This is a genomic window from Geodermatophilus maliterrae, from assembly GCF_041018925.1.
Classification (GTDB): domain Bacteria; phylum Actinomycetota; class Actinomycetes; order Mycobacteriales; family Geodermatophilaceae; genus Geodermatophilus; species Geodermatophilus maliterrae.
The window spans coordinates 1-54,934 of record NZ_JBFNXQ010000013.1; the positions used below are offsets into that span (position 1 = coordinate 1).

64 protein-coding genes (1 of these 64 cut by a window edge) are annotated in these 54,934 nt (G+C 75.5%); 30 read left to right on the forward strand and 34 right to left on the reverse strand.

Features of this window, described 5'->3' with window-relative positions:
- Positions 1-165 precede the first annotated feature (165 nt).
- A complete protein-coding gene (locus ABQ292_RS06360; RefSeq protein WP_369204394.1) occupies positions 166-675 on the forward strand; it encodes a DinB family protein in 510 nt (169 codons plus the stop codon).
- Between the two features lie 391 nt (positions 676-1,066).
- Entirely contained in the window at positions 1,067-1,237 is a 171-nt protein-coding gene (locus ABQ292_RS06365; RefSeq protein ID WP_369204396.1) for a hypothetical protein, read from the forward strand.
- A gap of 24 nt (positions 1,238-1,261) precedes the next feature.
- Here ABQ292_RS06365 and ABQ292_RS06370 read toward each other — a convergent pair whose 3' ends face one another.
- The 4 genes from ABQ292_RS06370 to ABQ292_RS06385 form a co-directional block, all read right to left on the reverse strand.
- Positions 1,262-2,722, reverse strand: coding sequence for a hypothetical protein (locus tag ABQ292_RS06370; protein ID WP_369204398.1), 1,461 nt, complete (start codon positions 2,720-2,722; stop codon positions 1,262-1,264).
- Between the two features lie 8 nt (positions 2,723-2,730).
- Complete coding sequence (locus tag ABQ292_RS06375; RefSeq protein WP_369204400.1) at positions 2,731-4,257, reverse strand: leucyl aminopeptidase family protein; 1,527 nt, start codon at positions 4,255-4,257, stop codon at positions 2,731-2,733.
- Between the two features lie 89 nt (positions 4,258-4,346).
- Positions 4,347-4,514 carry a DUF3117 domain-containing protein gene (locus ABQ292_RS06380; RefSeq protein WP_012947303.1) on the reverse strand — a complete coding sequence of 56 codons (168 nt, stop codon included), beginning with the start codon at positions 4,512-4,514 and terminating at the stop codon, positions 4,347-4,349.
- A 117-nt stretch (positions 4,515-4,631) separates the two neighbouring features.
- Entirely contained in the window at positions 4,632-5,189 is a 558-nt protein-coding gene (locus ABQ292_RS06385; RefSeq protein WP_369204404.1) for a DNA-3-methyladenine glycosylase I, read from the reverse strand.
- A gap of 71 nt (positions 5,190-5,260) precedes the next feature.
- On the opposite strand from ABQ292_RS06385, the gene ABQ292_RS06390 reads away from it, so the two are divergent.
- On the forward strand, positions 5,261-6,322 hold the full coding sequence (locus ABQ292_RS06390; RefSeq protein ID WP_369204406.1) for an NAD-dependent epimerase/dehydratase family protein: 1,062 nt from the start codon (positions 5,261-5,263) through the stop codon (positions 6,320-6,322).
- Positions 6,323-6,350: 28 nt separating this feature from the next.
- Here the strand turns inward: ABQ292_RS06390 and ABQ292_RS06395 are convergent, their stop codons facing one another.
- Positions 6,351-7,724 carry a hypothetical protein gene (locus tag ABQ292_RS06395; RefSeq protein WP_369204408.1) on the reverse strand — a complete coding sequence of 458 codons (1,374 nt, stop codon included), beginning with the start codon at positions 7,722-7,724 and terminating at the stop codon, positions 6,351-6,353.
- A 119-nt stretch (positions 7,725-7,843) separates the two neighbouring features.
- Here ABQ292_RS06395 and ABQ292_RS06400 point away from each other — a divergent pair, with 119 nt between their 5' ends.
- From ABQ292_RS06400 to ABQ292_RS06410, 3 genes are read left to right on the forward strand one after another with little or no spacing between them, the layout of a single operon-like run.
- Positions 7,844-8,497, forward strand: a complete 654-nt coding sequence (locus ABQ292_RS06400; RefSeq protein WP_369204410.1) for a glycosyltransferase family 2 protein — start codon at positions 7,844-7,846, stop codon at positions 8,495-8,497.
- Positions 8,494-9,183, forward strand: coding sequence for a TIGR04282 family arsenosugar biosynthesis glycosyltransferase (locus ABQ292_RS06405; protein WP_369204412.1), 690 nt, complete (start codon positions 8,494-8,496; stop codon positions 9,181-9,183). The genes ABQ292_RS06400 and ABQ292_RS06405 overlap by 4 nt, the downstream gene beginning before the upstream one ends.
- 43 nt (positions 9,184-9,226) lie before the next feature.
- Complete coding sequence (locus ABQ292_RS06410) at positions 9,227-9,337, forward strand: molybdopterin-dependent oxidoreductase (protein ID WP_369204552.1); 111 nt, start codon at positions 9,227-9,229, stop codon at positions 9,335-9,337.
- Positions 9,338-9,423: 86 nt separating this feature from the next.
- On the opposite strand, the gene ABQ292_RS06415 is transcribed toward ABQ292_RS06410, so the two are convergent.
- Together ABQ292_RS06415 and ABQ292_RS06420 are read right to left on the reverse strand one after the other, a co-directional pair.
- The gene (locus tag ABQ292_RS06415) at positions 9,424-12,231 is read right to left on the reverse strand and encodes a fibronectin type III domain-containing protein (protein WP_369204414.1); all 2,808 of its coding nucleotides are present in this window, start codon (positions 12,229-12,231) and stop codon (positions 9,424-9,426) included.
- 119 nt (positions 12,232-12,350) lie between these two features.
- The gene (locus ABQ292_RS06420) at positions 12,351-13,241 is read right to left on the reverse strand and encodes a DMT family transporter (RefSeq protein ID WP_369204416.1); all 891 of its coding nucleotides are present in this window, start codon (positions 13,239-13,241) and stop codon (positions 12,351-12,353) included.
- Positions 13,242-13,351: 110 nt separating this feature from the next.
- Here ABQ292_RS06420 and ABQ292_RS06425 point away from each other — a divergent pair, with 110 nt between their 5' ends.
- The 5 genes from ABQ292_RS06425 (at position 13,352) to ABQ292_RS06445 (ending at position 15,916) form a co-directional block, all read left to right on the forward strand.
- Positions 13,352-13,648, forward strand: coding sequence for a hypothetical protein (locus ABQ292_RS06425; protein ID WP_369204418.1), 297 nt, complete (start codon positions 13,352-13,354; stop codon positions 13,646-13,648).
- Positions 13,649-13,658: 10 nt separating this feature from the next.
- Positions 13,659-14,321, forward strand: a complete 663-nt coding sequence (locus ABQ292_RS06430) for a LysE family translocator (RefSeq protein WP_369204420.1) — start codon at positions 13,659-13,661, stop codon at positions 14,319-14,321.
- A 66-nt stretch (positions 14,322-14,387) separates the two neighbouring features.
- Positions 14,388-14,660 (forward strand): hypothetical protein, encoded by a 273-nt coding sequence (locus ABQ292_RS06435; protein ID WP_369204422.1) that lies wholly within the window; start codon positions 14,388-14,390, stop codon positions 14,658-14,660.
- Positions 14,661-14,723: 63 nt separating this feature from the next.
- Entirely contained in the window at positions 14,724-15,191 is a 468-nt protein-coding gene (locus ABQ292_RS06440) for a DUF2243 domain-containing protein (RefSeq protein WP_369204424.1), read from the forward strand.
- Complete coding sequence (locus tag ABQ292_RS06445) at positions 15,188-15,916, forward strand: cytochrome c oxidase assembly protein (protein ID WP_369204426.1); 729 nt, start codon at positions 15,188-15,190, stop codon at positions 15,914-15,916. The genes ABQ292_RS06440 and ABQ292_RS06445 overlap by 4 nt, the downstream gene beginning before the upstream one ends.
- A gap of 12 nt (positions 15,917-15,928) precedes the next feature.
- Here the strand turns inward: ABQ292_RS06445 and ABQ292_RS06450 are convergent, their stop codons facing one another.
- From ABQ292_RS06450 to dapE, 6 genes are all read right to left on the reverse strand, one after another.
- Complete coding sequence (locus tag ABQ292_RS06450) at positions 15,929-17,008, reverse strand: hypothetical protein (protein WP_369204428.1); 1,080 nt, start codon at positions 17,006-17,008, stop codon at positions 15,929-15,931.
- Positions 17,005-17,517, reverse strand: coding sequence for a SigE family RNA polymerase sigma factor (locus ABQ292_RS06455; RefSeq protein ID WP_369204430.1), 513 nt, complete (start codon positions 17,515-17,517; stop codon positions 17,005-17,007). The genes ABQ292_RS06450 and ABQ292_RS06455 overlap by 4 nt, the downstream gene beginning before the upstream one ends.
- 103 nt (positions 17,518-17,620) lie before the next feature.
- Positions 17,621-18,085 carry an SRPBCC family protein gene (locus ABQ292_RS06460; protein WP_369204432.1) on the reverse strand — a complete coding sequence of 155 codons (465 nt, stop codon included), beginning with the start codon at positions 18,083-18,085 and terminating at the stop codon, positions 17,621-17,623.
- Positions 18,078-18,488 (reverse strand): DivIVA domain-containing protein, encoded by a 411-nt coding sequence (locus ABQ292_RS06465; protein WP_369204434.1) that lies wholly within the window; start codon positions 18,486-18,488, stop codon positions 18,078-18,080. The genes ABQ292_RS06460 and ABQ292_RS06465 overlap by 8 nt, the downstream gene beginning before the upstream one ends.
- 9 nt (positions 18,489-18,497) lie before the next feature.
- Entirely contained in the window at positions 18,498-19,340 is an 843-nt protein-coding gene (locus tag ABQ292_RS06470; RefSeq protein ID WP_369204436.1) for an LOG family protein, read from the reverse strand.
- Positions 19,341-19,350: 10 nt separating this feature from the next.
- The gene (gene dapE, locus ABQ292_RS06475; RefSeq protein ID WP_369204438.1) at positions 19,351-20,457 is read right to left on the reverse strand and encodes a succinyl-diaminopimelate desuccinylase; all 1,107 of its coding nucleotides are present in this window, start codon (positions 20,455-20,457) and stop codon (positions 19,351-19,353) included.
- Between the two features lie 168 nt (positions 20,458-20,625).
- On the opposite strand from dapE, the gene dapD reads away from it, so the two are divergent.
- On the forward strand, positions 20,626-21,606 hold the full coding sequence (dapD, locus tag ABQ292_RS06480; protein ID WP_369204440.1) for a 2,3,4,5-tetrahydropyridine-2,6-dicarboxylate N-succinyltransferase: 981 nt from the start codon (positions 20,626-20,628) through the stop codon (positions 21,604-21,606).
- 7 nt (positions 21,607-21,613) lie between these two features.
- Here dapD and ABQ292_RS06485 read toward each other — a convergent pair whose 3' ends face one another.
- Positions 21,614-22,720, reverse strand: coding sequence for an alpha/beta fold hydrolase (locus ABQ292_RS06485; protein WP_369204442.1), 1,107 nt, complete (start codon positions 22,718-22,720; stop codon positions 21,614-21,616).
- 145 nt (positions 22,721-22,865) lie between these two features.
- Here ABQ292_RS06485 and ABQ292_RS06490 point away from each other — a divergent pair, with 145 nt between their 5' ends.
- Positions 22,866-23,540, forward strand: coding sequence for a hypothetical protein (locus tag ABQ292_RS06490; RefSeq protein ID WP_369204444.1), 675 nt, complete (start codon positions 22,866-22,868; stop codon positions 23,538-23,540).
- Positions 23,541-23,554: 14 nt separating this feature from the next.
- Here the strand turns inward: ABQ292_RS06490 and dapC are convergent, their stop codons facing one another.
- Entirely contained in the window at positions 23,555-24,673 is a 1,119-nt protein-coding gene (gene dapC, locus ABQ292_RS06495; RefSeq protein ID WP_369204554.1) for a succinyldiaminopimelate transaminase, read from the reverse strand.
- Positions 24,670-24,996, reverse strand: a complete 327-nt coding sequence (fdxA, locus tag ABQ292_RS06500) for a ferredoxin (RefSeq protein WP_369204446.1) — start codon at positions 24,994-24,996, stop codon at positions 24,670-24,672. The genes dapC and fdxA overlap by 4 nt, the downstream gene beginning before the upstream one ends.
- A gap of 160 nt (positions 24,997-25,156) precedes the next feature.
- Here fdxA and ABQ292_RS06505 point away from each other — a divergent pair, with 160 nt between their 5' ends.
- Positions 25,157-25,909, forward strand: a complete 753-nt coding sequence (locus ABQ292_RS06505) for a GNAT family N-acetyltransferase (RefSeq protein ID WP_369204448.1) — start codon at positions 25,157-25,159, stop codon at positions 25,907-25,909.
- Here ABQ292_RS06505 and ABQ292_RS06510 read toward each other — a convergent pair.
- From ABQ292_RS06510 to ABQ292_RS06540, 7 genes are all read right to left on the reverse strand, one after another.
- A complete protein-coding gene (locus tag ABQ292_RS06510; protein WP_369204450.1) occupies positions 25,888-26,370 on the reverse strand; it encodes a hypothetical protein in 483 nt (160 codons plus the stop codon). The two genes, ABQ292_RS06505 and ABQ292_RS06510, sit on opposite strands and share 22 nt — an antisense overlap.
- A complete protein-coding gene (gene mshB / locus ABQ292_RS06515) occupies positions 26,367-27,263 on the reverse strand; it encodes an N-acetyl-1-D-myo-inositol-2-amino-2-deoxy-alpha-D-glucopyranoside deacetylase (protein WP_369204452.1) in 897 nt (298 codons plus the stop codon). Before mshB ends, ABQ292_RS06510 begins: the two co-directional genes overlap by 4 nt.
- 153 nt (positions 27,264-27,416) lie before the next feature.
- Entirely contained in the window at positions 27,417-28,562 is a 1,146-nt protein-coding gene (locus ABQ292_RS06520; RefSeq protein ID WP_369204454.1) for an ABC transporter ATP-binding protein, read from the reverse strand.
- The gene (locus ABQ292_RS06525; RefSeq protein WP_369204456.1) at positions 28,546-29,607 is read right to left on the reverse strand and encodes an ABC transporter ATP-binding protein; all 1,062 of its coding nucleotides are present in this window, start codon (positions 29,605-29,607) and stop codon (positions 28,546-28,548) included. The genes ABQ292_RS06520 and ABQ292_RS06525 overlap by 17 nt, the downstream gene beginning before the upstream one ends.
- Entirely contained in the window at positions 29,604-30,554 is a 951-nt protein-coding gene (locus tag ABQ292_RS06530) for an ABC transporter permease (RefSeq protein WP_369204458.1), read from the reverse strand. The genes ABQ292_RS06525 and ABQ292_RS06530 overlap by 4 nt, the downstream gene beginning before the upstream one ends.
- The gene (locus ABQ292_RS06535; protein ID WP_369204460.1) at positions 30,547-31,470 is read right to left on the reverse strand and encodes an ABC transporter permease; all 924 of its coding nucleotides are present in this window, start codon (positions 31,468-31,470) and stop codon (positions 30,547-30,549) included. Before ABQ292_RS06535 ends, ABQ292_RS06530 begins: the two co-directional genes overlap by 8 nt.
- Positions 31,471-31,607: 137 nt before the next feature.
- Positions 31,608-33,266: a peptide ABC transporter substrate-binding protein gene (locus ABQ292_RS06540; protein WP_369204462.1), complete on the reverse strand. Its 1,659-nt coding sequence runs from the start codon at positions 33,264-33,266 to the stop codon at positions 31,608-31,610.
- Positions 33,267-33,618: 352 nt separating this feature from the next.
- Between ABQ292_RS06540 and ABQ292_RS06545 the strand changes: the two genes are divergently transcribed.
- Positions 33,619-33,792 carry a CsbD family protein gene (locus ABQ292_RS06545; protein WP_369204464.1) on the forward strand — a complete coding sequence of 58 codons (174 nt, stop codon included), beginning with the start codon at positions 33,619-33,621 and terminating at the stop codon, positions 33,790-33,792.
- Positions 33,793-33,908: 116 nt separating this feature from the next.
- On the opposite strand, the gene ABQ292_RS06550 is transcribed toward ABQ292_RS06545, so the two are convergent.
- Entirely contained in the window at positions 33,909-34,667 is a 759-nt protein-coding gene (locus ABQ292_RS06550; RefSeq protein ID WP_369204466.1) for a (deoxy)nucleoside triphosphate pyrophosphohydrolase, read from the reverse strand.
- Positions 34,668-34,803: 136 nt separating this feature from the next.
- Here ABQ292_RS06550 and ABQ292_RS06555 point away from each other — a divergent pair, with 136 nt between their 5' ends.
- The gene (locus ABQ292_RS06555) at positions 34,804-35,280 is read left to right on the forward strand and encodes an RrF2 family transcriptional regulator (RefSeq protein ID WP_369204468.1); all 477 of its coding nucleotides are present in this window, start codon (positions 34,804-34,806) and stop codon (positions 35,278-35,280) included.
- Here the strand turns inward: ABQ292_RS06555 and ABQ292_RS06560 are convergent.
- Positions 35,255-35,698 (reverse strand): hypothetical protein, encoded by a 444-nt coding sequence (locus ABQ292_RS06560; RefSeq protein ID WP_369204470.1) that lies wholly within the window; start codon positions 35,696-35,698, stop codon positions 35,255-35,257. The two genes, ABQ292_RS06555 and ABQ292_RS06560, sit on opposite strands and share 26 nt — an antisense overlap.
- A gap of 63 nt (positions 35,699-35,761) precedes the next feature.
- Between ABQ292_RS06560 and cysC the strand changes: the two genes are divergently transcribed.
- The 5 genes from cysC to ABQ292_RS06585 all read left to right on the forward strand — a co-directional run bounded on the left by cysC (position 35,762) and on the right by ABQ292_RS06585 (position 40,465).
- Positions 35,762-36,313 carry an adenylyl-sulfate kinase gene (gene cysC / locus ABQ292_RS06565; RefSeq protein WP_369204472.1) on the forward strand — a complete coding sequence of 184 codons (552 nt, stop codon included), beginning with the start codon at positions 35,762-35,764 and terminating at the stop codon, positions 36,311-36,313.
- 224 nt (positions 36,314-36,537) lie between these two features.
- A complete protein-coding gene (locus ABQ292_RS06570; protein WP_369204474.1) occupies positions 36,538-38,211 on the forward strand; it encodes a nitrite/sulfite reductase in 1,674 nt (557 codons plus the stop codon).
- Positions 38,212-38,394: 183 nt separating this feature from the next.
- On the forward strand, positions 38,395-39,120 hold the full coding sequence (locus tag ABQ292_RS06575; protein WP_369204476.1) for a phosphoadenylyl-sulfate reductase: 726 nt from the start codon (positions 38,395-38,397) through the stop codon (positions 39,118-39,120).
- Between the two features lie 332 nt (positions 39,121-39,452).
- Positions 39,453-40,064 carry a DUF8692 domain-containing protein gene (locus ABQ292_RS06580; protein WP_499802929.1) on the forward strand — a complete coding sequence of 204 codons (612 nt, stop codon included), beginning with the start codon at positions 39,453-39,455 and terminating at the stop codon, positions 40,062-40,064.
- 107 nt (positions 40,065-40,171) lie between these two features.
- Positions 40,172-40,465 carry a 4a-hydroxytetrahydrobiopterin dehydratase gene (locus ABQ292_RS06585; RefSeq protein WP_369204480.1) on the forward strand — a complete coding sequence of 98 codons (294 nt, stop codon included), beginning with the start codon at positions 40,172-40,174 and terminating at the stop codon, positions 40,463-40,465.
- A 72-nt stretch (positions 40,466-40,537) separates the two neighbouring features.
- Here the strand turns inward: ABQ292_RS06585 and ABQ292_RS06590 are convergent, their stop codons facing one another.
- The 4 genes from ABQ292_RS06590 to ABQ292_RS06605 form a co-directional block, all read right to left on the reverse strand.
- Positions 40,538-42,772 (reverse strand): PhoX family protein, encoded by a 2,235-nt coding sequence (locus ABQ292_RS06590; RefSeq protein ID WP_369204482.1) that lies wholly within the window; start codon positions 42,770-42,772, stop codon positions 40,538-40,540.
- A 106-nt stretch (positions 42,773-42,878) separates the two neighbouring features.
- On the reverse strand, positions 42,879-43,382 hold the full coding sequence (locus ABQ292_RS06595; RefSeq protein WP_369204484.1) for a DUF3995 domain-containing protein: 504 nt from the start codon (positions 43,380-43,382) through the stop codon (positions 42,879-42,881).
- The gene (locus ABQ292_RS06600; RefSeq protein ID WP_369204486.1) at positions 43,379-43,771 is read right to left on the reverse strand and encodes a DUF3037 domain-containing protein; all 393 of its coding nucleotides are present in this window, start codon (positions 43,769-43,771) and stop codon (positions 43,379-43,381) included. Before ABQ292_RS06600 ends, ABQ292_RS06595 begins: the two co-directional genes overlap by 4 nt.
- The gene (locus ABQ292_RS06605; protein ID WP_369204488.1) at positions 43,768-44,640 is read right to left on the reverse strand and encodes a HipA family kinase; all 873 of its coding nucleotides are present in this window, start codon (positions 44,638-44,640) and stop codon (positions 43,768-43,770) included. Before ABQ292_RS06605 ends, ABQ292_RS06600 begins: the two co-directional genes overlap by 4 nt.
- Positions 44,641-44,664: 24 nt before the next feature.
- Between ABQ292_RS06605 and ABQ292_RS06610 the strand changes: the two genes are divergently transcribed.
- Positions 44,665-45,264 (forward strand): DUF1990 domain-containing protein, encoded by a 600-nt coding sequence (locus tag ABQ292_RS06610; protein ID WP_369204490.1) that lies wholly within the window; start codon positions 44,665-44,667, stop codon positions 45,262-45,264.
- Here the strand turns inward: ABQ292_RS06610 and ABQ292_RS06615 are convergent.
- Positions 45,174-45,638, reverse strand: coding sequence for an iron chaperone (locus ABQ292_RS06615; RefSeq protein WP_369204492.1), 465 nt, complete (start codon positions 45,636-45,638; stop codon positions 45,174-45,176). The genes ABQ292_RS06610 and ABQ292_RS06615 overlap by 91 nt on opposite strands.
- Here ABQ292_RS06615 and ABQ292_RS06620 point away from each other — a divergent pair.
- Positions 45,637-46,791 carry a serine hydrolase domain-containing protein gene (locus ABQ292_RS06620; protein ID WP_369204494.1) on the forward strand — a complete coding sequence of 385 codons (1,155 nt, stop codon included), beginning with the start codon at positions 45,637-45,639 and terminating at the stop codon, positions 46,789-46,791. The two genes, ABQ292_RS06615 and ABQ292_RS06620, sit on opposite strands and share 2 nt — an antisense overlap.
- Positions 46,792-46,856: 65 nt before the next feature.
- Here the strand turns inward: ABQ292_RS06620 and ABQ292_RS06625 are convergent, their stop codons facing one another.
- The gene (locus ABQ292_RS06625) at positions 46,857-47,678 is read right to left on the reverse strand and encodes a formate/nitrite transporter family protein (protein WP_369204496.1); all 822 of its coding nucleotides are present in this window, start codon (positions 47,676-47,678) and stop codon (positions 46,857-46,859) included.
- Positions 47,679-47,701: 23 nt separating this feature from the next.
- Here ABQ292_RS06625 and ABQ292_RS06630 point away from each other — a divergent pair, with 23 nt between their 5' ends.
- Positions 47,702-48,430, forward strand: a complete 729-nt coding sequence (locus ABQ292_RS06630) for a monooxygenase (protein WP_369204498.1) — start codon at positions 47,702-47,704, stop codon at positions 48,428-48,430.
- On the opposite strand, the gene ABQ292_RS06635 is transcribed toward ABQ292_RS06630, so the two are convergent.
- A complete protein-coding gene (locus tag ABQ292_RS06635; RefSeq protein WP_369204500.1) occupies positions 48,415-48,969 on the reverse strand; it encodes a GNAT family N-acetyltransferase in 555 nt (184 codons plus the stop codon). The genes ABQ292_RS06630 and ABQ292_RS06635 overlap by 16 nt on opposite strands.
- Positions 48,970-49,050: 81 nt before the next feature.
- On the opposite strand from ABQ292_RS06635, the gene ABQ292_RS06640 reads away from it, so the two are divergent.
- Complete coding sequence (locus tag ABQ292_RS06640; RefSeq protein WP_369204502.1) at positions 49,051-49,203, forward strand: hypothetical protein; 153 nt, start codon at positions 49,051-49,053, stop codon at positions 49,201-49,203.
- Between the two features lie 2 nt (positions 49,204-49,205).
- Here the strand turns inward: ABQ292_RS06640 and ABQ292_RS06645 are convergent, their stop codons facing one another.
- Together ABQ292_RS06645 and ABQ292_RS06650 are read right to left on the reverse strand one after the other, a co-directional pair.
- Entirely contained in the window at positions 49,206-49,940 is a 735-nt protein-coding gene (locus ABQ292_RS06645) for an FAD-binding oxidoreductase (RefSeq protein ID WP_369204504.1), read from the reverse strand.
- Complete coding sequence (locus ABQ292_RS06650; RefSeq protein ID WP_369204506.1) at positions 49,933-50,541, reverse strand: sulfite oxidase-like oxidoreductase; 609 nt, start codon at positions 50,539-50,541, stop codon at positions 49,933-49,935. The genes ABQ292_RS06645 and ABQ292_RS06650 overlap by 8 nt, the downstream gene beginning before the upstream one ends.
- Before the next feature lie 151 nt (positions 50,542-50,692).
- Here ABQ292_RS06650 and ABQ292_RS06655 point away from each other — a divergent pair, with 151 nt between their 5' ends.
- The 5 genes from ABQ292_RS06655 to ABQ292_RS06675 form a co-directional block, all read left to right on the forward strand.
- On the forward strand, positions 50,693-51,397 hold the full coding sequence (locus tag ABQ292_RS06655) for a succinate dehydrogenase cytochrome b subunit (RefSeq protein ID WP_369204508.1): 705 nt from the start codon (positions 50,693-50,695) through the stop codon (positions 51,395-51,397).
- Positions 51,398-51,414: 17 nt separating this feature from the next.
- Positions 51,415-53,361, forward strand: coding sequence for a fumarate reductase/succinate dehydrogenase flavoprotein subunit (locus ABQ292_RS06660; protein WP_369204510.1), 1,947 nt, complete (start codon positions 51,415-51,417; stop codon positions 53,359-53,361).
- Entirely contained in the window at positions 53,362-54,135 is a 774-nt protein-coding gene (locus tag ABQ292_RS06665) for a succinate dehydrogenase/fumarate reductase iron-sulfur subunit (protein ID WP_369204512.1), read from the forward strand.
- Positions 54,136-54,297: 162 nt separating this feature from the next.
- The gene (locus ABQ292_RS06670) at positions 54,298-54,798 is read left to right on the forward strand and encodes a winged helix-turn-helix transcriptional regulator (RefSeq protein ID WP_369204514.1); all 501 of its coding nucleotides are present in this window, start codon (positions 54,298-54,300) and stop codon (positions 54,796-54,798) included.
- On the forward strand, positions 54,795-54,934 hold the 5' end (the start) of the coding sequence (locus ABQ292_RS06675) for a PaaI family thioesterase (RefSeq protein ID WP_369204516.1). 406 nt of this gene lie beyond the right edge of the window; only the first 140 of its 546 coding nucleotides appear in the window; its start codon is at positions 54,795-54,797; the stop codon falls past the right edge of the window. Before ABQ292_RS06670 ends, ABQ292_RS06675 begins: the two co-directional genes overlap by 4 nt.

The following is a 54,934-nucleotide window of genomic DNA, read 5'->3' on the forward strand; positions in this document are numbered from 1 at the left end:
CTTCCGGACCCGTGAACCCACCCCTGACCACGCTCTTCTTGCGCAAGAGGCGCTACTGCAGATGGCGCGGCGGCGGGTCAGCGCCCCAGCGGCGGCTCACCGCGGTGACCCCGCGGCCGCCCGAGCCGGCCCGCCCGTGTCAGCGCCGCGTGCGAGGGTCGGCCGGTGCGCACCGATCCGCCGGAGTCCGCCTCCGAGACCGCCCAGCTGACCGGCTTCCTCGACCACCAGCGCGCGACGCTGCTGCTGAAGACGGAGGGGCTGACCCGCGAACAGCTGGCACGGCAGCACGCGCCGTCGTCGATGACGCTCGCCGGGCTGCTGTACCACCTGGCCCACGTCGAGGAGTCCTGGTCGGTGGAGGAGTTCTCGGGGCAGCCGCTGCCCGACCCGTGGCCGGGCATGGACTGGTCGGCCGACCGGGACCGGGAGTGGCACGTCGCCGTCGACCTCGAGCCCGACGAGCTGCGCCGCCGCTACGAGGAGGCCTGCCGGCGCACGCGGGAGGTGGTCGCGGCCACCAGCGACCTCGACGCGCTGTCGGCCGGGTCGCTGCGCAACGGCAACCGCTTCAGCCTGCGGTGGATGCTGCTGCACCTGCTCGAGGAGACCGCCCGGCACAACGGACACGCCGACCTCCTGCGAGAGGCGGTCGACGGCGCCGTCGGCGAGTGAACGGGAACGCCGGACGAACCGGCGGGCCCGCCGGGCGTGAACACCAGGGTGACTCCCTCCCCGTCCCCGATCGGTGGACCGGAGGGTCGGGGCGCGGCACCGTCGTGGACTCGCTGGACGGCCGCGTCCGCACCCGCACGGCCGACGTCCACGCCGCCGCGCTGGACGACAGCGGGCAGGACCGCAGCGGGAACGGCGACCGCTGGACCCGCTACGAGGACGGCCGGCGGCATCGGCTCGCGGGGGACGTCGGCCGGTGGTGCGACACCGTGGACCCCGTCGACCGCGACCTGCTGGACCGGGCGCACGGCACGGTCATCGACGTCGGCTGCGGCCCCGGCCGGCTGGTCGCCGAGCTCACCCACCGGGCCGGCAGGCGCTGGGCCTCGACGTGTCCCCGGCCGCCGTCCGGCTCACCCAGGACGCCGGGGTCGCAGCCATCCGCCTGGCCGACGGCAACGTCGGCTGGGACGGGGTGGGTACCCCGGCCGCCGGTGCCGGACTGTCCCTCACCGAACGGTGGACCCGCGACGGCCGCTGGTTCGCCACCCCGACCCGCTGACCGACGCCGCCGACGCGGGACGCCTCAGCCCCGCGCCGCCCCCAGGCCCAGCACCGCGGCCAGCCCCAGCGCGCTGCGCGGGGCGTAGGCCGTGCGCCACAGCCCGCCGTGGACGGCGGCGTGCGCCTCGTCCTGCCACGGGTGCTCGTGCCGCGGCCCGCCGCCGGTGTGCAGGTCGTGCACCAGCAGCGCGGCCATGAGCACGTTCGACGTCGCCGGCTCGAACACCTCGACGCCGAAGCGGTGCGCCCCGGCGTACGCGGCGGCCAGCGCGCGGTTCTTCACCACCGAGCGGGTGCGGGTGGGCGGCGCCACGTTCATCGACACCGTGGTCCCGGCCGCCCGCGCCACCGTCGCCCGCCACCGCTGCAGCCGCTTGGCCAGCGCGTAGTTCGGCCCCTGCTGGGCGACCAGGTCGTCGCTGATGCCGGGGTCGGCGCCGGGCACGTAGGCCCGCTGGAGCAGCCGCCCGGCCGAGAGGGTCCGCAGCGGACGGCCGACCAGCTTGCCGAACCGCGACCGGCCCGCGTAGTTGCGCACCGACTGCGCGACGGCCTCCCCCGGGACGGCGAAGACGTCGGTGGGGGTGGCGAGGAAGGCCAGCGCCGTCTGCGACCGGGCGGTCTGCAGGCGCTGGGTGAGCGCGTCGACGGCGGCCGACACCCGCACGTTGGTGGCGCCGTCGGCGTAGACGTAGTTCCCGAGGACCAGCTCGCCGGGCAGCCCGGTCAGCCAGTCGCTGACGGCGGGCACCTCGCGCACCAGGTCGGCCCCCGCGGCGGCAGGGAGCTCCGCGTCGCCCCCGGTCGGCACCAGCAGCGTGCCGGCGCCGCGGCGGGCGGTGTCGAGGACCCGACGCCACAGGTCCGGCCGCGGCAGGTCGACGCCGGCCACGGTGGCGCCCCAGCGCAGCAGCGCGGTCAGCGGCCCCATCTCCGCCCCGGCACCGAGCACCGCCACCGTGCGCCCGGGCAGCGCCAGCCACTCCGGGTGCGCGACCACGGTGCGCACCGCCTCGGCCGCCGAGGGCTCCATGACGCCGCCCTCGACCCAGGTGTCCAGCCGCCGCAGCAGGTCGTCCCCGCGCAGCCGCCGGCCGGAGAAGGGCAGCGTGAACTCGCGCTCGGGCTCGGCCTGCCCGGACACCTCGCGCGTCCCCAGCGACCGCGCCGCGGGTGCGGTGAGCAGCGCGCCCAGGGGCCGCTCACCCTCGTCGCCGGCCACCCGGAGCCGGCCGGAGACGGCGTCGAGCCCGGCGCCGGCGACGGTCAGCGCCGCCTCCGGGGAGGCCAGCCCCGCCTCGACCAGTCGGCGGAAGTGCACGAGGTACCCGGCCCGCCAGTTGGTCTCCTGCTCGGCCGCGCGGGCGCCGACCGGGTCGACCGGGCGCAGCGCGTCGGCCACCACCGCCCGCCCGAGCGCCGCGGTGCTGCGCCGCCCGTCGGGGCCGGCGGGGAAGACGACGCCGGTGTCGTCGCTGCTCACGGGGCTCCTCAGTCGATGGTGGTGGGCGGCGGGTCGACCGGTGCACCGGCCTCCAGCCAGCGCAGCAGCGTGCGGGCGCCGAAGCCGGTACCGCCCTTGACCACCTCGGCGTCGTCGGAGCCGGCCCGCGCCGGGCCGGCCACGTCCAGGTGCGCCCAGGGCAGGTCGCCGGCGAAGGGCCGCAGGAACAGCGCGGCGGTGGTGCCGCCGGGGTTGCCCGGGGCGTTGTTGGCGTCGGCGACGGCGCTGTCGAGCAGGTCGGCGTACTCCTCGGCCAGCGGCATCCGCCACAGCCGCTCGCCGGCGTGCAGGGCCGCGGTGGACAGCGCGGTGGCCAGCCCGTCGGTGGTGGCGTACAGCCCCGCCGTCCGCGTGCCGAGCGCGACCTTCATCGCGCCGGTCAGCGTGGCCACGTCGACCAGCACCGTGGCGCCCAGCTCCAGTCGCGCCCACGCCAGGCCGTCGGCGAGCACCATGCGGCCCTCCGCGTCGGTGTTCTGCACCTCGGTGGTGCGCCCGCCGACGTGCCGGACGACGTCGGCGGGCCGGTACGACGACCCCGACACCGCGTTCTCCGCGGCCGGGACGACGGCGGCCACCGCGACCGGGAGCTCGAGCCGGGCCGCGGCGTCGACGGCGGCGAGCACCGCGGCCCCGCCGGCCATGTCCGTCTTCATCTCGCGCATGCCGGCGGTGGGCTTGATCGAGAGGCCGCCGGTGTCGAACGTGATGCCCTTGCCCACGAGCACCGGCCGGGCCGGGCCGGCACCGGGCGGCTGGTAGGCGGCGACGACCACCCGCGGCGGGGACGCCGAGCCGCCGCCCACGGCGAGCACGCCGCCGAAGCCGCCGTCGGCGAGCTCCTCGGGGCCGAGCACGGTGACGGTGACGTGCGGCAGCCCGGCCAGCCGCTGCACGGCCTGCCCGGCCAGCCACGCCGGGTCCTTGGTGTTGCTCGGGGTGTTGACCAGGTCGCGCGCCCAGGCGACGGCCGCGCCGGTGACCTCGCCGGCGCGGGCGGCGGCTCCCACGGCCGGGTCGGCGCCGTCGGTGGCGACGACGGTGACCGTGGCCAGCCGCGCCGGGTGCGGCGTGGAGGTCTCGCGGAAGCGGTAGCCGGCCAGCAGCGCGGCCTCCACGGCGGCGCGCACCTCGTCGGCGCCGGCGGGCGCGGCCTCGCCGTCGACGGGCAGCACCAGCCGGGTGGCCCCGGACTCGGCGAGCGTCTGCGCCCGGCGGACGGCGGTGGCGACGTAGGACCGCAGGTCCGGGAGGGTCCCGTCGCCCAGGCCGACGGCGACGACGCTGCGCGGGCGGCGGCCGGGCACGGGCAGGTTGGTGACGGCACCGGTCTTGCCGGTGTTGCCGGTGTCGCGCAGGGCGCCGGCGAGCAGCTCGGCCGGTACCGGCGGGTCGGTGCCGGGCGCCGGGAAGGTCAGCCAGGCGGGGAGCGTGCCGCCGGTGCCGACCGGGACGGCCAGGACGTCGTCCTCCCCGAGCGGGGGCAGGGTGGTGAGCAGGTCGACCCGCGGCAAGGGGGCGGCCCCGGTCGCCGGCGTGTCGCCGGCGGCCGGGGCCGCGTCGTCCTGCGCGGGGCTGCCCGAGGGCAGGCTCGCGGAGGCGTTCAGCTGGTCGCGCCCTTCAGGGCCTCGGAGAGCGCCGCGGCCTCGTCGGGCGACAGCTCGACCACCAGGCGACCGCCGCCTTCGAGCGGCACCCGCATGACCAGGCCGCGCCCCTCCTTGGTGACCTCCAGGGGACCTTCACCCGTGCGCGGCTTCATGGCCGCCATGCGTGCCTCCTTCGCCGGCCACCCGCGACCCTCTGGAGGTGCGGTGTGGCTGTCCTTCGTGCAGTGAGCTCCGCAGCAATGATCCCGTATCCCCGCCGGGGAACCAACCTGGGCCCCCTAGGGGGTGGCCCGGAAGCAGGTGCTCACGTGGTCGTCGACCATGCCCGTGGCCTGCATGAGCGCGTAGGCGGTGGTCGGTCCGACGAACGCGAAGCCGCGCCGCTTGAGCTCCTTCGCCATCGCCGCCGACTCCGGACTGGTGGCCGGGACGTCGGCCAGCGTGGCCGGCCGCGGGCGGGGCCCGGACGGCGCGAAGGACCACAGCAGCTCCGACAGGCCCTCCGGGACCTGCTGGGCGGCGCGGGCGTTGCGGACGGCGGCGGTGATCTTCGCGCGGTTGCGGACGATGCCGGCGTCGGCCAGCAGCCGGGCCTCGTCGTCGGCGGTGAACTCCGCGACCGCGTCGATCGAGAAGCCCGCGAAGGCGGCGCGGAACGCCGGCCGCTTGCGCAGGATGGTGATCCACGACAGGCCCGACTGGAACGCCTCGAGGCAGAGCCGCTCGAACAGGGCGTCGTCGCCGTGCAGCGGCGTGCCCCACTCCTCGTCGTGGTAGCGGACGTACTCGGGGGCGCTGTCGCCCCAGGCGCAGCGCACGCGGCCGGCGGGATCCACGGTGCCGACGCTAGCGGCGGGCACCGACGTCGCCGGGCGGCCGCCGCGGACGGGACGTAGCGTCGCCGTCCGTGCGCGTCCTGGTCACCGGCGGAGCGGGCTTCATCGGCTCGCACGTCGCCGTCGCCTTCCGGGACGCCGGCCACGAGGTGCGGGTGCTCGACGCGCTGCTGCCCGCCGTCCACCCGCCCTACCCCGACGGGCCGCCGCGGGCCGAGGGCGTGGAGCTGGTGGTGGGCGACGTCCGCGACCGCGGCGCCGTCGACCGGGCGCTGGACGGCGTCGACGCCGTCTGCCACCAGGCGGCGATGGTCGGCCTCGGCGTCGACGTGCAGGACATGCCCGCGTACGCCGGCATCAACGACCTCGGCACCGCCGTCCTGCTCGCCGCGATGGCCTCGGCCGGGATCGGCCGGCTGGTGCTGGCCGGGTCGATGGTCGTGTACGGCGAGGGCCGCTACGAGTGCCCCGAGCACGGGCGCGTGCCGGCCGCACCGCGCCGCCGGGCCGACCTCGACGCCGGCCGGTTCGAGCCGCCCTGCCCGCGCTGCGGCCGGCAGCTGGCCTGGGGGCAGGTGGGCGAGGACACCCCGCCCGACCCGCGCAACGCCTACGCCGCCACGAAGCTCGCGCAGGAGCACCTCGCGGCCGCCTGGGCCGGCGCGACCGGCGGCGGCGCGGTCTCGCTGCGCTACCACAACGTCTACGGCCCGCACATGCCGCGCGACACCCCCTACGCCGGGGTCGCGGCCGTCTTCCGGAGCGCGCTGGAGGCCGGGCGCGCGCCGCGGGTGTTCGAGGACGGCGGCCAGCAGCGCGACTTCGTGCACGTGCGCGACGTCGCCGCGGCCAACCTCGCCGCGCTGGGGGCGACCCCGCCGGAGTCGGCGCTGCGGGCCTACAACGTCGCGTCGGGCACGCCGCACACCGTCGGCGACATGGCCCGGGCGCTGGCCGGCGCGATGGGCGGACCCGCGCCCGAGGTCACCGGCGAGTACCGGCTCGGCGACGTCCGGCACGTGGTGGCCAGCCCGGCGCGGGCGGCCGCGGAGCTCGGCTTCCGGGCCGCGGTGGACCTCCCCGACGGCGTCCGCGAGTTCGCCACCGCACCGCTCCGGCCGGCGCCGCGCTGACCCACCACTCGAGGCGGACCACCCCACGTCACCACTCGAGGCGGACGGCCACCTCGACCGCGACCGCGAGGACCGCGGAGGCGGCCAGCCAGCCGCGGCGCTGCCGGGCGGGCAGCGCCGCGGTCGCGGCGAGCAGCCACACGGTGAACGGCAGCCAGATGCGCTCGACCTCCCCGCGCACCAGGCCGGTGAGGTCGCTGACCAGCACGGCGCCGAGCACCGCGGCGCAGACGGCCGCGACCCGGCCGCGGCGCAGGCAGGCCAGCCCGGCCACCGCGGCCGGCCCCACGGCGACGGCCGCGGCCGCGAGGTTGGCGACGAGGAAGTACGGCAGCGGCCGGTCGGCGTAGGACGGGCCCGACCGGGTGCGTTCGGCCGCCGCGACCAGCCCCTCGAACCAGGAGTACCCGCCGACCTGGAACAGCCCGACGACGGCGAGCACCCCGGCCGCGGCGACCGCCAGCAGCCGCACGGTGCGGACGGGTCCGAGCCGCCGGGCGTGCACGAGGACGACGGTGAGCGCCAGCAGGCCCAGCGAGGTCAGCCCGAAGGAGAGGAACAGCGCCGTCCCGAGCACCAGCCCGCCGGTCCCCGCGAGGGCGTCGGCGCCCCGGCCCGGGGTCCGCGCCGCCGCGAGCGCCAGCAGGGCCACGCCCCACGCGAACACGCCGGCGAACAGCGCGTCGGCGCTGGTGGCCACCCACAGCGCCGTGGGCGCGAGGACGGCGAACGGCGCCACCACCCGCGGCACGGTCTCGCCGCCGGTGACCGCCCGCAGGGTCACCAGGACCGCGGGCACCGCGAGCGCCCCGCCCGCGACGCACAGCGCGGCCGCCCACCCGAGGCCCGGCAGCCCGAGGCGGTCGAGCAGCACGAAGGCCAGCAGCGCACCGGGCGGGTGACCGGAGACGTGCGTCGTCCACGGGTCGGCGCAGTCGGCGGGCACGTGCTGCGTGAAGGTCGGCAGGAAGGTGCCGAGGTCGCCGACCCGGGGCACGTCCTCCGGGTACTCGAAGCGGCCGGCCAGCGGCTCGGGCAGCCGTTCCCAGCCGCTGGACAGCGCGAGCGCGACCGCCCACAGCGCCGTGGCGCCGGCCGACCCGGCGAGCAGCGCCCCCCAGCCCAGCCGGGCGGCCAGTGCCGGCCCCCAGAGGACGCCGGCGGCGGCCACGGCGACCGGCAGCAGCACCCGCGGCGTGAGGACGACGTCGAACCCGCCGCGCAGCACGTGCCCGCCGAGCAGGTGCAGCACCGTGCCGCCCTCGGCCAGCCGGTGGCCGACGAGGCCGACGCCGAGGACGGCGAGCGCGGCCAGGACGACGGCGGACCCGGGCACCCACGGGGGGACGGCGCGGTCGGCCGACGACGCCGGGGCGTCCCGGTCCGCGCGCACGGTGCTCACCGGCGCCGAGGCTAGGCGGGGGGCGGACCGCGCGCCCGGCAGCGGGAACGGGCCGTCCGGACCGGTCACCTCCCACGGACGCCGGGCGGTGTCCCCCTCTCCACGGCTACGGTCCGCAGGTGCCCGACGTCGTCCTGCCCTGCCTCGACGAGGCCGGCGCACTCCCCTGGGTCCTCGGCCGGCTGCCGGCCGGCTACACCGCGATCGTCGCCGACAACGGCTCCACCGACGGCTCGCCCCGGATCGCCGCCGACCTCGGGGCCGCGGTCGTGCACGTGCCGCAGCGGGGCTTCGGCGCCGCCGCGCACGCCGGCCTGGAGGCCGCCACCGCCGACGTCGTCTGCTTCTGCGACGCCGACGGCTCCATGGACCCCGCCCAGCTGCCCCGGGTGGCCGACCCCGTGCTCGCCGGGGACGCCGATCTCGTGCTCGGCCGCCGCCGGCCCACCGCCCGCGCCGCGTGGCCGCCGCACGCCCGGGTGGCCAACACCGCCCTGTCGATGGTGCTGCGCCGGCGCACCGGCCTGCGGCTGCACGACCTCGGCCCCATGCGCGCGGGCCGGCGCGAGGCGCTGCTCGGGCTGGGGCTCACCGACCGCCGGTTCGGCTACCCGCTGGAGATGGTCACCAGCGCCGCCGACGCCGGGTGGCGGGTCCGCGAGGTCGACGTCGACTACGCCGTCCGGGCCGGGGGCACCCGCTCGAAGGTCACCGGGACCGTCCTGGGCACCGTCCGCACGATCCGCGACATGCGCGCGGTGCTGACGCGGTGAGCGCCGCCCTCGCCGCCCAGCTGCTCGTCGTCACCAGGGCCCCGGTCCCCGGGCGCAGCAAGACCCGTCTCACCCCGCCGTGCACGCCCGGCCAGGCCGCGGCGATCGCGGCAGCCGCGGTCTCCGACACCCTCGACGCGGTCCGCGCCACACCGGTGGCCCGCCGGGTGGTGGCCCTCGACGGCGCGCCCGGTGACCTGGACCTGTCCGGCTGCACGGTCGTCCCCCAGGTCGACGGCGACCTCGGCACCCGGCTGGCGGCCGCGTTCGCCGACGCGATGGGACCCGTCGGCAGCCTGCCCACCCTGCTGATCGGCATGGACACCCCGCAGGTGACACCGGCGCTGCTGGCCGCGTGCCTGGACCGGCTGCTGACGGGCGACCGGGGGACGGCGGTCCTCGGCACCGCCCCCGACGGGGGCTGGTGGGCGCTCGGCCTGCACTGCGCCGCCGCGGCCGGTGTGCTCCCGGACGTGCCCATGTCGCGCGCGGACACCGGCGAGCGCACCCACGCGGCGCTCGAGGACGCCGGGCTCACCGTGCTCGACCTGCCGGAGCTGGCCGACATCGACCACTTCCCCGACGCGCTGTCGGTGGCCGACGCCTGCGCGCCCGGCACCCGCACCGCCCGGGTGGTCGCCGAGGTCGCCGCCGCGCTCGGCGCGGCCGCGCCGACCTGCCGGTGACCCGGGCGGGCCGCACGCCGCCGACCCGCGGACCCTGCTGGCGCTGGCCGGGCAGCCGCTCCCGCCCGGCCACGGGTACCCGGTGTGGCTGGTCGCGCCGAGCCGGCCGGGCGTCAGGCGGACCGAGTGGCTGCCCCGGGTGCGCCCGGCGTGAGCGGCGACGACCGGCTCGCGACCGCGGACCCCGCCCCGCGGCGCTCGTCGGGGCGGCCGTCGCGGTGCTGCGCGACCGGCGCCGGGTCAGCCGCGCGGCACCGACACCGTCCCGTCGGTGAGGTCCTTGGCGTAGAGGTCGCGCAGCCGGTTGGTGTCGGTCGCCGTCAGCGCCTGCGACGTCGTCACCAGCACGCGGTCGCCGTCCACGGCCGTCAGCCGGCCGTACTCGGCAGCCGTGACCGCGCCGGTGGGGCCGGTCGTCGCGCGGCCACCGGCGTCGGCGGTGACCAGGGTCAGCCCACCGCCGCCGACGTCGCGGCGGTAGTGGTCGGTGTGGCCGTTGCCGTCGGCCGGCAGGGCGGCCGCGGCGGTGGCGTAGAAGCCGTACCGGCCGGTCGGGTCGAGCTCGACCCGGTGCTCCCACACCGTCGTCTGCCCACTGCCCATCGCGACGACGGCGCCGGTGGCGGTGTCCACGCGGTACGCCAGGCCGGTCGACCACGCGGCGGTCGGCGTCGGCGTGGTCACCTTCGCGGCGGTCACGAGGGCGACGTAGCGGCCGTCGTCGCTGATGGCGACGTCCCCGGCGTCGCGGTACACGCCGTACTCCGTCGTCCGGCCGCCCGCGACGACCGACGAGACGACGACGGCCTGCCCGGCGCCCGCTCCCGACAGCGTCTTGCGGTACAGGACGACCGGGCCGTTGGTCGCGGCCGCCGGGAAGAGCGCGAACCGGCCGTCGGGGGTGACGGCGAGGGCGGGACCGGTGGCGGTGCGCCCGAGCTCCCCGCCGGCCGTCGAGGTCGAGACCCGGGTGACCGCGCCGGTCGACACGCGCTTGGCGAACACGTCGACGGCACCGTTGGTGTCACCGGGCACCAGGTCGGGGCGGGCCGAGTAGAAGAGCACCAGGTCGCCGTCGCCGGAGGCGACCACCGTCGGGCTCGTCGCGTGCACGGCCGCGCCGCCCTGCAGGACGGTGCCCGCGACCGAGGCGTGCACCCGGCCGCCCGCCGGCACGCTGACCAGCTCCCAGGTGCCGGTGCGGGTGTCGAGCCGGTAGACGTCGGGGAGGCGGTTGGTGTCGCTCGTGACCAGCGCCGCGGACGTGGCGAGGGCGACGAAGCGGCCGTCGTCGCTGACCGCCGGCGCCGCGGCGTTGGTCGGGTCGCCGCTGCCCGTGGCCGACGCCGGCAGCGGCGCGATGCGCCGTGCTGTGCCGGCGGACCGGTCGAGCAGGTACAGCTCGTAGGCGGTGTTCGTGTCGGCCGCCTCCCAGCGGGCCGACGTGCCGATGACGACGAACCGGCCGTCCGCGCCGGCGGCGACCCCGCCGCTCTGCCCGGCGCCCTCCGCGGGCACCCGCGCGGCCACCGGGACGACGGCGACCTCGGCGGAGGGCGCCGAGACCTGCCCGGCGGCGTCGACGGCCACCACCCGGAGGCGGTGCTCGGTGCCGTTGACCAGCCCGGGCACGGTCGCCTGCGTGACCGGTGCGGCGACCGTGGCGAGGACGCCGCCGTCCTCGGCGAGCACGCGGTACCCGGTGACGTCGGGCTCCGGGACGGCGTCCCACCGCACCGTGGCCCGGCCGTCCCCGGCGACCGCGGTGACACCCGTGGGTGCGGCGGGTGCGCGGTCGGGAGTCGGGGTGGCCGGCACCGCGGGGTCGCTGGGGTCCGACGCGTTGCCGTGCCCGTCCACCGCGACCAGCCGGTAGGCGTAGGTGGTGTCGTCGACGACGCCGGTGTCGCTCCACGTCGTCCCGCCCACCCGGGCCACCTCCACCTCATCGCGCAGCACGACGTAGACGGCGACGTCGGGCTCGGGGTTCGGCGCCCACGCGAGGTCGACCTGCCCGTCCCCGGGGGTCGCCTCCAGCCCGGTCGGGGTCGTCGGCGCGGTCGTGTCCGTGGGCCGCGCCGTGACCTCGGGGTCGCTGGGATCCGACGCGTTGCCGTGCCCGTCCACCGCGACCAGCCGGTAGCCGTAGGTGGTGTCGTCGACCACGCCGGTGTCGCTCCACGTCGTCCCGCCCACCCGGGCCACCTCCACCTCATCGCGCAGCACGACGTAGACGGCGACGTCGGGCTCGGGGTTCGCCGTCCAGGACAGGTCCACCCGCCCGTCGCCGGGGACGGCGGTGAGGCCGGTCGGCGTCCCCGGCGGCGTCAGGTCGAACGGCCGGGCGGAGGCCACGGGGGCGGAGCTCGCCGACCGGTTGCCCGAGGTGTCGTGCGTCTGCACCGTGTAGCCGTAGGTCCGGTCGGCGACCACCGCGGTGTCGGTCCAGGAAGCCGTGGCTCGTCCGGCGAGCAGCCCCGTCACCGGGACGCCGTCGCGCAGCACGCGGTAGCCGTCGGCGTCCGCGTCGGCGCTGTTCGGCGTCCACGTGACCACCACCCGCAGGTCGCCGGCGGTCGCGACGACCCCGGTGGGGGCGGCGGGGGCGACGGAGTCGCGCGGGGTGCCCGTCACCGGGGTGCTCCCGGTGGTGCCGACGCCGGAGGACCCGAGGAACGACGTCTTCGTGCGGACGGTGACCTGGTACGGGTGGCCGTTCGTCAGACCGGTGACGACCGCGCTGGTGCCGGTGGGGCTGGCCCTGAGGACGTCGTCGAGGAAGACGTCGTAGCCGGAGACGAAGCCCTCGGTCGACGCCGTCCAGGACACGGTGAGCGTGCGGTCGGAGCCCACGGCGGAGACCCCGGTCGGCGGCACGGGGTCGGCGAAGCTCGCCGGCGCGAGGTCCGGGCCCGGCGCGACCGGGCCGGAGCCGGCGCCGGTCAGCGCGACGACGCCGAGGACCACCCCGGCCAGCAGGCGGACAGCCCACGGGCGCGGACGTCGCCGTCGCCGTCCGCCGGGTCCGTCGTCCTCGTGCCGGGCCACCGTCGCCTCCGCTCGGCACCGGTCGGGCGGGGTGCCGCGAGAGGAGTCGGCCGGCGCGGCGCGATGTTGAGTCCGGTCCCGTCCCGGAACACCCCGCCTCCCGCGGACGGGCGGCGGGGTCAGGGGATGGCGGTGTCCACGACAGCGGGGGCCGGGGCGTTGCGCCGCGTCGCCAGCACGCAGCCGAGCAGCACCAGGGGCAGCCCCACGGCCAGGCCCAGGGTGAAGGGCTCGTCGAGCAGCAGCACGCCCGCGAGCACCGCGACGGCCGGGTTGACGAAGGTGATCACCAGCGCCCGCTGCGGGCCGACCTCGCGGATGAGCGCGAAGAACAGCACCAGTGCCAGCGCGGTGCACACGACGCCCAGAGCGGCCAGCGACGCCTGCGCCCGCACCGGCGCCGCGGTCACCTGGCCGATCCGCGGCAGCGCGAACGGCGCGTACACCAGCGCGGTGACCACCAGCGCGATCGCGCTCACCGCCACGCCGGGGACGTCGGCCAGCGCGCGGCTGGCCACCAGCGGCGCGGTGCCGTACCCGATGACGACGAGCACGACCGCCAGCACCGGCAGCAGCGCGACACCCTCGACGTCGAACCCGAGCAGCGCCACGATGCCGACCACGCCGAGCCCCATGCCGGCCAGCCGCACCCGCGTCAGCCGCTCCTCGTCCCCCACCAGCCGGGCGGCCAGCGCGGCGACGAAGGGCACCGAGGCCACGAGCAGCCCGGTGAGCGAGCTGGACAGCGTGTCCTCGGCGTAGGAGAGCAGCATCCACGGCCCGGTCATCTCCAGCACCGTGAACAGCAGCAGCGCCCGCCAGTGCCGCAGCGCCGGGCGCACCTGGCCGCGGGCGAGCGTCCACGGCAGCAGCAGCGCCGCCCCGACGACGCAGCGGGTGAAGACGACGACCACCGGCGAGGTCTCCTCGACGGCGACCTTGATGAGCAGGTAGGGCACGCCCCAGATCACCGACATCGCCAGGAACAGCACCCATCCGCGACGGCTCACCGGCCGCCTCCGTCCCGCTCGCGCACCCGGCCATCCTGACGGCCCCGGCGTCCGGCCCGTCGGCCACCCTGGCGCCGCGCCCGCGATCCCGCCCGCCACCAGGAGGTCTCGTGCCCCGCGTCCTGCTCCACGTCGTCCACCACCCGCACCCCGAGCACCTCGACGACCTGCTCGCCGCCATGCGGCGGCTCACCGCCGCCGCGGAGGGGCTGGACGGCCTCGAGGAGATCGGCGCGTTCCTCGACCGGGACGCGATGCAGGTCATCGCCATCTCGGTGTGGTCGTCGGCCGAGACGCTGCAGGCCGGGAGCGCCACGCTGTTCGCCGGCCTGGGCGACGTCCCGTTCGACGAGTGGGAGCGCCGGCCCAGCGAGCTCCTGACGCTGCCGGAGGTCGCCGGCGGCTAGCGTGACCGGCGTGGACGGGGCGGGCTACGGGACGTTCGTCGTCCTCGCCGTCGTCCTGGTGCTCGTCCCCGGACCCGACTTCGCCGTGGTCGTCCGCAACACCCTGGCCGGCGGGCGCGGTCGCGGCGCCTGGAGCGCCGTCGGCATCACCGTGTCCAACGTCCTCCAGGGGACGGCGGCCGCGACCGGGCTGGCGGCGGTGGTCGTCCGCGTCGAGCCGCTGTTCGAGGCCATCCGCTGGCTCGGGGTCGCCTACCTCGGGTTCCTGGCGGTGCAGGCGTTCCGGTCCGCGGTCCGCGGCAGCTACCCCGCCCTCGACGGCGACGGCGACGGCGACGGCGACGGCGACGACGACGACGGCGGGACGACGGCGGGACCGCGTGCCCGGGCCGGCCTGCGTCAGGGCTTCCTCTCCAACATCACCAACCCGAAGGTGCTGGCGTTCTACCTCGCCGTGCTGCCGCAGTTCCTCGGGCCGGGCACCGCCGTCCCCGTGCTCCTGGCCTACGCGCTCACCCACGCGGTGGTCGGGCTCGGGTACCTGCTCCTGCTGGTCGCGGTCCTGCACCGGGCGCGGCGGGTGCTCGCCCGCCGCCCGGTCCGCCGTGCCCTCGACGCGTTCACCGGCTGTGCCCTGCTGGCCTTCGGCGTCCGCCTCGCCGCGGACCGCTAGGACCCCGCGGGCCGGGCGGGCGGAGGGTCCTGCGGAGAGCGGACCGGCTCCGCTGCACTCCTCGCCGTGACCGCCGACTACCGCCTCGCCACCCTGGTCGACGCCCTCGCCGGCGAGCCGGGCGTCACGCCGCCGCAGCCCGGTGGATGCCGGTTCGGCTCCACGGCGCTGGAGGTCGGCGGGGCGGTCGTCGCGATGGTAGTCGACGGCGCGGGCAGCCCCTTCCCCAACGGCCGGGGACAGCCGATGCGCGAGTGGGTCGCCCTCGGCGACCACGCCGCGGGCGACCTGCCCCTGGCCCGCGAGGCGCTGGCCTTCGTCGCCGCCGGCCGCCGCTGACCGGTTTCCGACCCGACGTCGACGGGCAGCGACCGGGGACAGCGACGACGGGAGGACTCCCCGGTGGCCGAGGCACACGCGCGCCCCCCGGCCCGGCGGCGGCTGCTGGTCTCCGGCCTGCTGCTGGGCCTGGGCACGGCGGGAGCGGTCGACGAGATCGTGTTCCACCAGCTGCTGCACTGGCACCACTTCTACGACCGGGCCAGCGGCGCGGCCGGGCTGGTCTCCGACGGCCTGCTGCACGCCGGCACCTTCTCCGCGGCCGTGGCGGGCATGGCGCTGCTGGCCGACTCGCGGCGCCGCGGCCGGTTCGTCCCCGTGCTGTGGTGGGGCGCCGTCCTCACCGGGGTGGGCGCCTTCCAGGTGTGGGACGGCCTCGTGCACCACAAGCTGCTGCGGCTGCACCAGGTCCGCTACGGCGTCGACCTCACCGGCTACGACGTCGGCTGGATCGTGCCCGGCGTGCTGCTGCTGGCCGCCGGGGTCGCCCTGCTCCTGCGCGCCCGGGCCCGGCCGGTCCCCGCGACGTGACGGCGGCCGCGCTCGGCGTCCTGCTGGCCGCGGGCACCGGGTACGTCGCCGCCACCTGGCGCTGCCGCAGCCCCTGGCCGCTGGCCCGCACGGCGGCGTGGCTGCTCGCCCTGGCCGCCGCGGGGGTCGCCGTCGCGGGCCCGGCGCAGGCCCACCACGACCTGCGTGCGCACATGGCCGGGCACCTGCTGCTGGGCATGGTCGCGCCGCTGCTGCTGGTGCTCGCCGCCCCGGTCACCCTGGCGCTGCGCGCACTGCCCCCGGCAGGCGCCCGCCGGCTGTCCCGGCTGCTGCGCACCCCGCCGGCGCGCCGGCTGGCCGACCCGCTGGTCGCCGTCCCGCTCAACGCCGCGGGGCTGTGGCTGCTCTACGGCACCGGCCTGCACACCGCCCTCGCCGGACGTCCGGCGCTGACCGCCCTGGTGTGGGCGCACCTGCTGGTCGGCGGGTACCTCGCCACCGCCTCCGTGCTGGCCGTCGACCCCGCGCCGCACCGCCGCCCGGTGGCCGTGCGCGCCGTCGCGCTGGCCGGCGGCGCGGCCGCCCACGACGTCCTGGCGAAGGCGCTCTACGCGTACCCGCCGGCGGGCACGGTCGGCGCCGAGGCCGGCGCGCGGCTGATGTACGACGGCGGCACCGTGCTGACCCTGGTCACCGCCGCGCTGCTGTGGCGCCGCTGGTACGTCAGCCGGGACGCCGTGCGGGCGGCGGCCCGGCCCGCGTAGCGGTCCGGCGCCTCAGTCCGGGACCTCCGGCCCGCCGGTCACCTGCTGGGCGCAGGCGGCGAGCACGGCGTCGTAGGCGGCGTGCGCGACCGCCACCTCCTCGTCGCCGGCCCCGCCCTCGACCACCGGGTAGCCGTACTCGTACCCGCCGTCGGGGCGGACGGTGAGGACGAAGCCCTGCGGCAGCAGGCATGCGGCCAGGCGCTCGCGCACCTCCGGGTCGGTGGTGGCGAGCACGGCGGCCACGGTGGCGCGGGGGTCGACCGGCGGCGGCGCCGAGGCGTCCGTCAGCGGCACGGGCCGCACCGTGGCCCGCGTCGCCCCGTCCCGGCGGACGTCGACCGCCGCCACACCGAGGTACACCGGCGCGGGCACCTCGGCGACGAGGACGCCGTCGGCCCCGGTCAGGTCGGTCCACGCCCGCTCGACGTCCCCGCCGTCCACGGGCACCGAGCCCGGCGAGTACCGGGCGGTGTCACCGGGGCGGCTCACGACCACCAGCACCGGCGCGGGGCCGGCGGTGTCGAGCAGGGCCATCGGCTGGTCCTGCCCGCCCCGCTCGGGAGGCGCCAGGAGCGCGAGCTCGGCCGGGGCCGCGCCGGCCGGGCCACCGAACCAGGCGTACAGGAGCTGGCCCCGGTCCTCGCCCATGACCAGCGCCCAGCGCCGTCCGCCGGGCAGGTCGCCGGCGAAGAGCACCCGCCGGGTCGACGCCGGCGGGCTCAGCACCGCGCCCTCGACGCCCAGCGGCGCCGACCACTCGAGCGCGGCCACCCCGGCGACGAAGTCGCCGTCGCCGGCCAGCGAGCCGCGGGCGGGGAGGTCGTACAGGCCCGCCCCGGCGTCCTCCGCCTGCCCGGTGCTCCCGGTCGCGGCCTCACCCGCCGCGGGTCCGGCGTCGGGCAGCAGCGCCGGCACGGCTCCGGCGAGCACGGCCGCGGCAAGCAGCCCGCCGGCCCACGCGGCACGGCTGCGCCGCTGCCGCCGGGACAGCGCGATCGCGGCCGCGGCGGTGTCCTCCCCGCGCGGCCGGCCGGCCCCGGCGGCCAGCCGCTGCAGGGCGTCGCGGACGTCGAGGTCGGAGTCGGTCACGACGGCCTCCGGTCGGTCAGCGGGGTGGGTTCGGGATCCAGCGCCCGGCGTACGGCGGACAGGCCGCGGGCGGTGTGGGTGCGGACGGTGCTGGTCGAGCAGCCGAGCACGCGGGCGGTCTCGGTCTCGGTGAGGTCCTCGTAGAAGCGCAGGACGAGGACCGCGCGGGCCCGCGGCGACAGCAGGGCGAGGGCCCGGCGCAGCTCGTCGGCGAGGGCGTAGGCGTCCTGCCAGTCCCCGCCGGGCCGCTCGGGCAGCGTCTCGAGGACCTGCTCGCCGTGCCACAGCCGCCGTCGCCAGCTCAGGTGGCAGTTGAGCAGCAGCCGGCGCACGTAGGCGACCGGCACGTCGGCCCGCTGGACGCGGGCCCAGTGCCGGTGGGCCCGGGCGAGCGCGGTCTGCACGAGGTCCTCGGCGTGCCCGCGGTCGCCGGTGAGCAGGTAGGCGGTCCGCAGCAGCGCCGCCTCGTGGGCGACCACGAACGCCGTGAAGTCCCGGTCCGCGCTCATCGCCCTCCGCCTCGTCCGTCCCCCTGGTCAGGAGACCCGGTGGGCGGCCCGGATCCGTGACAGGGGGACGTCCCGATCCGGGAACGGACCGGGGGTACCCGGCTCAGCCGGGATACGCGCGGGCGAAGCGGGCGAACCGGCGCAGCGAGAGCCGCACCCCGACGACGACGAACGGCCTGGCCAGCGGCCAGCCCAGGGTGCCGAGCAGCCCGAAGGGCAGGTGGAGCCGCTCGGTCCAGACGAACTCGGTGTGCTCGCCCGAGGGCCGCACCTCGAAGATGCCGGGGCCGCGCACGATCCGGCCGGTGTGCTGCACGACCACGCGCCGGGGCGGGTCCCACTCGGTGACGACCATGGTGTCGAGGACGCCGAGGTGCCGCCCGCGCCGCCACGGCAGCGGGACGCCGGTGCGGGCGGCCAGCCGGCCGCCGACGCCCTGTGCGGGCCCGCTGACGGTCTCGACGTCGGTGGCCAGCATCCAGGCTCCCTGGGACGGCCAGTCGGTGAGCGCCGCCCACACGCGTTCCGGCGGCGCCTCGACCGTGACCCGCTCGACCAGCTCAGGCATCGTGGCCCGCTCCGTCCCCGGCCGCGGGAGCGGCCTGCTCGTCCTGCGTGCGACCGGCCGGCAGGGTGAGCCCCGGGTCGGTGTCGGCGTCGGCGGCCCGCGCCGGGTGGTCGTGCGCGGCGCGCAGCGCGGCGATGGTCTCGTCGCGCTCCTCGATCGTCTGGGCCAGCTGCTCGAGCAGCCAGTCCACCTCGGTCATGCGGTAGCCGCGCACGGCCACCGAGATCCGCAGGGCGCGCACGTCCTCGCCGGTGACCGGCCGGTCGTCGGGCAGCTCCACCGGGGAGCGGTCGAGGTCGGCCGGCGGCTGGGTCTCCCCGCGGCCGAGCAGCACCGAGCCGCCGAGGAACAGCAGCGCCCCGACGACGGCGACCGCGGCCAGCCCGACGAGGAAGGACAGCACCGGGCCCCCTCAGCCCTCGACCGGCTCGACCGGCCCGGACAGCGGCGACCGCATGCCCCCGCCGTTGTCACCCGGCGTCCCGGCCGCCTCGGCCGCCCGGATGTGGGCCAGCACCTCCTCGACGTCGTCGGTGACGGTGAACAGGTCCAGGTCGCCGGGGCTGATCGTCCCGGACTCGAGCAGCGCGCCGCGGATCCACTCCACCAGGCCCGACCAGTACGCGGTGCCGACCAGGACGACGGGGAAGCGGGTGACCTTGCGGGTCTGCACCAGGGTCAGCGCCTCGAACAGCTCGTCGAGCGTGCCGAAGCCGCCGGGGAGGATGACGAAGGCCTGCGCGTACTTCACGAACATCGTCTTGCGGACGAAGAAGTAGCGGAAGCTGATGCCGACGTCGACCCACTCGTTGAGCTCCTGCTCGAACGGCAGCTCGATGCCCAGGCCCACCGACAGCCCGCCGGCCTCGGAGGCGCCCCGGTTGGCCGCCTCCATCGCACCCGGCCCGCCGCCGGTGATGACCGCGTAGCCCGCGCGGGCGAGCGCCGCGCCGATCCGCACACCCGCCTCGTAGTAGGGGTGGTCGGGCTTCGTGCGGGCACTGCCGAAGACGCTGACCGCCCGCGGCAGCTCGGCGAGCAGGCCGAAGCCCTCGACGAACTCCGACTGGATGCGCAGCACCCGCCACGGGTCGGTGTGCACCCAGTCGGTGGGCCCGCGGCGGTCGAGCAGCCGCTGGTCGGTCGTCGTCCCGGCCGTCTGCGGGCCCGGCTCGCCGCCGCGCAGCACCACCGGACCGCGGTGGCGCGTCGGGCGGGGGTTCCGGCCGTCGGCGGGCGGGGGGATGGTCGTCATGCACTGCTCCTCAGGCGGTGGGCGTCGCCAGGTAGGCGGTCAGGGCGTCCTCGGCCGGCTGCAGGCGCTCGACCAGGACGTGCTCCTCGCGGGTGTGCGCGAGCTGCGGGTCGCCGGGGCCGTAGTTGACCGCCGGGATGCCGAGCGCGGCGAAGCGGGCCACGTCGGTCCAGCCGAGCTTGGCCCGCGCGGGCCTGCCGACGGCGGCGACGAACGCCGCGGCGGCGGGCTCGGACAGGCCCGGCAGCGCACCGCCGGCGTTGTCGGTGACGGTGAGGGTGGCCCCGGCGGCGATCACCTCGGCGAAGACCTCGCGCACGTGCGCCTCGGCGGCGTCCTCGTCCCGGTCGGGCGCGTAGCGGAAGTTGACCGTCAGCGCGGCCTCGTCCGGGATCACGTTGCCGGCCACGCCGCCGGAGATGCCGACCGCGTTGAGGCCCTCGCGGTAGCGGCAGCCGTCGATCTCCACCTCGCGCGCCTCGTAGGCGGCCAGCGCGGCCAGCGCCCCGGCCAGCCCGTGGACGGCGTTGACCCCGAGCCAGCTGCGCGCGCTGTGCGCCCGGCGGCCCCTCGTCTCCAGGCGGGCCCGCAGCGTGCCCTGGCACCCGGCCTCGATCTCGCCGTCGGTGGGCTCGAGCAGGACGGCGAGGTCGCCGTAGAGCCACCCCCGCCGCTCGCGGGCCACCCGGCCGAGGCCGCTCCGGACCGCCTCGACCTCCTCGTTGTCGTAGAGGACGAAGGTCAGGTCGTGCGCGGGCTGGGCACCGGGGACGCCGAAGCGCCCGGCCAGCCGCAGCATGACCCCGTCGCCGGACTTCATGTCGCTGGTGCCGCAGCCGTACAGCCGCCCGTCCTCCAGCCGGCTGGGCACGTTGTCGGCGATCGGCACGGTGTCGAGGTGCCCGGCCAGGACGACGCGGGTGTCGCGACCGAGGCTCGTGCGGGCGAGGACCGTGTCGCCGACCCGCTCGACCTCCAGCCCGCCGAGGGAACGCAGCGCCGTCTCGACCGCGTCGGCCAGCGCCCGCTCGTCCCCCGACACCGACGGGGTGTCCACCAGGACCCGGGTGACCGCGAGGACGTCGGCGGAGAGATCGAGTTCGGGCGGGTGGCTCACGGTGCCCGAGCCTACGGTGGGAGGACCTCGTCCTCCTCACCGTGGAAGGACCCTCCTGCCCCTCGGCGTTCGCGAGCTCACGGCGGGACCATGCAGGAGGGCCGGCGGCGAGCCTCGGGACGAGGCCGCGGCCGTGCCACCGCGCCAGGCTGGGTAGCGTCGACCCCCGTGACCGACCCCGCCGCCCGCTCCGCCGTCGCCACCGGTCTCTCGACCGTCACCGCCTCCGGGACCGTGCTCGACACCTGGTACCCCTCCCCCGCGCTCGGCGCCGGCGGGCCGGCCGGTACCCACCAGCTCGGCACGCTGGAGCTGGGCGGCGAGCTGGGCCACGAGTTCTCCGGCCTGGTGCGCAGCGACGAGGTGAGGGGCGTGGAGGTCGTCGGCGTCCGGACGGTGATCGCCGACCTCGACGCCCCGCCGGTCGACGCGCACGACGTCTACCTGCGGCTGCACCTGCTCTCCCACCGGCTGGTCCGGCCGCACGAGGTGAACCTCGACGGCGTCTTCGGCCTGCTGGCCAACGTGGCCTGGACCAGCGCCGGGCCGGTCCTGGCCGCCGAGCTCACCCCCGCACGGCGGGCGGCGCTGCGGGCGACGCGGGGGCACCTGACCGTGCTGTCGGTGGACAAGTTCCCGCGGATGGTCGACTACGTGCTCCCCTCGGGCGTGCGCGTCGCCGACGCCGACCGGGTGCGGCTGGGCGCCCACCTGGCCGAGGGGACGACGGTCATGCACGAGGGCTTCGTCAACTACAACGCCGGCACGCTGGGTCCCTCGATGGTCGAGGGCCGGATCAGCGCGGGCGTCGTCGTCGGTGCCGACAGCGACATCGGCGGGAGCGCGTCGATCATGGGCACGCTGTCGGGCGGTGGCAAGGAGGTCGTCTCCATCGGCACCGGCTGCCTGCTCGGCGCCAACTCGGGCATCGGCATCTCGCTCGGCGACGACTGCGTCGTCGAGGCCGGCTGCTACGTCACCGCCGGGTCGCGGATCACGCTGCCCGACGGCTCGGTGGTCAAGGGCCGCGAGCTGTCCGGGCGCGACGGGCTGCTGTTCCGCCGCAACAGCGTCTCGGGTGCGCTCGAGGCGCTGCCCCGCTCCGGTCAGTGGGGCGCGCTCAACACCGCCCTGCACGCGAACGCCTGACGCGGCCTCAGGCCAGGTTCGCGGGCTGCACCGCGGGGGCGTCGAGATGGTCGAGCAGGGCGTCGACGAACTCCTGCGGCCGCTCGACGTGCGGTGAGTGCCCGACCCCGGGCAGGGCCACCTCGCGGTAGGCGCCGCCGGTCGCGGCGTAGCGGTCGAGCACCGCGCGGGTCTGGGTGACCATCGGCTGCGGCGGGCAGGTCTCCTCCCCCGGCCAGCCGGGCACCGCCCCGAGCTGCCCGAGGAACGCCAGGTCGAAGGCCGAGGTGTCGGAGACGACCGCGTCGGCGTCACCGCGGATCCACAGCACCGGCGGCTTGGCCGGCAGGTCCACGACCCCGGAGACGTCGAAGACGGTCGGCGCCATGGTGTTGAGCACCCCGCGCGACCCGGGCGCCGTCCCCGGCCAGGTGGCGCTGGGCGCGCTGTCGCCGGGGTAGTGGTCCTCACCGGTGCGGGTCGAGAGCATCGCGGCGACGAAGACGTCCTCCAGCGCGGGGTCCAGCGGCAGCGACCCGGGCGCCACGTAGAAGGCGCGCAGGATCGACCGCGGGCTGGTGGGCGCGGCGTCGGAGGTGTCGCCGGCCGCCAGCGCCGCGACGAACTCCGGGTTGGCCGCGCCCCCGCCGGATCCCGCGCCGTCCTCGGCCAGCCGGCGGCCCTCCGTCCCGGCGGTGCCGCCGAAGCCGTAGGGCGACACCGGGGCCACCAGCGTCACCGACGCCACGCGGGCGGGGTCGTCGAGCAGCCGCTGCAGGACGACGCCGGCGCCCATGCTCCAGCCGACCAGGTGCACCCGGTCGAGGCCGAGCGCGTCGAGCAGCGCGCCGAGGTCGTCGGACCAGTCGCGCACCCCGCGGCGGGCGTCGACCGGCAGCGGGTCGGTGTCGCCGTAGCCGCGCAGGTCGACGGCGAGCACCCGGCGCCGCCCGGTCCCGTGCACCGCCAGCAGCGTGGGCTGCCAGAACAGCGAGGAGCTCACGTTGCCGTGCACGAACAGCACCGCCTCGCCGGGACCGGCCGGCTCGGTGCCCTCCGGGTGCACCACGTTCTGGGTGAGCCGCGCGGTGGACACCCGCGTGGCGGTGATCCCGGGGAGCAGGGCGTCGGGCACGGGGCCTCCTGAGCAGCAGCGACGTGGGCGGGCACACGCTAGCGATCACGGTCCGCCGGCGACAGCGGCCCGGCCGTCCCACCGGCCCCACCGGTCCACCCGACGTCCAGGGTGCTGCCAGGAGGCGCACCTACCCTCGGGGACGATGACCAGCGCACGGACCGGCCCCCGTCCGGCGGCCCGGCGTGCGCCGGCCCGGCGACCGTCACCCAGCCGCACCCCGGCGAGGCGGCCCCCGGCCAGGCGGCCCACCGGCAGCCGTCCGGCCGCGCGCGGACGCCGCAGCCGTGCTCTGGCGCTGCGCTCGTGGGGCCCCTTCTTCCTCGTGTGCGCCGTCCTGCTCGCCGTCCTGGTCTGGCGCGCGGACGGCGCCGCGCCCACGCGCACGGAGGTGTGCACGGTGCCCGCCAGCTCGGTGACCCTCTCGGCCGAGCAGGTGGAGAACGCCCGGACGATCGCACAGGTCGCCCGGGACCGCGGCCTGCCCGAGCGGGCGACCGTCATCGCCCTCGCCACCGCGATGCAGGAGTCGACGCTGCGCAACCTCGATCACGGCGACCGCGACTCGCTCGGCCTGTTCCAGCAGCGGCCGTCGCAGGGATGGGGCACGCCGGAGCAGGTGCAGGACCCGGTCTACGCGGCCGGCCAGTTCTACGACCGGCTGGTGCGCGTGCCCGACTGGGAGACCGGCGAGCTCACCCTCGTGGCCGACGCCGTGCAGCGCTCGGCGTTCCCGCTCGCCTACGGACGCTGGAGCGACTTCGCCCGGTCCCTGACCGCTGCCCTGCGCTCCGACGACTTCCAGCGCAACTGCGCCTGAGCGGCGGCCGCCGGTCAGGCGGTGAGGCGCTCGGCCGCGGCGTCGATGCGCTCGTCGGTGGCGGTCAGCGCCATGCGCACGTGCCGGGAACCGGCCGGTCCGTAGAACGAGCCGGGGGCGGCGACGACGCCGAGACCGGCCAGCCAGTCGATGGTCGACCAGCAGTCCTCGTCACGGGTGACCCACAGGTACAGCCCGGCCTCGGAGTGGTCGATGCGGGCGCCGGTGGACCGCACCGCGGCGGCCAGCCGGTCGCGGCGGGACCGGTAGCGCTCGCGCTGCGCGTCGACGTGCGCGTCGTCGGCCAGCGCCGCGGCCATCGCCGCCTGCACCGGGCCGGGCACCAGCAGGCCCAGGTGCCGGCGCACCTCCCACACCCGCCGCACCAGCGCCGGGTCGCCGGAGAGCAGGCCGGCGCGGTAGCCGGCGGCCGTCGACTGCTTGGACAGCGAGTGCACCGCCAGCAGGCCGGTGTGGTCGGGGCCGGCGACGGCGGGGTGCAGCAGCGAGCGCGGCTCGACGTCCCAGCCCAGCGTCGCGTAGCACTCGTCGGCGACCACCGGGACGCCGTGCGCCCGGCCCCAGGCCGCCCAGGCGCGCAGCCGCTCGTCGGAGAGCACCCGGCCGTGCGGGTTGCCCGGCGAGTTCAGCCACACGAGCACGATCCCGGCCGCGTCGACGGGCGGGGTGTCGGTGCGCCGCACCGCCAGGCCGGCCAGCACCGCGCCCACCTCGTAGGTCGGGTAGGCGACCTCGGGGATGACGACGGTGCCCTCGCGCAGGCCGAGCAGCGTGGGCAGCAGCGCCACGAGCTCCTTGGACCCCACGGTGGGGACCACCGACGGGTCGGCCCCGAGCGGGTCGGCCACCGTCACGCCCAGGCGCCGCCGCAGCCAGCCGGCCGCCGCGGTGCGCAGGTCACGGTTGCCGAGCGCGGTCGGGTAGCCCGGGGAGTCGCCCGCCGCGGCCAGCGCGGTGCGCAGCACGTCGGGGGTGGGGTCGACCGGCGTCCCGATGGAGAGGTCGACCACGCCGCCGGGGTGCCGCGCCGCGCGGGCGCGGGCGGCCTCCAGGCTGTCCCAGGGGAAGTCCGGCAGCCGCCCGGCCGCCGTCCCCGGGGCCGTGGTCGTCAGTGACCCTCGCCCTGCGGCGGCAGGGCGGCGACGAGCGGGTGGTCCTTGGCGATCTTGCCGGTCTTGGCCGCGCCGCCGGGGCTGCCCAGGTCGGAGAAGAACTCCACGTTGGCGTCGTAGAAGTCCTTCCACTTGTCCGGGACGTCGTCCTCGTAGTAGATGGCCTCCACCGGGCACACCGGCTCGCACGCACCGCAGTCGACGCACTCGTCGGGGTGGATGTAGAGCATCCGCTCGCCCTCGTAGATGCAGTCCACCGGGCACTCGTCGATGCACGCCTTGTCGAGGACGTCGACGCAGGCCTGGGTGATCACGTAGGTCACGGTGGGTCCTCCCGGGGGACGTGCGGGCAGCGATCCGGCGACCGGCCGGTCTCGCGCGTGTCTGACCTCAGTATGGCCCCGCAGGCCCCGGTGAAACGCGACGGGTGGACGGGCCTGCCCCGGTGGAGGGGCGCCGCGGCACCCCGCAGGATCGGCGGGCGTGGGACAGAGCAGATCACCGCTGGGCGTCGCCGATCTCGAACGGCTGGCCGCCCGCGGCTGGCGGGCACCCGAGGAGGAGCCGCTGGGCGGGTGGCTGATGCGCGCCGGCGGCGGGTTCACCGGCCGGGCCAACACCGCGCTCGTCGCCGGCGACCCGGGCTGCCCGCTGCCGGAGGCGGTCGAGGCGGTCGCTGCCTGGTACCGGGCGCGCGGCCTGCGGCCCGGGGCGCAGCTGCCCGGCGTGCAGGCCCGCCGCGCCGACGCGGCGTTCGCCGCCGCCGGGTGGGACCGCGACGAGGACGTGCTGGTCCTCACCGCACCGCTGGTGGCCGGGCCCGACGGCGGCGTGCCGGTCGAGCTCGCCGGCACCCCGGACGACGGCTGGCTGTCGACGTCCGGGTACCTCCGCCGCGCCGAGCCGGCCACGGCCCGCGCGGTGCTGACCAACGCGCCGGAGGTGGTCTTCGCGTCGGTGCGCGCCGACCCGCCCCCGGCGCCACCGGTCGCCGTCGCCCGGGGTGTGGTCACCGGCGACTGGCTCGGGGTGACCGCGGTGGCCGTCGCGGAGGAGCACCGCCGCCGCGGCCTGGCGACGGCGGTGATGGCGGCCGTGACCCGGTGGGGCGCGGCGCGCGGTGCCGGCTGGGTGTACCTGCAGGTCACCTCGTCCAACGCGCCGGCGCGGGCGCTGTACCGCCGGGCGGGCTTCGTGGAGCACCACCGCTACCACTACCGGTGGGCGCCGTCCTGACGCCGGAGCCGCCTGGCCGGCGCGGTACCCGGCGCGCCGGGAGGTGCCGCGGCAGCCGGCGGGCGGCCGGGGGTCAGCCCGGGAACGGCGGGCGCGCCCAGTACGCGGCCGACGGCGAAGGCGGCGGCCACCCCGCCGAGGCCGAGGAAGGCGAGCGTCACCGCACCCAGCCCGCCGCCACCGGCGGCGACGAGGTCACCCTCGGGACGGCGCACCGTGGCGGCCACGGCGATCCCCAGCCAGGTCAGCGCCGGCAGCGCCGCGACCGCGCGGGAGCCGGTGAGCCGGTGCGCACCGGCCACCAGCAGCAGGTTGCCGACGACGGCGAGGACGACCGACAGCGGGACGAGGACGCCGGCCACCCGCAGCGGCAGCCAGAAGACCTCGACCAGCGCCAGCCACCCGGCGACGGCCACGGCCAGCACGGCCGCGGACACGAACTCCACGACCCGGCGGGTCATCCGGGGAGACCGGCGAACAGGTCGTCCTCCCAGCCGTCGGGTGCCCCTCCGGCAGGACCGCGCTCGCCGCGCACCAGCCGGTAGTACTCGACGCCGAGCACCTCCTGGCCGAGGTTGTTCGACAGGGCGAAGAAGGGCCCGTCGACGGTGATCTGGGTGGCGTGCGCCCGCATGGCGGCGTCCTTGCGGCCGGCGTGCGCCCGGCCGTCGACGGCGGCGGTGACCAGCTCGTCGGGGACGGCGAACGGGATGTCGTCGATCTCGCCGAGCTGCTCGAACGGCGAGCCCTCTCCGAGCGCCGCCATGGCCTCGACCCCGGCGCGCAGCACCGAGCGCGGCACGCAGCACCAGTAGACCTTCGCGACGTCCCACACCTCGCCGAGCTCGGGACGGTAGGCGGGGTCGGCGGCGGCCTCGACGGCGGCCATGGCGACCCGGTGGGCCTGGATGTGGTCGGGGTGCCCGTAGCCGCCGTTCTCGTCGTAGGTGACCACGACCTGCGGCCGGACCTCCCGGACGACGGCGACCGCGTGCCCGACCGCCTCGTCGAGGTCGGCGTTCCAGAAGGCGCGCGGCTCCTCGTTGGCCGGCGTCCCGATCATCCCGGAGTCGCGGTAGCGGCCGGCGCCGCCGAGGAAGCGCCAGTCGGTCACGCCGAGCGCGTCCATCGCCGCCCGCAGCTCGGCGATCCGGTAGCCCCCGAGCTGGTCGGCGTGCTCGGGACCGAGCAGCTCCAGCTCGGGGACGAGGACCTCACCCTCCTCGCCCAGCGTGCAGGTCAGCAGCGTGACCTGTGCTCCCTCGGCGACGTAGCGCGCCATCGTCGCGCCGTTGTTGATGGTCTCGTCGTCGGGGTGCGCGTGGACGAGCAGGAGCCGGCGGTCAGCGGTCACCGGGCCATCCTCTCCGAGCGCCGGGACGGGCACCGAGGCAGCCCGCGGCGTGACCGAGGTGTGGCGCGTCCTCCCTCACCGCAGCGCGTCCTCCCGGACCGTGCACCGTCGGGGAGGACGCGCGACGATCAGGTCACCTGATCGTCGCCGGGACTACTCGGCGTCGACGGGGACCACCGCGCGGGCCTCGGCGAAGTGGCAGGCCGCGGGGTGGCCCTGGCCGCGGTCGACCAGCGCCGGCGCCTCCCGGGCACAGACGTCCTGCGCCTTCCAGCAGCGGGTGCGGAACCGGCAGCCCGAGGGCGGGTCGGCGGGGCTCGGGACGTCGCCCTGCAGCAGGATGCGGTCCTTCTGCCCGCGCAGGGCCGGCTCGTGCAGCGGCACCGACGACAGCAGCGCCTGCGTGTAGGGGTGCGACGGCGAGGTGTAGACCTGCTCGCCGGTGCCCTCCTCGACGATGCTGCCGAGGTACATGACCGCCACCCGGTCGGAGATGTGCCGCACCACCGACAGGTCGTGGGCGATGAACAGGTAGGACAGGCCGAGCTCGTCCTGCAGATCCTCGAGCAGGTTGACCACCTGCGCCTGCACCGACACGTCGAGGGCCGAGACCGGTTCGTCGCAGACGATGACCTCCGGCTGCAGGGCGAGCGCGCGGGCGATGCCGATGCGCTGCCGCTGGCCGCCGGAGAACTGGTGCGGGTAGCGGTTGACGTAGTCGGGGTTGAGGCCGACGCGGTCGAGCAGCTCCTGGGTGCGCTTGAGCCGGCCCTTCCTCGGGGCGACGTCGGCGTGCACCGACCAGCCCTCGGCGACGATGTCGCCGACGGTCATCCGCGGGTTCAGCGACGCGTAGGGGTCCTGGAAGATGATCTGGACCTCGCGCCGGTACTCCTTGAGCGCGCGGCCGCCCATGCCGGCGATGTCGCGGCCCTTGTAGAGGATGGAGCCCGCGGTCGGCTTCTCCAGCGCGACGAGCAGCTTCGACACCGTCGACTTGCCGCAGCCGGACTCGCCGACCAGGCCGACGGTCTCGCCCCGGCGCAGGGTGAGGTCGACGCCGTCGACGGCGCGCACGTGCCCGACGGTCCGCTTGAAGACGACGCCCTGGGTCAGCGGGAAGTGCTTCTGCAGCCCGCGGACCTCCAGCAGCGCCTCGCCCATCGTCCCGCGGGCACCGGTCGCCGCCGCCCCGGACGTGAGCTTGGTCAGGGACTGCGCCGGCGTCGCCGGGGCGGCGGGCGCGGACTCCGGCAGGGACGACGCCGCGGTGGCGCCGTGTTCACGGGGCTCGGACACCGAGCACCTCCTCGCTGTAGTGGCAGGCCGCCTCGCGCCCCGGGACGACCAGCCGCAGCGGCGGGGCGTCGGTGGCGCACTCGCGACCCGGCGCCGCCTCCGCGCCCAGACGGCGGCGGGAGCAGCGCGGGTGGAACGGGCAGCCGCTCGGGATCCGCGCCAGGTTCGGCGGCTGGCCGGCGATCGGCCGGAGACGCCCGCCCTTGGCCTCCACCTGCGGCACCGAGCTCATCAGGCCGTCGGTGTAGGGGTGGGCCGGGCGGGTGAAGACGTCGTCGACGGTGCCCCGCTCGACGATCTCGCCGGCGTACATGACCGCGACGTTGTCGGCGACCTCGTTGACCACGCCGAGGTCGTGGGTGATGAGGATCAGCCCCATCCCCGTCTCCTGCTGCAGGTCCTTGAGCAGGTCCATCACCTGCGCCTGCACCGTGACGTCGAGGGCGGTGGTCGGCTCGTCGGCGATCAGGATCCGCGGGTCCAGCGCGATGGCCATGGCGATCATGACGCGCTGGCGCATGCCGCCGGAGAACTGGTGCGGGTAGTCGTCGACCCGGCGGGCGGCGGCCGGGATGCGCACGCGGTCCATCAGGTCGACGGCGTGCCTGCGGGCCTCCTTCTTGCTCATCCCCCGGTGCACGCGGAACATCTCGCCGATCTGGAAGCCCACGCTGTAGACGGGGTTCAGCGACGAGAGCGCGTCCTGGAAGATCATCGAGATGCCCGGGCCGCGGATCTTGCGCTGGTCCTCGGCCGACATCTCCAGCACGTTGCTGCCCTGGAACCAGATGCCACCGCCGGTGATGACCGCGGGCGGGGTCTCGAGGATCCCCATGATCGCCTGGGCCGACACCGACTTGCCGGAGCCGGACTCGCCGAGGATGGCCAGGGTCTCCCCCGCCGCCAGGCTGTAGCTCACGCCGTTGACGGCGTGCACCGTGCCCGAGCGGGTGCGGAACTCCACGTGCAGGTCGTCGACGTCGAGCAGCGGGGTCCCGGCCGGCACGAGGTCGGCGGTGGGCCCGGACAGGTCCAGGTGGGTCATGCGCGCTGCCTCGGGTCGAGGGCGTCGCGCAGGGCGTCGCCCATCATGATGAAGGCCATCACGGTCAGGGTCAGGACGATGCTCGGGAAGAGCACCAGGTGGGGGGCGGTCCGCAGCAGCGACTGACCCGCCTCGATCTGCAGACCCCACGAGATGGCCGGCCGCTGCAGTCCGACGCCGAGGAAGGTCAGCGTCGCCTCGGCGGCGATCAGCACACCGATGGTGATCGTCGTGTACACCAGCACCGGCGCCACGGCGTTCGGGAGGATGTGCCGGACCAGGATGCGGCCGTTCGAGGCCCCCATCGCGCGCGCCGCCGCGACGTAGTCGGAGCTCTTGACCGCGATCACCTGGGAGCGCACCAACCGCATCGCGGTCATCCAGCCGAAGACCGCCAGTGCGACGGCCACCGCCACGACCCCGCGCCCCAGGACCCCGCTGCGCAGGACCACCAGCGCACCCAGGATCAGCGGCAGCGCGTAGAAGATGTCGGTGACGCGGCTGAGCAGGCCGTCCACCCACCGGCCGTCGAAGCCGGCGACCGCGCCGACGACGACACCGAGCACGAGGACCACGGCGACTGCGAGCAGCCCGATGATGAGCGAGTTGCGGGCGCCGTAGACCACGTTGGCCAGGTAGTCGCAGCCCTGCTGGTCGAACCCGAACCAGTGCTCGGCCGACGGCTTCTGGTTGCTGCTGCTCAGGTCGCAGGCGCGCGGGTCCGCCCCGCGGGCGAACAGCTGCGGCACCAGGGCCATCAGCAGGAACACCAGCCCGAACACGGCGCCGATCCAGAACAGCGGGTTGCGCCGCAGGTCGCCCCAGGCGTCGCTCCAGAGGCTGTTCTGCCGGTCGCTGGTGACGTCGACCGAGGGGCTGGCCAGCCCGGTGGTGGTCCCGGCCTCGACGACGTCGTGCCGCAGGTCGGCCTGCTGCTGCTCAGTCATAGCGGATCCTCGGGTCGAGGACGGCGTAGAGCACGTCCACGACCAGGTTGAAGAAGACGAAGAAGAAGACCATCAGCGTGACGATGCCGACGACGACCGCGCCCTCCTGGGTCTGGACGCTGTCGAACACCGCCCGTCCGATGCCGGGGAGGTTGAACACCGTCTCGGTCACGATCGCCCCGCCCATGAGGGTGCCGATGTCCGCGCCGATGAAGGTGATCACCGGGATGAGGCTGTTGCGCAGCGTGTGCCGCACGATGACCGTCCGGTTGGGCAGGCCCTTGGCGCGAGCGGTCCGCACGTAGTCGGCGCGCAGGTTCTCCGCGATGCTGGTGCGGGTCAGCCGGGCGACGTAGGCCAGCGAGCCGGAGGCGAGCACGAGCCCCGGCAACAGGTAGCTGTACCACCCCTTGTTGATGCCGGCGATCGGGAACCAGCCGAACTGGAGCCCGAGGACGAACTGGGCGATGAAGGCGAGGACCAGGATCGGCACGGACACGACGAGCGTGCTGGAGACGAGCACGAGGTTGTCCAGGAACCCGTTGCGCCGGACCCCGGCGAGCACGCCGGCGATGATCCCGATGACGGTCTCGATGGCGATGGCGACGACCGTGAGCCGCACCGTGACCGGTAGCCGCTGGAGGATGGTGTCGCTCACCGCGCGGCCGCGGAAATCGGTACCGAGGTCACCCTGGAGCAGGTCGCCGACGTACTTGGCGTACTGGACGACCAGCGGGTCGTCGAGGTTGAACTCGTCACGCAGCTGGGCGACCACGGCCGGGGTCAGTGGCCGGTCGCCGCCGAGTGCGCGGATGGGGTCGCCCGGGAGGGCGTAGACCAGGGCGAAGATGAGGAAGGACGCCCCGATGAGGACGGGGACGGTGAGCAAGAGGCGGCGCGCGATGTAGCGGCCCATGTCGCTCCTCGGTCAGGACACGCGGACGCGGGCGGGGCGTCTCGTCGCGTCGTCCATTCTGGGGCCACACACGGCGGACCGCCGGGGACACCGTCCGGAACTGACGGCATCCCCGGCGGTCGGCCGGCGGTACGTGGTCAGTTGACGGTGACCGCCGCGACGTCGATGTCACCGAAGACGTCGATCACCACGTCGCTGACGGCCTCGGAGTGCACCGCCTGCTCGAGGTCGAAGAACATCGGGGCGATCGGCATGTCCTCCAGCAGGATGTCCTCGGCCTGGTTGTAGTACTCGATGGCCTCCTCGTTGCTGGCCGCCGAGTTGCCCTGCTGGATGAGCGCGTCGAACTCCGGGTTGGTGTAGAAGGTCGTGTTCGAGCCCGCCGGGGGCAGCGCCGCAGCCGAGTACAGCGGCTCCAGGTAGTTCTGCGGACTCGGGTAGTCCATGCTCCACGCGAGCCGGAACGGACCGGTCATCCCCTGCTCGTCGAGCAGCGGGAGGTACTGGGCGAAGTCGAGGTCACCCCGCAGGGAGTACTCGACGCCGACGTTCTCGCGCAGCTGGTTGCCCACGGCCTCCACCCAGGCGTCGTGGCCCGCACCGGCGTTGAACCAGAGCTCGATCGGCTGGCTCCGGTCGAAGCCCGCCTCGTCCAGCAGCTGGTTGGCCCGGTCGACGTCCAGCTCGCAGTACTGGCAGACACCCTCGCGGTAGCCGTCGACCACCGGCGCGATGAACGCGTCGGCCGCCTCGCGACTCCCCGCGAAGATGGCGTCGGCGATGGCCTGGCGGTCGATGGCCATCGACAGCGCCTGACGCACGCGCGGGTCGGCGAAGCGCGGCTCGTAGGTCGGGAAGCCCATGTAGGTGAAGCCCGACGACGGCGCCTCCAGGTAGCGGTCGCCGAACTCCGACTCCGCCGAGGAGATGGCGTCCGGCGGCAGGTCGGGAGAGACGTCGAGGTTGCCGGCCTGCACGTCGGTGAAGGCGGTGTTGATGTCCGTGTAGACGCGGAACTCCACGGTCTCGGCCTGGGCGGGCTGCTCGCCGCCGTAGTCGTCGTAGCGCGTGACGGTGAAGCCCTGACCCGGCACGAACTCCTCGGTGGCCTGCAGGGGACCGTTGCCGACCGGCTGGGCGCCGAAGGCGTCGGGGTCGTCGTAGAACGACTCGGGCAGCGGGTAGAAGGCGCTGTAGCCGACGGTCACCGGGAACTGCGCGAACGGGCTGGCCAGCGTGACCGTGAAGGTGCTGTCGTCGACGACCTGCAGGCCGCTCATCTCGGTGGCAGCCGGGTCGCCGGTGATGTTCCCGGCGTCGTCGGTGGGCGCCTGCAGTTCGTCGTACCCGGCGATGTTGGAGAAGAAGTAGGACCCGCCCTGGGCGTTGGGGCTGTAGGCCGTGTAGTTCCACGCGTCCACGAAGGACTGCGCGGTCACCGGAGTGCCGTCGTGGAAGGTCCACCCGTCGTTCAGCGTGACGGTCCAAGTGGTGTTGTCCTCGGACTCGATCGACTCGGCGACGCCGGTGTACTCCACCGAGCCGTCCGTCGCGTACTGCACCAGGCCGGTCCACAGCGACCGGACGACCTGGGCGCCCTCGCTCTCGGTGGTGTTGCCGGGCACGAGGGGGTTCTCGGGGTCGCTGTACAGCGCGATGCTGAAGGTGCCGCCACCGCCACCGCCACCGCCGCCGCCGCCGGACCCACCGTCGTCGCTGCCGCCGCAGGCGGACAGCAGCAGCGCGCCGGACAGGCCGGCCGCGACGAGCGCCGACCGGCGCTTGCTCAACTTCACGTGCGATGCCTCCCTCATCCCGCGTGCGCGGGGGGAACGGACTGGCCGGTGCCCCACCCGGGCTCGTGGCCGGGCGACGGCATCCGCCAGGTGAACACCAGGAACGGCCCTGGAACGCCGTGGCGACCCTAGGCAGCCGTGCCGAGGAGCGTCCACGGCCGTCACCGATTTGTGACCGGGGCTCACGATCCGGCGGGGCACACCGCAAGGTCGACGCCGCACCGCTCCGGTGACCACACGTGTTCCGGTCCTGCCCCCGTCCGTGCCGCAGGACTTCCGCCGTCCGCGCGATCGGGTGTCCGGCGCCGTCCGGTGGGTAACCCCCTCCTCAGCCGACGGAAGGAGCTCATCCATGAGCGGCATCGACAAGATGAAGAACAAGGCGCAGGAGCTGTCCGGCGAGGGCAAGGAGCGCGTGGGCGAGGCCACCGGCGACCGCGACCTGCAGGCCGAGGGCGCCAACGACAAGGCCGCCGGCAACCTCAAGCAGGCCGGCGAGAAGGTCAAGGACGTCTTCAAGAAGTAGGAGGACCCCCTCCTCCCCACCCCTCGCGAGCTCGGGGTGGGTCCCCGGAGGGGCCGCACTGCGCCGCGGGCGCCGCCTCCATCCCGGGGCGGCGCCCGCGGCGTGTCCGGCCGGGGTCACGGGCGGCCGAGCAGCTCGCGGACGGCGGGCAGCAGCGGGCGGTCAGCGGCGATCCAGTCCATCGCGTCGAGGTCGGCCGCACCCACCCAGCGCAGGTCGCGGTGCTCGTGCGCCACCGGCTCACCCTCGGCGAGACGCGCCGACCACACCCGCAGCGTCGAGGCCCCCGGCACTCCCCCGCCGACGACGCCGTCGAGGACCACCTCGCCGAGGAGGACCTGCGGCGAGACGGTGATCCCGAGCTCCTCGGCGCACTCGCGCACCAGCGCGGCCAGGTGCTCCTCCCCCGGCTCGACCTTGCCGCCGGGGAACTCCCAGAGACCGGCGAGCGGGCCGGAGCCGCGCTGGGCCACGAGCACGTGGTCCCCGCGGACGATGGCCGCCCCCACCACCTGGACGACGTCGAGCGCCTGCTGGGCGGCCGCCGCGGCGTAGCCGTCGAGGTGACGGCGCATCGCGCGCCGCACCCGCCGCCGGCGCAGCACCACCCGGTCGGCCAGCGCCCCCAGCGGTCCGGCCAGGCCGGTGTCCCAGTCGACCTGCTCGTCGACACGGGTCCCCTCGGCGGTCGCGGTGAACCGCCGGGTGTGGGTCAGCGTCCGCCGGCCCCGGCCGAGGGTGTAGACGTCGCGCACCGGCCGGACCGACTCGACCTCCTCCAGCGGCACCGGCCACGGGCGGCCGAGGGCGCGGGCGACGTCGAACGCGACGGTCAACGGCGCCGCCACGATGGTGGTGAAGCGCAGCCGGTGCACCCCGTCACCCTCGCAGACCAGGCAGGATGGGCCCCTGCAGGACTCGGCAGGAAGGGCCCCTGCAGGACTCGGCAGGCAGGGCCCCTGCAGGACTCGGCAGGAAGGGCCCCTGCAGGACTCGGCAGGAAGGAGCACCGTGCGCATCACGGCCCGGGTCGACTACGCCGTCCGCGCGGCCCTGGAGCTGGCGGCCGCGGCGCCGGGCGCGCTCACCTGCGACAAGATCGCCACCGCCCAGGGCATCCCGTCGCGCTTCCTGCAGGGGATCCTCGGCGACCTGCAGCACGCCCGGCTGGTCACCAGCCAGCGGGGCCGCGAGGGCGGCTACCGGCTGGCGCTGCCGCCGTCGGAGATCTCCATCGCCCGGGTCATGCGGGTCGAGCAGGGGTTCCTCGCCGAGGTGCACGGCCAGCGCCCCGAGGACGTCAGCTACCCCGGGACCGCGCAGGAGCTGGCCAGCGTGTGGGTCGCCGCGAGGGCGGCCTACCGCCGGGTGCTCGAGGAGGTCACGCTCGCCGACGTCGTCGCCGGGGAGCTGCCGGCGCCGGTGGCCGAGCTGGCCGCCGTCGAGAGTGCCTGGCGCTCCTTCAGCGACGACCGCGCCCGCGACTGAGCCGCCGCCCACCGACGGCGGGAGGCGACGTCGCGCGCCAGAGGACAGGGGTCGCCGCGACCAGCGCGACGGCGAGCAGCGTGACCACGGCCTGGCCGACACGCCCCGCCGTCACTCCGACCGCCGGGTCCACCGCGTAGTTGGCCCACGCGTTGGCGGCGGCATCGGAGACGAGCACCGCCACCGCCAGGACGACACCGCTGCGCCGGCGCAGCGCCAGCAGCACGGCGGCCAGCGGGTCGAGCAGGGTCAGCGAGACGAAGTAGGCCCGGAGCCAGCCCGGCAGCGCCGGGTACGGGTCGCCGCCGCCGAGGACCAGCTGGGCGACGTGCACCGCGGTGCCGTACGCGAGGACGGCGACCGCTGCGGTCGCGGCGACCCGCGCCGGTCGCGGCGCTCCTTCCCAGCGGTTGGTCACGGCGGCAGGCTCCCAGGAGGGCCGGGTGCCCGTCGCCGTGCCGGCCTGGGCGAGACTCGGGGCGTGAGCAGCGCGCAGCACGGTGGCGTCACCGTCTTCCTCACCGGCCTGTCGGGCGCGGGCAAGTCCACCGTGGCCGACGCGCTCGTGGCCGAGCTGGAGGCCGAGGGCCGGCCGGTGACCGTCCTGGACGGCGACGTCGTCCGCACGCACCTGTCCAGCGAGCTGTCCTTCTCCCGCGAGCACCGCGACCTCAACATCCGGCGGATCGGCTTCGTGGCCGGCGAGGTGGTCAAGCACGGCGGCACCGCCGTCGTCGCCGCGATCGCGCCGTACGACCGGGCGCGCGAGGAGGCGCGGGAGCTGGTCGAGCGGCACGGCCGGTTCGTCCTGGTGCACCTGGCCACGCCGCTGGAGGTCTGCGAGGCCCGCGACGTCAAGGGCCTCTACGCCCGCGCCCGGTCCGGCGAGCTGACCGGCTTCACCGGCGTCGACGACCCCTACGAGCCGCCCTCCCGGGCCGAGGTCGTCGTCGACACGTCGGTCACCCCGCTGGCGGAGTCGGTGGCCCGCATCCGCGCGGCCATGGACGGCGGCACGGTGCCGGTCGACTGACGTCACACCGCGCGGGCGTCCGTGTGCGACCATGGACGGCGTGACCTCCCGCGGCCTGCTGCTCGTCGCGCGCCGTCACATCGACTTGGCGCTGGTCAGCAGCGCGGTCTGTCGCCCCGCGCGCTGACCTCCGGTCCCCCGCAGCACCCGCTGCGCCCCCGATCTGGCAGCGCCCTCCGGCCCGGGTGCGATCCCGGCGTGGACGGCGCAGGAAGAAGTGCACCGTGTCCGCTCCTCCCCGTCCCAGCAACCGCCCCCAGCGGGGCCAGGGCCAGTGGGCGCTCGGCTACCGGGAGCCGCTCAACCCCAACGAGCGGATGAAGAAGGACGCCGACGGCCTCACGGTCCGTCAGCGGATCCTCGACGTCTACGCGCACACCGGGTTCGACGGGATCGACCCCTCCGACCTGCGTGGGCGGATGCGCTGGATGGGCCTCTACACCCAGCGGGCCCAGGGCATCCCCGGCGGGAAGACCGCCGTCCTCGAGCCCGAGGAGCTCGAGGACTCCTACTTCATGATGCGGGTCCGCACCGACGGCGGAGCCCTGTCGAGCGCCCAGCTGCGCACCATCGGCGGCATCAGCACCGACTTCGGCCGCGACGTCGCCGACGTCACCGACCGGCAGAACATCCAGTACCACTGGATCCGGATCGAGGACGTGCCCGAGATCTGGCGGCGGCTGGAGGCCGTCGGGCTCACGACGACGGAGGCCTGTGGCGACACCCCCCGCGGGATGCTCAACTGCCCGCTGGCCGGCGTCCTCGCCGACGAGGTGCTCGACGCCACCGACGTCATGGCGCAGACGGTCGCCACGTACCTGAACGACCCCGCGTTCAGCAACCTGCCGCGCAAGTGGAAGACGTCCATGTCCGGGTGCGTGGACCATTGCACCGAGCCGGAACTGGACGACATCTCGTTCGTGGGCGTGGTGAACGAGGCCGGCGAGGCCGGCTACGACCTCTGGGTCGGCGGCGGGCTGTCGACCAACCCGAAGTTCGGCCAGCGGATCGGCGTGTTCGTCCGCCCCGACCAGGTGACCGACGTCTGGGCCGCGGCCACCTCCATCTTCCGCGACTACGGCTACCGCCGGCAGCGCAACCACGCCCGGATGAAGTTCCTCATGGCCGACTGGGGTCCCGAGCGCTTCCGGCAGGTCCTGCAGGACGAGTACCTGCACGAGGCACTCCCCGACGGGCCGGCTCCCGCGCCCGCGAAGCACGACCAGCGTGACCACGTCGGCGTCGCCAAGCAGAAGGACGGCACCAACGCCGTCGGCTTCGCGCTGCGCACCGGCCGCATCACGGGCACGGTGCTGACCCGGATCGCCGACCTCGCCGACGAGCACGGCGCCGGCCGCATCCGGACGACGACGCAGCAGAAGATGGTCGTCCTCGACGTGCCCGACGAGCGGGTCGAGGACCTCGTGGCCGCGCTCGCCGAGCACGACCTGCTGGTCCGCCCGAGCGCGTTCCGCCGCGGCACCATGGCGTGCACCGGCCTGGAGTTCTGCAAGCTGGCGATCGTCGAGACCAAGCAGCACGCCCAGGACCTCTACGCCGAGCTGGAGAAGCGGCTGCCCGACTTCGACGAGCCGATCGGCATCAACGTCAACGGCTGCCCGAACAGCTGTGCCCGGTTCCAGACCGCCGACATCGGCCTCAAGGGCTCGATGGTGCGCGACGACTCGGGTGAGATGGTGGAGGGCTTCCAGGTCCACCTCGGCGGGCACCTCGGCACCGAGGCCACCTTCGGCCGCAAGATCCGCGGCCACAAGGTGACCAAGGCCGAGACCGCCGACTACTGCGAGCGGCTGCTGCGCGGCTACCTCGAGCGGCGCGAGCCCGGCGAGCGGTTCGCCGCCTACGTCGAGCGGGCCGAGGAGGCCTGGTTGCTGTGAGCGGGCTGCTGTGACGGAGGAGCCCGGCGGCGGAGGCGGAAGAGCACGGCAGCTGCCGGTGTTCTGTTGCCCGTACTGCGGGGACGAGGAGCTGACCCCGTACGGGGACGGCGGCGAGTGGCACTGCGCCGCGTGCCTGCGGACCTTCACCGTCCGGCTCACCGGGACAGGAGTGCAGCACCCATGACGACCGCCGTCCGGCCCACGCCGGAGCTCGCCACGCCAGAACTCGCGGCAGCGGCCGACGCCCGCTTCGAGGGCATCGCCGACCCCGTCGAGCAGGCCCTCGCGGTGCTGCGCTGGGCGGGCGGGACGTTCGGCGACGGCTTCGCGGTCACCTCCTCGATGGCCGACGGCCTGCTCGCGCACCTGGCCAGCCGCGCCGTCCCGGGCGTCAACGTGGTCTTCCTCGACACCGGCTACCACTTCGCCGAGACGATCGGCACCCGCGACTGGGTCAGCGGGGTCATGCCGATCACGCTGGTCAACGTGACGCCGGCGCAGACGGTCGCCGAGCAGGACGCCGAGCACGGCCCCGAGCTGCACCAGCGCGACCCCGACCTGTGCTGCTCGCTGCGCAAGGTGCAGCCGCTGGCGAAGGCCCTGGCCGGCTACGTCGCCTGGGGCTCGGGCGTGCGCCGCGACGAGGCCGCCACCCGCGCGGCCACGAAGGTCGTCGACTGGGACGCCAAGCGCGGCATGGTGAAGGTCAACCCGCTGGCGGCCTGGACCCAGGAGCACGTCGACGCCTACATCGCCGAGCACCAGGTCCCGGTCAACCCGCTGCAGGAGATCGGCTACGCCTCGATCGGCTGCGCGCCGTGCACCCGGCCGGTCGCCCCGGGCGAGGACCCGCGCGCCGGGCGCTGGGCCGGCCGCGGCAAGACCGAGTGCGGCCTGCACCTCTGAGCCCCCGCCGGTAGGACCGGCGGGGTGCCGAGACCACCTCGCCTGTCCCCCGACGCCGTCCCCGCCGCCCTGCAGGAGCTGCCGGAGAGGTCGGGCGGCCCGAGGGCATCGAGCGGACCGTGCGGCTGCCCGGCTTCAGGAGGCCGTCGGCACGGTGGTCGAGATTCCCCCATTCGGGTAACCCCAGGTGACCGAAGCGCGACCTAGAGTTTGCCGGTGCGCAACGGACAGGAGCCCTCGCCCAGTCTCCCGGACGGTCGTCCCCCGGTGGACCGTCCGGCCTGTCCGCCTGGAAGGCGATCGTCGCCGCACTGACCGCAGGTGCGCTGATCCTGGCGATGACCGTGCTGGCGGGAGCTCTCTTCGAGGAGCCTGTCGCCGTCTTCACCCGGGACGGCTCCTCGCTGGGCGGTCTGCCGTGGTACTCGGGCTCGGTCAGCATGCTCAACACCATGGTCTGGGCAGCAGTCACCGCGCTGGCGCTGCTCGTCGCCTGGCTCGAACCACGGGACCGCCTCCGGTTGACCGTACTGGGGGGCTTCGTCCTCGTCCTCGCCGCGGACGACGCTCTGCAGCTGCACGAGTCCGTCGGCCCGGAGAACGGCGTTCCCCAGAAGGTCTTCCTCGCCCTGTACGCCGTGACCGCCGTCCTGCTGCTGGTCCTGTTCCTGCGCGGTGGCCGACGTGGGCCGACGATCGCCTTCCTGTCCGGGGGCGCACTGCTCGCGGTCTCCATCGTGTTCGACCAGCTCGTCGACCGGCAGATCCTCATCGTGGAGGACGGCACCAAGCTGCTCGGCGCGATCGTGTGGCTGACGGTGCCGGTCCTCGCCGTCAGCAGGCGCGCCCGCCACGACCGACCCCTACCCGCTCGCGACGGGTCGGTCGACCTCCCTCCGGCCGTGGACCGTCCAGTCCTCCACCGGGAGCACCAGGAGGCGTGACCGCCGGCCGGCCTCCGCGTCGGGGTCCCGCGCCGGGCGCTGTGCCGGCCGCGGCCAGACCGAGTGCGGCCTGCACGTCTGACCCGCCTGGCGGCAGACTGACCACCGTGCCCCGACCTCCGCGCCTGTCCCCCGACGAGCTGGCCGCCGCCCTGTCCGGGCTGCCGCTGTGGTCGGGGGACGGCGAGGGCATCCGCCGCAGCGTCGAGCTGCCCGGCTTCCCGGACGCCGTCGCCGCGGTCGTGCGCATCGGCTTCGTCGCCGAGCAGATGGACCACCACCCCGACGTCGACCTGCGCTGGCGCACGCTGCACCTGACACTGGTCACGCACTCCGCCGGCGGCGTCACCGAGCTCGACCTCGAGCTCGCCCGCCGCATCGACGCGCTGTTCCCCGGCTGAGCAGGCGCCCCGGCCGCCCTGCAGGGGGCCCACCGCGAGCCCGCGAGCGGTGGGGGGCCGGGCGGTCCTCCATCAGCTGCCGACGCGGCCACCGTCCTCGCGGGCGACCACCACCACGCTCGGCCGCGGGAACGGCCGCTCCGGCAGCCGGTCGGGCCAGGTGCTCGAGGGGGTGTCCCGGGTCGAGCCGGTGGTCTCACCCGGGTGCTGGACCGAGACGAACACCGACCGGCCGTCATCCGGGATCATCGGGCCGCTGCACTCGGCGCCGATCGGCACGGTGAGGAACGCCTTGAGGTGGCCGCGTTCCGGCCCGTCGGTCGGGACGGCGAAGAGCCCGTCGTTGGTCCCTCCGACGGTGCCCGCCTCCTGGTTCCGGGTCGACAGCACGGTGCCGTCGGTGGAGATCCACAGGTTGCCGGCCGGGTCGAACTCCAGGTTGTCCGGGCAGGACATGGCGCTGACCTGGGACTTGTCGTAGCCGGCGAAGTAGGTCCCGGGCTCCTCCGGGTTGCCGGCCAGGATGAAGACCCGCCAGTCGAAGGTGTCCCCCGCGATCGAGCCGGTCTCCTCCCACTCGATGACGTGGCCGTTGCGGTTGCCCGGTCGCTCCTCGTAGGTGCCGTCCTCGGGGTCGAAGGCGAACGACCGGCTCACCGGGTTGGCCTCGTCCGCCCCGGGCCGCCCGTCCTGCCCGGTCCGGTTCGAGTTGTTCGTCAGTGCTGCGTACACGCGCCCGTTGACCGGGTTGACCTGGATGTCCTCCGGACGGTCCATCTTCGTGGCCACCAGCCCGGGGTCGACCACCACCGGGTTGGCCGGGTCGGGGAAGTCCCCGTTGGCGTCGAGCTGCTTGCCGAGGCGGTCGGCGGCCAGCCGGGTGAAGGTCAGCACCCAGGCGACGTCCTTGCCCGGGATCATCGAGCGGCCGTCCCGCACCAGCGGGACCCACCGGCCGGTGCCGTCGAACTCCCCGTCGCCGGGCAGGGTGCCGCTGCCGTCGATCTCCGCGGCCGGCGAGTCGCCGCTGAAGTGGGCGACGTAGAGGTCGCCCTCCTCGAGCAGGGTCATGTTGTGCGCCCGCGCCGCGCGGTCGTCGCCCTCCCGGTACCGCTTCTTGGACACGAACTTGTAGATGTAGTCGAACCGCTCGTCGTCGCCGGAGTAGGCGACGACCCGGCCGTCCTCGGCGATGCGGACGTTGGCCGTCTCGTGCTTGAAGCGCCCCAGCGACGTGTGCTTCCTCGGGGTCGAGGTCGGGTCGTAGGGGTCGACCTCGACGACCCAGCCGAAGCGGTTGACCTCGTTGGGCTCGCGGGCCAGGTCGAACCGCGGGTCGACGGCCTCCCACCGGCGACCGGCCGAGTCCTCCGCGCTCACGCTGTAGCGGCCCAGGCGGGGCTCCCGCGGGTCCTCGATGATCGGCGCGGACGTCCCGAAGTACTGGTTGAAGTTCTCCTCGCCGTGCAGCGTCGTGCCCCAGGGGGTGATGCCGCCGGCGCAGTTGTTCAGCGTGCCCAGGACGGTGCGGCCCTCGGGGTCCGCGCTGGTCCGCAGGTACTCCGAGCCCGCGGCGGGCCCGGTGACCCGGAAGGGGGTCGAGGCGGTGATCCGACGGTTGCGCCCGCGCTCGGGGGTCGGCAGCCACACGCCCGAGTCGCCCTGCCGCTGGATCTGCACCACGGAGATGCCGTGGGCCATCATCGCGACGCGCTTCTGCTCGTCGGTGGTCGGCGCCTCCTCCTCGGCGACGCCGGAGAACATGAGCTGCTCGTTGGTGTACTCGTGGTTCACCACGAGCAGGGCGCGCCGGCGGCCGAGCGGCAGGAACCCGATGAAGTCGCAGTTGTAGCCGAACTGCCTGGCCTGCGCCTCGGCGGTCTGGGCGTCGACGTCGAACTCCGGCGCTCCCTCCTCGACCGGGTCGCCCCAGCGGAGCACGACGGCGGAGCCGTAACCGGCCGGGACGACGAGTTCGTCGAGGAAGTTCTGCTCGACCGGCTCGAAGGTGAGGGCACCGTCCCCGGCCGCCCCGTGGCGTCCCGGCGCGGCCACCGCCGGCTCCGCGAAGAGTGGGGCCGTGGCCACCACCAGGGCACCGGTCCCGGCCACCTTGAGCAGGGCACGCCGGCTCATGGCCGTCTGCACGACGGACTCGAACGTGGGGTTGTCCGTCCGGTTCGGCACGGCCGCGTCGCAGGCGTTGCCGCACTTGTAGTGACAGGTCGCGTGGCTGCGGCTGCCATGGCGGATGGAGTTGAGCAGGGGCAGGAACAGGCGGCGACGCGCGTCGGAGTTCTCCGTCATCGGGTCCTCGGCTCTGAGTGACGTCGGGCCCCGGACGCTAGTGCGCCGGGACGACGTCCGCATGGCCCCCGGGCGAGCACTTCGTGATCCCCCCGCCACCTGCGGTTCACCCGGATGGGCTACCGGCCCGGTCCTCGGCGGTGGTGCGGCGCCGGGCGAGGGCGGCGGTCAGCAGCAGGACGCCCCACAGCAGGAACCAGGGGTCCCAGAGGAGAACGTGCCAGCGCAGGGCCGTCGGGTCGGCCGGCTCGCCGAGGACGCCGGTCAGGGCCAGCGCGCCGACGGCGACGAGCACCGCGCCGTACAGGGCCAGCAGCCCACCGGCCAGCAGTGCCCCGGGCACGAGCAGCCGCCGGAGCAGGCGGTTCCCCGGCGGGCGGACCAGCGCGACGGCCAGGACCACCGCGGCCAGCTCGAGGACGACCACGAGGGCCAGCCCGGCGGTGACGGCGGCGCCGCCCCGGCGACCCTGCTCCTCGAGGGCACCGCCCACGGTCGACAGCAGCCAGGTGCCACCGGCCAGCCAGTAGGCGCTCACCGCTGCCGACAGCACGGCGAGCACCGCCGCGCCGGCGGCCGACCAGATCAGCAGCCGCCGGCTGCCGGTCACTCGGAGACCGGCAGGACGAGCAGCCGCAGCAGCCGGTCGGCCTCGGCGTCGGGGTCCGCGGTGAGTCCGGTGTGCACCGGGCCGGGCTGCACGACGGTGCTGCGCGGCGCCGTCAGCCACCGGAACCGCGAGCCCAGCGCCTCGCGGCCGGCGGCGCCCGCTGCCGGGTCGGCCGCGCAGACGTCGGCGGCGGCCTGCAGCGCCCGGCCGATCGCGCCGGGGTCGGCGGTGGGGTCGAGCGCGCGCAGCCGGTCGACGTCGAGGTGCACCCGGCTGCCCAGGTAGTCGCGCTGCCGGCAGTAGACGAGCACGCCGGCGTTGAGCGCCTCGCCCCGCTCCACCCGCGGCACCACCCGCAGCACGGCGTACTCGAAGGTCTCCCGGCTCACCGCTGCCGCACCCCCTGCGGCGGGGGCGGCCCCAGCCAGGCGGGCCGGTTCTCCCCGCGCGGGGCCCGCCGGTGCGACCCGCCCGCCGCCGCGGCGGCGACCAGCTGCGGCAGCCACGCGTCCCGGGCCGCCAGCCGGGCCAGCAGCTGGCCGGCGTAGCGGTCGCGCACCTCGCCGGGGGCGTCGTCCGGCGAGGGTCCTTCGTGCTCGAGCCACTCGTCGGGCACCTGCGCCAGCACCCGGTCCAGCAGCGGCCGGGTGACCCGGGGCCCGAGGTCGGCGTCGGCTGCCCGCACGTCGGGCGTGCACTCGACCAGCGCGTGCTGCGCGGCGTCGTAGGGGCGGGCGACGGCGGCCTCCGCACCCGGCCAGTTGTGGTGGAAGGTGAGCGCGGCGCCGTGGTCGATCAGCTGCAGCCGGCCGTGCCAGAACAGCATGTTGGGGTTGCGCCAGGAGCGGTCGACGTTGCCCACGAGCGCGTCGAACCACAGCACGCGGCCGGCCAGCTCGGCGTCCACCTCGGCGACGCCGGCCTCGAAGTCCAGCGCGCCCGGCAGGTAGTCCAACCCGAGGTTGCGACCGGCCGAGCGCTGCAGCAGCTCCTGCACCTCCGGGTCGGGCTCGCCGACGGCGAGCTCCGGGGCGACGTCGACGGTCACCAGCGCCGGCACCGGCAGCGCCAGCGCGCGGGCCAGCTCACCGCCCACCACCTCGGCCACCAGCACCCGCACGCCCTGCCCGGCGGCCCGCCACTTGACCACGTACGTGCCGAGGTCGTCGGCCTCCATGAGCCCGGGCAGCGAGCCACCCTCGCGCAGCGGGGTGACGTAGCGGGTGGCGGTGACGGCGGGCAGCACAGTGCCGGACAACCTACGCCGGTCCACACTGGGGGCATGGGTCCGTTCCGGGCCGCGTCGCCCGAGGGCCTGCGTGACGCGCCGCTCACCTACGCCGAGGTCGGCGCCACCCGCGCCGCGGACCTGCCCGCCGGCTACCTGCCCGGCGAGTGGACCGAGGTCGTCGGCTCCGGTCGGGAGACGTTCGAGCGGGTCGCGGCGGCGGTGTTCGACTGGGTGCCGCAGCGCAGTGCGGGCCTGCGGGTGCGGGCCACCGGGCCGGCGGGCGAGGTGGGCACCGTCGTCGTCCTCACCGCGGGGCTGCCGCGGCTGGGCTACGACATCCCCTGCCGGGTCGTGTGGGCGTCGACCACCGGTGACGAGCGCGGCTTCGCCTACGGCACGCTGCCCGGGCACCCGGAGAGCGGCGAGGAGTGCTTCACGGTCCGGCTCACGGCCGACGGCGACGTCGTCGTCACCATCCGGGTCTTCTCCCGGCTGGCGACGCCGGCCGCCCGTGCCGTGCCGCCGCTGAGCCGGCTGGTGCAGGGGCTGGCCACCCGCCGCTACCTGTCGTCGCTGCGCGCGGCCGCGGCCCCGTCCGGCCGCCGGGCGGCGATCCGATCGACGAGGTCCTCGGGCACCGGCCGCCGGTAGGGCAGGTGGACGGGGTCCTCCCCCGAGCGGTGGGGCGCCACCTCGGCCTCCAGCTCGCCGTCGAGGACGGGCACCGGGTGCAGCGCCGCGTGTCGCTCCCAGGCGGCGTGGTGCAGGCCGTACCGGCTGCCCGGCACCGCCGCCGGCATGCCGTGGCGGATGGTCTCGGTGGCGCCGGGCAGGCCGCGCAGGACGGCGGCACGCACCTGCTGCAGCACCGCGCGCGCCTCCTCCGGCAGGGCCGCCAGGTACTCGTCGACGGTGGCGGGGACGGACGTCGCGGCGCTCCTCGGACCAGGTGGACGCGATGCTGCCCGACCCGGCGTCCTCGCGGGGCCGATGAGTCCCGCGTCCCCGGCCGGTCGGTACGGCATGGGACTGGCGAGGGACGTCGAGCAGGTGGTCGGCGAGGCGGTGGCCACGGGCGCCGTACCAGGTGCGGCATGGTGGGTGGAGCGGGACGGGGAGACGGCGCGTGGCGCGGCCGGCACGCACGTGCCCGGCCGGGACGACCCGGTCACACCCGGCACCGTCTTCCGGATCTCCTCGACGACCAAGCCGGTGGTCGCGGCCGCCGCGCTCGCCCTCGTCGACGACGGCACGCTCGGCCTCGACGACCCCGTCGACACCCACCTGCCCGAGCTGGCCGACCGGCGCGTCCTGGCCGACCCCGCCGACGCGGAGGCGGGCACCGTCCCGGCCCGGCGGCCGATCACCGTGCGCGACGTCCTCACCTTCCGGCTGGGCCTGGGCATGGACTTCACCGCGCCGTGGCCCACCCCGACGCTCGCCGCGCTCGCGGACGCCGGGCTGCCGGCCGGGCCGCCGGCACCGCAGGCCGCGCCCCCGACCGGCGAGTGGCTGCGCCGGCTGGCGTCCGTCCCGCTGGCGTACCAGCCCGGCGAGCGGTGGCTCTACCACACCGGCGCGAGCGTCCTGGGCGTCCTCGTCGCCCGGGCCGCGGGCCGGCCGCTGCCCGAGGTCCTCGCCGAGCGGGTGCTCGCGCCGCTCGGGATGAGCGACACCGGCTTCGGCGTGCCCGGGCACGCCCGCGACCGGCTGGGGCCGCACTGGACGCCACCGGACGACACCGGCGCGCGGCAGGTCCACGACCCGCCCGACGGCCAGTGGGCGCGACCGCCGGCCTTCCCCGACGGCAGCGACGGGCTGGTCTCGACCGTCGACGACCTCGCCGCGTTCGCCGGGATGCTGCGCGCCGGCGGACGCGCGCCCGACGGCGGGCGGGTGCTCGCCGAGGCCACCGTCGCGGCGATGCTCACCGACCACGCCGGGCCGGTCGACGGCGAGGGCGGCGGCTGGGGCCTGGGCACCGGCGTGCGCCGCGCCGACGAGCCCGGCGGCCGGCACGCCGGCTCCTTCGGCTGGGACGGCGGCCTGGGCAGCTCGTGGTGGACCGACCCGGTCACCGGCACGACAGCGGTGCTGCTCACCAACCAGATGTGGGCCTCACCCGCTCCCCCGGCCGTGTTCGACGCGTTCCGCGCCGCGGCCTTCGGCCCGCGGTAGCCGCGGCTCCGCTGCAGGGTCCCGCCGCGAGCTCGCGAGTGGCGGGGGGCAGAGGGGTCCTTCCTTCAGTCCTCGGCGCCGGCCGCCGCGCGCTCGCGCTGCAGCAGCTCCTTGCTCCGCACCAGCCGCAGCAGGGTGACCACGAGCAGGCCGCCGGCCATGTTGAGCAGCGTCACGTACCAGAACCAGGCCAGCCACTCGCCGTAGCCGAAGGGCGCGGTGCCGGTGTGGATCGCCCCGAAGACCAGCAGTGAGTCCAGCACCGAGTGGAACAGCTGCAGGCCGGCGAGGACGAAGGCGCCGGCGACGGCGGCCACCACCTTCACGCCGTCGGCGGAGGTGCCGTTCTGCATCCGGGTCATCAGGGTGATGACCGTGCCGCCGAGGAAGGCCAGGCAGGCGGCACGCAGGTCCAGCGGCGCCTCGACGAAGTGCCGGGCCGACTCCACGACGGTGGGTCCCAGCTCCGGGTAGCCGTGCACCACCACCCACATGAACAGCCAGCCGCCGACCAGGTTGGCCGCGAGGGTCCCGCCCCACAGCTTGCCCAGCTGCGCCCAGCTCGCCCGCCCGGCCACCACCGCGGTGACCGGCAGGAGGAAGCCCTCGGTGAACAGCTCGCTGCGGGCCAGCAGCAGCGCGATGAAGCCGACCGAGAAGGCCAGCCCGGCCAGCAGGTGGCTGCCGGTCTGGGCGTAGACGGCGACCAGCGCGAGGACGCCGACCCCCACCTCCAGCCCGCCGGCCAGACCGGTGGTGAGCACCTCGCGCCACGTGCGGTGCAGCCGCTGGGCGCCCTGGCTCACCACCCGGTCGAAGGCCTCGACGACCTCGTCCTCGGCGGGGGCGTCGGTGTCGCCGAGCTGGACGCGGCGCTGGTCGGTCACCGGACGCACCTACCCTCGGCGGCGTGCCCCCACCCCACCCGGTCAGTGACACCCCGACCGTGACACTGCACCTGTGGGGCGTCCCCGGCCGTGCGGTGCCCCGGGCGGTGCTGCGGATGGCCTCGCTCCGTCCGGCCCTCGCCCGCACACCGGGCCTGCGCTTCGCCAAGCTGCTGGGCACCGGCGACGGGCGCACGTTCACCGTCCGCGACGCCGACCCGCGCCGCTGGGGACTGCTCGCCGTGTGGGACGACGCCGCGGCCGCGGACGCGCTCGACGACGGCCCCGTGGCGGCCAGCTGGCGCCGCGTCGCCGACGAGGAGTGGTCGGCGCGGCTGCGCCCGCTGGCCGCCCGTGGGCTCTGGTCGGGCCGCGAGCCGTTCGGCAGCCCCCGGCCGCAGCGGTGGGACGGGCCGGTCGCCGCGGTCACCCGCGCCCGCCTCGTGCTGCGCCGGGCCGCGCGGTTCTGGTCGGCAGTGCCGCCGGTGTCGGCCGACCTGCACCGGGCACCGGGCCTGCGCATGGCCGTCGGCATCGGCGAGGCGCCGCTGGGCCTGCAGGGCACCTTCAGCGTCTGGGACTCCGGCGCGGCGCTCAACACCTTCGCCTACGACCGCCCCGAGCACGCCGCCGTCGTCGCCCGCACCGCGCAGGAGGGCTGGTACGCCGAGGAGATGTTCGCCCGTCTGGCGGTGCTCTCCTCGCGCGGCACCGTCGACGGCACCGACCCCGCGGCTCAGCAGGACGGCTGACCGGGGTCCCGCAGGCGCACCACGAGGTGGACCTCCTCGCGGTCGTCGCCGGGGGCCAGCCGGATCGCGCCGGGCATGCGGCCGAACTCGCGGTAGCCGAGGCCGGCGTAGAAGCCCTCGAGGCCGTAGCCGCCGCGCACGGTGAGGTGCAGCATCTCCAGCCCGCAGTCGCGGGCGACGTCGTGGACGCCGGTCATGAGCGCCCGGCCCAGCCCCTGCCCCTGCCGGGCCGGGTGCACCTGCACCCGCAGCACGGTGGCCCAGTGCCGCCGCAGCGGGCTCACCGACAGCGACAGCACCGCCCAGCCGGCCGGCTCCCCGTCGACCCACAGCACCACCAGCCGCTCGCGGCCCTGGGACACCCGCTCGATCAGCGCGTCGAGCACCGGGGCGACGTCGTCCTCGGTGACCGGCGGGACGAAGCCCACCGCGCCCCCGGCATTGGTGACGTCGGTCCAGCAGGTCAGCAGCCCGCGGCGCAGAGCCGGGTCGACGGCGTCGACGGCGGTCACCTCGGCAGTCGGCTCAGCGATCGGCATGGCCCCGATCATCGTCCGCGGCGCCGGTCACAGCCGCCCCGGCCCCTGGACGCCGGCGCGGCCCCCGGCCAGGCTCGCGGCATGACCGACGCCCCCGGGCCCGTCCCGGTGCCCCGCCCCGTGGACGACGAGCTGAACGTGCCCTTCTGGGTCGTGCTGGCCGGGGTCGGTGCCGGCGCGTTCTGGGCGCTGGCCGGGGTGGCGCTGGGGTCCTGGCTGCGCTCGCGCCGCTGAGGTCAGGCGGGTCCGCCGCTGGGGCCGAACCGCTCGACCCGGACGTCGGCCGGCGCCATGCCCAGCTCCAACAGCAGCCGGCTCGCCGTCTCGGCGAACGGGGTCGACCCGCACACGAAGCCCGTCTGACCGGGCTCGACCAGCGGCACCAGGTCCTCGGCGGTGAGCCGGCCGGCGCGGCGGATCCCGTTCGGCTCGCGGCTGAGCGCCAGCAGGGCCCCCGAGCCGGCCAGCTCCCCGGCGTAGGGCAGCAGGGCACGGGTGCGGGCGGAGACGGCGATCCGCAGCAGGTCGGTCCGGCCGAGGTCGCGGGCGGTCCGCAGCATCGCGACCAGCGGGACGACCCCGCTGCCGCCGCCGACCAGCAGCGCCGGGCTCTCGCCGTCCCAGACGAACCAGCCGCCGATCGGCCCGCGCACCTCGAGGACGTCGCCGGGCTCGACGACGTCGGCGAGGAAGCCGGACACCTCGCCGTCCTCGAGCCGCTCGACGAACAGCTCGACCTGCGGGTCGCCGGGCGCCGAGGCCATCGAGTAGGAGCGCTGCGCGCGGTAGCCGTCCTCCGCCGTCAGCCGGACGACGTAGTGCTGGCCGGGCAGGTGCTCGACGCGGTCGGCGACGTCCAGGCGCAGCCGCACGCCCCGGGGCGTCGGCCGGTCGACGGCGGCGACCGTCGCCGTCCGCCAGCCGCCGGCCGGGGCCCGGCGTCCACCGAGCCCCAGGAGCGGCTCAGTCACCCTGGTAGCGCTGCTCGCGCCAGGGGTCGCCGCGGTCGTGGTAGCCGTTCTGCTCCCAGAACCCGGGCTGGTCGCGCTGCAGCAGGGTCAGCCGGGTGACCCACTTGGCGCTCTTCCAGAAGTAGAGGTGCGGCACCAGCAGCCGCACGGGGCCGCCGTGCTCGACGGGCAGCGGCCTGCCGTCGAACTCCCACACCAGCCACGCCCTGCCGCCGGTGACGTCGGCCAGCGGGAGGTTGGTGGTGTAACCGGTCTTGGCCGTCGCCATGACGAACGCCGCCTCCGCGGTGGGCCCGGCGGCCTCGAGCAGGGTGTCGACGCTGACGCCGGCGAAGTGGGTGTCGAACTTCGACCAGGTCGTGACGCAGTGGATGTCGCCGCGGTACTCCGAGCCCGGCAGCCGGTGGACCTCGTCCCACGTCCACGTGGTCGGGTTCGCCACCCGGCCGTCGACGGTGATGCTCCAGGTCTCCGGCGCGATCCGCGGGGTCGGCTCGGCGGTCAGCACCGGCCAGTCGGCCCCCGTGTCGTACTGGCCGGGGGGCAGCCGCGGGTCGCGGTCCCGCCGCCGTCCGAGGAAACCCCGGGTCGGTCCTGTCACGCGTCCTCCTCCTGTCGGTGGGTCCGGCACGGTGCCGTGACCGGCGGTCGGCCACCAACGTCCTGACCTGCGCTGAGGGTTCCCTTACATGAGGTGAGTCACTACGTGTCCACATGGCCGAGTGGTGGGTAACGAGCCTAACTTTGGTGCTGTGGTGACGGTGACGCACTCGGGCCAGCGCAGGACCCCGAAGGCCGCGAAGACCAGCTCGGTCTTCAAGAAGGCGGTGATGGCGGTCAGCGGCATCATCCTGGTGCTGTACCTGGTCGCGCACATGATCGGGAACCTCAAGATCTTCTCCGGCGAGGAGAAGTTCAACGGGTACTCGGACTGGATCCGGACCATCGGTGAGCCGGCGGTCCCCGCGCAGACCACGCTGTGGATCATCCGCATCGTGCTGCTCGTCGCGGTGGCCGCGCACATCTGGGCGGCCGTCTCGCTGTGGCGGCAGGCCAAGCGCGCCCGGCCCCAGCAGTACGTGGCCCGCAAGGCCGTGGCCCAGAGCTACGCCTCGCGCACCATGCGCTGGGGTGGCGTGATCCTGGCGCTGTTCGTCGTCTACCACATCCTCGACCTCACGGTCGGGGTGGCCAACCCCGAGGGCACCGCCTCCACCCCCTACGACCGCGTGATCGCCGGCTTCTCGAACCCGATCGTCACCGCGGTGTACGTCATCGCCCTGCTCGCGCTCGGCTTCCACCTGCGCCACGGCATCTGGAGCGCCACCCAGACGCTGGGGCAGAGCAACAAGACCCGGGAGCGGACGGTCAACGCGTTCGCCACCGTCTTCGCCGTGGTGCTGACCGCCGGGTTCCTGATCCCGCCGCTCAGCATCCTCTTCGGGCTCGTCGGCTGACTAGGAGCAATACGACCATGGCCCTCGAACTGTTCACCGTCGGCGAGCCCATCGCCGACACCAAGGCCCCGATGGACGTCCCGATCGGTGAGCGCTGGAGCGAGCGCCGCTTCCGGGCCCGCCTGGTCAACCCGGCCAACCGCCGCAAGCTGACGATCATCGTCGTCGGCACCGGCCTGGCCGGCGGCGCGGCCGCCGCCACGCTCGGCGAGGCCGGCTACAAGGTCAAGTCGTTCTGGTACCAGGACAGCCCGCGCCGCGCGCACAGCGTCGCCGCGCAGGGGGGCATCAACGCCGCCAAGAACTACCGCAACGACGGCGACTCGGTGCACCGGCTGTTCTACGACACGGTCAAGGGCGGCGACTTCCGCGCCCGGGAGAACAACGTGCACCGGCTGGCCGAGGTCAGCGTCAACATCATCGACCAGTGCGTCGCCCAGGGCGTGCCCTTCGCCCGCGAGTACGGCGGCCTGCTCGACAACCGCTCCTTCGGTGGCACCCAGGTGTCGCGGACGTTCTACGCCCGCGGCCAGACGGGCCAGCAGCTGCTCTACGGCGCCTACCAGGCCCTCGAGCGGCAGATGGCGGCCGGCAACGTCGAGCAGTTCCCGCGCACCGAGATGCTCGACCTGATCGTCGTCGACGGCCGCGCCCGCGGCATCGTGGCCCGCGACCTCATCACCGGTGAGATCAGCACCCACTTCGCCGACGCGGTCGTGCTGGGCACCGGCGGCTACAGCAACGTCTTCTACCTGTCGACCAACGCCAAGGGCTCCAACGCCACGGCGATCTGGCGGGCGCACAAGCGGGGCGCGCTGTTCGCCAACCCCTGCTACACGCAGATCCACCCGACCTGCATCCCGGTGCACGGCGAGTACCAGTCGAAGCTCACGCTGATGAGCGAGTCGCTGCGCAACGACGGCCGCGTGTGGGTGCCCAAGGAGCGCGGCGACACGCGTGACCCGCGGCAGATCCCCGAGGAGGAGCGCGACTACTACCTCGAGCGGATCTACCCCTCGTTCGGCAACCTGGTGCCCCGCGACATCGCCTCGCGGCAGGCCAAGAACGTCTGCGACGAGGGTCGCGGCGTCGGCCCCAACGGCCTGGGCGTGTACCTCGACTTCGCCGAGGCCATGCAGCGGCTGGGCCGGCCGGCCATCGAGGCCAAGTACGGCAACCTCTTCGACATGTACGCCCAGATCACGGGTGAGGACCCCTACGAGGTCCCCATGCGGATCTACCCGGCGGTCCACTACACGATGGGCGGCCTGTGGGTCGACTACGACCTGCAGTCGACGATCCCCGGCCTGTTCGTGATCGGTGAGGCCAACTTCTCCGACCACGGCGCCAACCGGCTGGGCGCCAGCGCGCTCATGCAGGGCCTGGCCGACGGCTACTTCGTCCTGCCCAACACGATCAACGACTACCTGGCCAGCGGGCCCTTCGACAAGATCGACCCGAACCACCCGGCCGCCGTCGAGGCGCTCGAGGGCGTCCGGCAGCAGTCCGAGCGGCTGCTGTCGATCAACGGCACCCGCACCACCGCCTCGTTCCACCGCGAGCTCGGCAGGCTGATGTTCGACCTGTGCGGCATGGAGCGGTCGGAGGAGAGCCTGCGCAAGGCGCTCGACCGGATCCCCGAGATCCGCCAGGAGTTCTGGACCAACGTGAAAGTGCCCGGCGAGCTGGGCCGCTTCAACCAGAGCCTGGAGCACGCCGGGCGGGTCGCCGACTTCATCGAGCTCGCCGAGCTCATGTGCGTCGACGCCCTGCACCGCAACGAGAGCTGCGGCGGGCACTTCCGCGCCGAGAGCCAGACCCCCGAGGGTGAGGCCCTGCGCGACGACGAGAACTACGCCTACGTCGCCGCCTGGGAGTGGACGCCGGAGGGCGCCCCGCCGGTCCTGCACAAGGAAGCCCTCGAGTTCGAGTACGTCCACCTCGCCCAGCGGAGCTACAAGTAGATGAACCTCAAGCTGCGCGTCTGGCGTCAGCGGGACCGGACCGAGAAGGGGAAGATGGTGACCTACGAGGTCACCGACATCTCCCCGGACATGTCCTTCCTCGAGATGCTGGACGTCCTCAACGAGCAACTGATCCTCAACGGCGAGGACCCGGTCTCCTTCGACCACGACTGCCGTGAGGGCATCTGCGGGTCGTGCGGCGTCATGATCAACGGTCGCGCGCACGGCAACGGCCTGTTCCCGGGCCACCCGCAGACGGCCACGTGCCAGCTGCACATGCGGTCCTTCAAGGACGGCGACACGATCGACGTCGAGCCGTGGCGGGCGACGGCGTTCCCGCTGATCAAGGACCTCGCCGTCGACCGGTCGGCGCTGGACCGGATCATCCAGTCGGGCGGCTACATCAGCGCCCCGACCGGCACCGCCCCCGAGGCGCACTCGATCCTGGTCGCCAAGAAGGACTCCGACGCCGCCTTCGACGCCGCCACCTGCATCGGCTGCGGCGCCTGCGTCGCGGCCTGCCCCAACGCGTCGTCGATGCTGTTCACGTCCGCGAAGGTCGTGCACCTGGGCCTCATGCCGCAGGGCCAGCCCGAGCGCAACGACCGCGTGGTCAACATGATCCACCAGCAGGACCTCGAGGGCTTCGGCGGCTGCACCAACATCGGTGAGTGCTCCGTCAGCTGCCCGAAGGGCATCTCGATGGATAACATCTCGCGGCTCAACCACGACCTCCTCGGCGCCCTGCGCGCCGGTGCGCGGCCGAAGAGCTGACGGAAGGACCCCCTCGCCCCCCCACCGCTCGCACGCTCGCGGCGGGCCCCTGCGAGGGGGCCGTTCCAGCACGGCACCAGGCGGACGGGGACCTCTCGGGGTCCCCGCCCGTCGGCGTCCCCGGGTGTGGCGCTTCGTCGGTTCGACAGGCAAACTCACGTCGTGACCGCTTCGTTCGACCTGGCCGGACTGCCCGGCCGCCCGTGCACGATCGCCGCCGCCCTGGAACTGGTCGGCGAGCGCTGGTCGCTGCTCGTCGTGCGGGAGGTGTCGCTGGGCAACCACCGCTTCAGCGACATCGCCCGCGGCACCGGGGCGCCGCGGGACCGGCTGACCGCGCGGCTCAACGCCCTGGTGGCCGCCGGCGTGCTCGAGCGGCGGCAGTACAGCGACTCCCCGCCGCGCTCGGGCTACCACCTCACCGCGTCCGGCCGGGACCTGCTGCCGGTGCTGCAGGCGCTGCTGCAGTGGGGCGACCGCTGGACGGCCGAGGAGCCGCCGGTCCGGCTGACGCACGCGCCGGACGGCCACGAGGGGCACGCCGTGGACGCCGAGTGGGTCTGCCGGACGTGCAGGGAGCCGGTCAGCGCCAGCCGGGTCGAGCGGGTCCTGACCCCCGCCGGCCGGGTGCTGTCGGGCCTGCCCGCCGAGGACGACGCGTGAGCACGGACGCCGTTCCCGACGCCAACCCCGTCGTCCCGGACTCGTGGGGCGAGCCGCGCTCGCGGACGGTCACCTGGTACGACCCGATGGTCACCGCGGCCGGCACGCGGGAGCGCTCCGGGCTGGAGACCTTGCA

Excerpts from the sequence above, each read along its gene's own strand:
- ABQ292_RS06380 (WP_012947303.1), bottom strand. The coding sequence starts at position 4,514 with ATGGCGGCCATGAAGCCGCGCACGGGTGAAGGTCCCCTGGAGGTCACC.
- ABQ292_RS06455 (WP_369204430.1), bottom strand. The coding sequence starts at position 17,517 with ATGAGCGCGGACCGGGACTTCACGGCGTTCGTGGTCGCCCACGAGGCG.
- ABQ292_RS06460 (WP_369204432.1), bottom strand. The coding sequence starts at position 18,085 with ATGCCTGAGCTGGTCGAGCGGGTCACGGTCGAGGCGCCGCCGGAACGC.
- ABQ292_RS06470 (WP_369204436.1), bottom strand. The coding sequence starts at position 19,340 with ATGACGACCATCCCCCCGCCCGCCGACGGCCGGAACCCCCGCCCGACG.
- ABQ292_RS06490 (WP_369204444.1), top strand. The coding sequence starts at position 22,866 with ATGACCAGCGCACGGACCGGCCCCCGTCCGGCGGCCCGGCGTGCGCCG.
- ABQ292_RS06510 (WP_369204450.1), bottom strand. The coding sequence starts at position 26,370 with ATGACCCGCCGGGTCGTGGAGTTCGTGTCCGCGGCCGTGCTGGCCGTG.
- ABQ292_RS06525 (WP_369204456.1), bottom strand. The coding sequence starts at position 29,607 with ATGACCCACCTGGACCTGTCCGGGCCCACCGCCGACCTCGTGCCGGCC.
- ABQ292_RS06530 (WP_369204458.1), bottom strand. The coding sequence starts at position 30,554 with ATGACTGAGCAGCAGCAGGCCGACCTGCGGCACGACGTCGTCGAGGCC.
- ABQ292_RS06535 (WP_369204460.1), bottom strand. The coding sequence starts at position 31,470 with ATGGGCCGCTACATCGCGCGCCGCCTCTTGCTCACCGTCCCCGTCCTC.
- ABQ292_RS06545 (WP_369204464.1), top strand. The coding sequence starts at position 33,619 with ATGAGCGGCATCGACAAGATGAAGAACAAGGCGCAGGAGCTGTCCGGC.
- ABQ292_RS06575 (WP_369204476.1), top strand. The coding sequence starts at position 38,395 with ATGACGACCGCCGTCCGGCCCACGCCGGAGCTCGCCACGCCAGAACTC.
- ABQ292_RS06590 (WP_369204482.1), bottom strand. The coding sequence starts at position 42,772 with ATGACGGAGAACTCCGACGCGCGTCGCCGCCTGTTCCTGCCCCTGCTC.
- ABQ292_RS06610 (WP_369204490.1), top strand. The coding sequence starts at position 44,665 with ATGGGTCCGTTCCGGGCCGCGTCGCCCGAGGGCCTGCGTGACGCGCCG.
- ABQ292_RS06620 (WP_369204494.1), top strand. The coding sequence starts at position 45,637 with ATGGGACTGGCGAGGGACGTCGAGCAGGTGGTCGGCGAGGCGGTGGCC.
- ABQ292_RS06615 (WP_369204492.1), bottom strand. The coding sequence starts at position 45,638 with ATGCCGTACCGACCGGCCGGGGACGCGGGACTCATCGGCCCCGCGAGG.
- ABQ292_RS06635 (WP_369204500.1), bottom strand. The coding sequence starts at position 48,969 with ATGCCGATCGCTGAGCCGACTGCCGAGGTGACCGCCGTCGACGCCGTC.
- ABQ292_RS06640 (WP_369204502.1), top strand. The coding sequence starts at position 49,051 with ATGACCGACGCCCCCGGGCCCGTCCCGGTGCCCCGCCCCGTGGACGAC.
- ABQ292_RS06660 (WP_369204510.1), top strand. The coding sequence starts at position 51,415 with ATGGCCCTCGAACTGTTCACCGTCGGCGAGCCCATCGCCGACACCAAG.
- ABQ292_RS06665 (WP_369204512.1), top strand. The coding sequence starts at position 53,362 with ATGAACCTCAAGCTGCGCGTCTGGCGTCAGCGGGACCGGACCGAGAAG.